General features: G+C 32.6%; 54 protein-coding genes (2 of these 54 cut by a window edge). 23 read left to right on the top strand and 31 right to left on the bottom strand.

The window, feature by feature from the left end; translation table 11 throughout:
* From paaA to OH806_RS11905, 4 genes are all read right to left on the bottom strand, one after another.
* Positions 1-147, bottom strand: the start of a protein-coding gene (gene paaA, locus OH806_RS11890; protein ID WP_264743905.1) for a 1,2-phenylacetyl-CoA epoxidase subunit PaaA. The gene continues 792 nt to the left of window position 1, outside the view; the window shows 147 of its 939 coding nt (coding positions 1-147); its start codon is at positions 145-147; the stop codon falls past the left edge of the window.
* An 85-nt stretch (positions 148-232) separates the two neighbouring features.
* Entirely contained in the window at positions 233-1,318 is a 1,086-nt protein-coding gene (locus OH806_RS11895; RefSeq protein ID WP_264743906.1) for a 2Fe-2S iron-sulfur cluster-binding protein, read from the bottom strand.
* On the bottom strand, positions 1,315-2,634 hold the full coding sequence (locus tag OH806_RS11900) for a phenylacetate--CoA ligase family protein (protein WP_264743907.1): 1,320 nt from the start codon (positions 2,632-2,634) through the stop codon (positions 1,315-1,317). Before OH806_RS11900 ends, OH806_RS11895 begins: the two co-directional genes overlap by 4 nt.
* Before the next feature lie 199 nt (positions 2,635-2,833).
* Positions 2,834-3,409 (bottom strand): TetR/AcrR family transcriptional regulator, encoded by a 576-nt coding sequence (locus OH806_RS11905; RefSeq protein WP_264743908.1) that lies wholly within the window; start codon positions 3,407-3,409, stop codon positions 2,834-2,836.
* Positions 3,410-3,748: 339 nt separating this feature from the next.
* Here OH806_RS11905 and clpB point away from each other — a divergent pair, with 339 nt between their 5' ends.
* The 8 genes from clpB (at position 3,749) to OH806_RS11945 (ending at position 12,246) form a co-directional block, all read left to right on the top strand.
* Positions 3,749-6,340, top strand: a complete 2,592-nt coding sequence (gene clpB / locus OH806_RS11910) for an ATP-dependent chaperone ClpB (RefSeq protein WP_264743909.1) — start codon at positions 3,749-3,751, stop codon at positions 6,338-6,340.
* A gap of 162 nt (positions 6,341-6,502) precedes the next feature.
* Positions 6,503-6,685 carry a hypothetical protein gene (locus tag OH806_RS11915; RefSeq protein WP_264743910.1) on the top strand — a complete coding sequence of 61 codons (183 nt, stop codon included), beginning with the start codon at positions 6,503-6,505 and terminating at the stop codon, positions 6,683-6,685.
* A gap of 367 nt (positions 6,686-7,052) precedes the next feature.
* Positions 7,053-7,610 (top strand): hypothetical protein, encoded by a 558-nt coding sequence (locus OH806_RS11920; protein WP_264743911.1) that lies wholly within the window; start codon positions 7,053-7,055, stop codon positions 7,608-7,610.
* A gap of 40 nt (positions 7,611-7,650) precedes the next feature.
* The gene (locus OH806_RS11925; RefSeq protein ID WP_264743912.1) at positions 7,651-8,298 is read left to right on the top strand and encodes a hypothetical protein; all 648 of its coding nucleotides are present in this window, start codon (positions 7,651-7,653) and stop codon (positions 8,296-8,298) included.
* A gap of 29 nt (positions 8,299-8,327) precedes the next feature.
* Positions 8,328-9,056 (top strand): sensor histidine kinase, encoded by a 729-nt coding sequence (locus OH806_RS11930; RefSeq protein ID WP_264743913.1) that lies wholly within the window; start codon positions 8,328-8,330, stop codon positions 9,054-9,056.
* A 2-nt stretch (positions 9,057-9,058) separates the two neighbouring features.
* Entirely contained in the window at positions 9,059-9,700 is a 642-nt protein-coding gene (locus OH806_RS11935) for a response regulator transcription factor (RefSeq protein ID WP_264743914.1), read from the top strand.
* Between the two features lie 208 nt (positions 9,701-9,908).
* Positions 9,909-10,913, top strand: a complete 1,005-nt coding sequence (locus tag OH806_RS11940; RefSeq protein WP_264743915.1) for a zinc metalloprotease — start codon at positions 9,909-9,911, stop codon at positions 10,911-10,913.
* A gap of 325 nt (positions 10,914-11,238) precedes the next feature.
* A complete protein-coding gene (locus tag OH806_RS11945; RefSeq protein ID WP_264743916.1) occupies positions 11,239-12,246 on the top strand; it encodes a zinc metalloprotease in 1,008 nt (335 codons plus the stop codon).
* A gap of 65 nt (positions 12,247-12,311) precedes the next feature.
* On the opposite strand, the gene OH806_RS11950 is transcribed toward OH806_RS11945, so the two are convergent.
* From OH806_RS11950 to OH806_RS11985, 8 genes are all read right to left on the bottom strand, one after another.
* Entirely contained in the window at positions 12,312-13,139 is an 828-nt protein-coding gene (locus tag OH806_RS11950; protein WP_264743917.1) for an endonuclease/exonuclease/phosphatase family protein, read from the bottom strand.
* A gap of 70 nt (positions 13,140-13,209) precedes the next feature.
* Positions 13,210-13,413 carry a hypothetical protein gene (locus tag OH806_RS11955; RefSeq protein ID WP_264743918.1) on the bottom strand — a complete coding sequence of 68 codons (204 nt, stop codon included), beginning with the start codon at positions 13,411-13,413 and terminating at the stop codon, positions 13,210-13,212.
* Between the two features lie 2 nt (positions 13,414-13,415).
* Positions 13,416-14,672 (bottom strand): S8 family peptidase, encoded by a 1,257-nt coding sequence (locus tag OH806_RS11960; RefSeq protein ID WP_264743919.1) that lies wholly within the window; start codon positions 14,670-14,672, stop codon positions 13,416-13,418.
* A gap of 13 nt (positions 14,673-14,685) precedes the next feature.
* On the bottom strand, positions 14,686-15,264 hold the full coding sequence (locus tag OH806_RS11965) for a hypothetical protein (protein ID WP_264743920.1): 579 nt from the start codon (positions 15,262-15,264) through the stop codon (positions 14,686-14,688).
* Entirely contained in the window at positions 15,264-15,962 is a 699-nt protein-coding gene (locus OH806_RS11970; protein ID WP_264743921.1) for a hypothetical protein, read from the bottom strand. Before OH806_RS11970 ends, OH806_RS11965 begins: the two co-directional genes overlap by 1 nt.
* Before the next feature lie 15 nt (positions 15,963-15,977).
* The gene (locus OH806_RS11975) at positions 15,978-16,853 is read right to left on the bottom strand and encodes a DUF2589 domain-containing protein (RefSeq protein WP_264743922.1); all 876 of its coding nucleotides are present in this window, start codon (positions 16,851-16,853) and stop codon (positions 15,978-15,980) included.
* A 169-nt stretch (positions 16,854-17,022) separates the two neighbouring features.
* Positions 17,023-17,904, bottom strand: coding sequence for an SDR family oxidoreductase (locus OH806_RS11980; RefSeq protein ID WP_264743923.1), 882 nt, complete (start codon positions 17,902-17,904; stop codon positions 17,023-17,025).
* 253 nt (positions 17,905-18,157) lie between these two features.
* Complete coding sequence (locus OH806_RS11985) at positions 18,158-19,489, bottom strand: dihydroorotase (protein WP_264743924.1); 1,332 nt, start codon at positions 19,487-19,489, stop codon at positions 18,158-18,160.
* Positions 19,490-19,686: 197 nt separating this feature from the next.
* On the opposite strand from OH806_RS11985, the gene OH806_RS11990 reads away from it, so the two are divergent.
* From OH806_RS11990 to ribA, 8 genes are all read left to right on the top strand, one after another.
* Positions 19,687-21,114 (top strand): lipopolysaccharide biosynthesis protein, encoded by a 1,428-nt coding sequence (locus OH806_RS11990; RefSeq protein WP_264743925.1) that lies wholly within the window; start codon positions 19,687-19,689, stop codon positions 21,112-21,114.
* A gap of 132 nt (positions 21,115-21,246) precedes the next feature.
* Positions 21,247-22,263, top strand: coding sequence for a sugar phosphate nucleotidyltransferase (locus OH806_RS11995; RefSeq protein WP_264743926.1), 1,017 nt, complete (start codon positions 21,247-21,249; stop codon positions 22,261-22,263).
* Positions 22,264-22,367: 104 nt separating this feature from the next.
* On the top strand, positions 22,368-23,210 hold the full coding sequence (locus tag OH806_RS12000) for a DUF4292 domain-containing protein (RefSeq protein ID WP_264743927.1): 843 nt from the start codon (positions 22,368-22,370) through the stop codon (positions 23,208-23,210).
* Positions 23,207-24,772 carry a peptidoglycan DD-metalloendopeptidase family protein gene (locus tag OH806_RS12005; protein WP_264743928.1) on the top strand — a complete coding sequence of 522 codons (1,566 nt, stop codon included), beginning with the start codon at positions 23,207-23,209 and terminating at the stop codon, positions 24,770-24,772. The genes OH806_RS12000 and OH806_RS12005 overlap by 4 nt, the downstream gene beginning before the upstream one ends.
* Positions 24,773-24,801: 29 nt before the next feature.
* Complete coding sequence (locus OH806_RS12010; protein WP_264743929.1) at positions 24,802-25,014, top strand: twin-arginine translocase TatA/TatE family subunit; 213 nt, start codon at positions 24,802-24,804, stop codon at positions 25,012-25,014.
* A gap of 14 nt (positions 25,015-25,028) precedes the next feature.
* Entirely contained in the window at positions 25,029-25,640 is a 612-nt protein-coding gene (locus OH806_RS12015) for a DUF4254 domain-containing protein (RefSeq protein WP_264743930.1), read from the top strand.
* Positions 25,637-26,089: a hypothetical protein gene (locus OH806_RS12020; protein ID WP_264743931.1), complete on the top strand. Its 453-nt coding sequence runs from the start codon at positions 25,637-25,639 to the stop codon at positions 26,087-26,089. The genes OH806_RS12015 and OH806_RS12020 overlap by 4 nt, the downstream gene beginning before the upstream one ends.
* A gap of 22 nt (positions 26,090-26,111) precedes the next feature.
* Positions 26,112-26,708, top strand: coding sequence for a GTP cyclohydrolase II (gene ribA, locus OH806_RS12025; RefSeq protein WP_264743932.1), 597 nt, complete (start codon positions 26,112-26,114; stop codon positions 26,706-26,708).
* Positions 26,709-26,782: 74 nt separating this feature from the next.
* Here ribA and OH806_RS12030 read toward each other — a convergent pair whose 3' ends face one another.
* Entirely contained in the window at positions 26,783-27,313 is a 531-nt protein-coding gene (locus OH806_RS12030; RefSeq protein WP_264743933.1) for a hypothetical protein, read from the bottom strand.
* A gap of 116 nt (positions 27,314-27,429) precedes the next feature.
* Here OH806_RS12030 and OH806_RS12035 point away from each other — a divergent pair, with 116 nt between their 5' ends.
* The 5 genes from OH806_RS12035 to OH806_RS12055 are packed head-to-tail and all read left to right on the top strand — an operon-like array spanning position 27,430 to position 32,350.
* On the top strand, positions 27,430-29,166 hold the full coding sequence (locus OH806_RS12035; protein WP_264743934.1) for a glycoside hydrolase family 3 protein: 1,737 nt from the start codon (positions 27,430-27,432) through the stop codon (positions 29,164-29,166).
* Positions 29,167-29,170: 4 nt separating this feature from the next.
* Positions 29,171-30,319, top strand: a complete 1,149-nt coding sequence (bshA, locus tag OH806_RS12040; protein WP_264743935.1) for an N-acetyl-alpha-D-glucosaminyl L-malate synthase BshA — start codon at positions 29,171-29,173, stop codon at positions 30,317-30,319.
* Positions 30,320-30,346: 27 nt separating this feature from the next.
* Positions 30,347-31,621 (top strand): DUF2851 family protein, encoded by a 1,275-nt coding sequence (locus tag OH806_RS12045; protein WP_264743936.1) that lies wholly within the window; start codon positions 30,347-30,349, stop codon positions 31,619-31,621.
* Positions 31,614-31,835, top strand: coding sequence for a PspC family transcriptional regulator (locus OH806_RS12050; protein WP_264743937.1), 222 nt, complete (start codon positions 31,614-31,616; stop codon positions 31,833-31,835). Before OH806_RS12045 ends, OH806_RS12050 begins: the two co-directional genes overlap by 8 nt.
* Before the next feature lie 2 nt (positions 31,836-31,837).
* Positions 31,838-32,350 carry a GNAT family N-acetyltransferase gene (locus tag OH806_RS12055; RefSeq protein WP_264743938.1) on the top strand — a complete coding sequence of 171 codons (513 nt, stop codon included), beginning with the start codon at positions 31,838-31,840 and terminating at the stop codon, positions 32,348-32,350.
* An 85-nt stretch (positions 32,351-32,435) separates the two neighbouring features.
* Here OH806_RS12055 and OH806_RS12060 read toward each other — a convergent pair whose 3' ends face one another.
* The 3 genes from OH806_RS12060 to OH806_RS12070 form a co-directional block, all read right to left on the bottom strand.
* On the bottom strand, positions 32,436-33,170 hold the full coding sequence (locus OH806_RS12060) for an SIMPL domain-containing protein (RefSeq protein WP_264743939.1): 735 nt from the start codon (positions 33,168-33,170) through the stop codon (positions 32,436-32,438).
* A 99-nt stretch (positions 33,171-33,269) separates the two neighbouring features.
* Complete coding sequence (locus OH806_RS12065) at positions 33,270-34,046, bottom strand: carboxypeptidase regulatory-like domain-containing protein (RefSeq protein ID WP_264743940.1); 777 nt, start codon at positions 34,044-34,046, stop codon at positions 33,270-33,272.
* Positions 34,047-34,110: 64 nt separating this feature from the next.
* Positions 34,111-34,902, bottom strand: a complete 792-nt coding sequence (locus tag OH806_RS12070; protein ID WP_264743941.1) for a hypothetical protein — start codon at positions 34,900-34,902, stop codon at positions 34,111-34,113.
* Between the two features lie 185 nt (positions 34,903-35,087).
* Between OH806_RS12070 and OH806_RS12075 the strand changes: the two genes are divergently transcribed.
* Positions 35,088-38,228: a UvrD-helicase domain-containing protein gene (locus tag OH806_RS12075; RefSeq protein WP_264743942.1), complete on the top strand. Its 3,141-nt coding sequence runs from the start codon at positions 35,088-35,090 to the stop codon at positions 38,226-38,228.
* Between the two features lie 56 nt (positions 38,229-38,284).
* Here OH806_RS12075 and OH806_RS12080 read toward each other — a convergent pair whose 3' ends face one another.
* The 7 genes from OH806_RS12080 to folE form a co-directional block, all read right to left on the bottom strand.
* Positions 38,285-38,794 (bottom strand): ferritin, encoded by a 510-nt coding sequence (locus OH806_RS12080; protein ID WP_264743943.1) that lies wholly within the window; start codon positions 38,792-38,794, stop codon positions 38,285-38,287.
* A 137-nt stretch (positions 38,795-38,931) separates the two neighbouring features.
* Positions 38,932-39,384, bottom strand: coding sequence for a hypothetical protein (locus tag OH806_RS12085; RefSeq protein WP_264743944.1), 453 nt, complete (start codon positions 39,382-39,384; stop codon positions 38,932-38,934).
* Between the two features lie 171 nt (positions 39,385-39,555).
* The gene (locus OH806_RS12090; RefSeq protein ID WP_264743945.1) at positions 39,556-40,545 is read right to left on the bottom strand and encodes a hypothetical protein; all 990 of its coding nucleotides are present in this window, start codon (positions 40,543-40,545) and stop codon (positions 39,556-39,558) included.
* A gap of 140 nt (positions 40,546-40,685) precedes the next feature.
* Complete coding sequence (locus OH806_RS12095) at positions 40,686-43,337, bottom strand: 4-alpha-glucanotransferase (RefSeq protein WP_264743946.1); 2,652 nt, start codon at positions 43,335-43,337, stop codon at positions 40,686-40,688.
* Positions 43,338-43,460: 123 nt separating this feature from the next.
* A complete protein-coding gene (locus OH806_RS12100) occupies positions 43,461-44,627 on the bottom strand; it encodes a T9SS type A sorting domain-containing protein (RefSeq protein WP_264743947.1) in 1,167 nt (388 codons plus the stop codon).
* Positions 44,628-44,808: 181 nt separating this feature from the next.
* Positions 44,809-46,275 (bottom strand): cysteine--tRNA ligase, encoded by a 1,467-nt coding sequence (gene cysS, locus OH806_RS12105; protein WP_264743948.1) that lies wholly within the window; start codon positions 46,273-46,275, stop codon positions 44,809-44,811.
* A gap of 170 nt (positions 46,276-46,445) precedes the next feature.
* On the bottom strand, positions 46,446-47,114 hold the full coding sequence (gene folE, locus OH806_RS12110; RefSeq protein WP_264743949.1) for a GTP cyclohydrolase I FolE: 669 nt from the start codon (positions 47,112-47,114) through the stop codon (positions 46,446-46,448).
* Between the two features lie 102 nt (positions 47,115-47,216).
* Here folE and OH806_RS12115 point away from each other — a divergent pair, with 102 nt between their 5' ends.
* Complete coding sequence (locus OH806_RS12115; protein ID WP_264743950.1) at positions 47,217-48,374, top strand: hypothetical protein; 1,158 nt, start codon at positions 47,217-47,219, stop codon at positions 48,372-48,374.
* A 99-nt stretch (positions 48,375-48,473) separates the two neighbouring features.
* Here OH806_RS12115 and metF read toward each other — a convergent pair whose 3' ends face one another.
* The 8 genes in view from metF to OH806_RS12155 are tightly spaced (at most 32 nt apart) and all read right to left on the bottom strand, a layout consistent with a single transcriptional unit that may run on beyond the window.
* A complete protein-coding gene (metF, locus tag OH806_RS12120; protein ID WP_264743951.1) occupies positions 48,474-49,433 on the bottom strand; it encodes a methylenetetrahydrofolate reductase [NAD(P)H] in 960 nt (319 codons plus the stop codon).
* Between the two features lie 21 nt (positions 49,434-49,454).
* A complete protein-coding gene (locus OH806_RS12125) occupies positions 49,455-50,522 on the bottom strand; it encodes a hypothetical protein (protein WP_264743952.1) in 1,068 nt (355 codons plus the stop codon).
* A 3-nt stretch (positions 50,523-50,525) separates the two neighbouring features.
* Entirely contained in the window at positions 50,526-53,240 is a 2,715-nt protein-coding gene (gene metH, locus OH806_RS12130) for a methionine synthase (RefSeq protein ID WP_264743953.1), read from the bottom strand.
* Positions 53,230-53,604, bottom strand: a complete 375-nt coding sequence (locus OH806_RS12135; RefSeq protein ID WP_264743954.1) for a four helix bundle protein — start codon at positions 53,602-53,604, stop codon at positions 53,230-53,232. Before OH806_RS12135 ends, metH begins: the two co-directional genes overlap by 11 nt.
* Positions 53,605-53,621: 17 nt before the next feature.
* The gene (locus OH806_RS12140; protein ID WP_264743955.1) at positions 53,622-54,632 is read right to left on the bottom strand and encodes a homocysteine S-methyltransferase family protein; all 1,011 of its coding nucleotides are present in this window, start codon (positions 54,630-54,632) and stop codon (positions 53,622-53,624) included.
* Between the two features lie 25 nt (positions 54,633-54,657).
* On the bottom strand, positions 54,658-55,818 hold the full coding sequence (locus tag OH806_RS12145) for an O-succinylhomoserine sulfhydrylase (RefSeq protein ID WP_264743956.1): 1,161 nt from the start codon (positions 55,816-55,818) through the stop codon (positions 54,658-54,660).
* 32 nt (positions 55,819-55,850) lie between these two features.
* Positions 55,851-57,389: an ACT domain-containing protein gene (locus OH806_RS12150; RefSeq protein WP_264743957.1), complete on the bottom strand. Its 1,539-nt coding sequence runs from the start codon at positions 57,387-57,389 to the stop codon at positions 55,851-55,853.
* Positions 57,386-57,671, bottom strand: partial view of an alpha/beta fold hydrolase gene (locus OH806_RS12155; RefSeq protein ID WP_264743958.1) — the end only. It continues 659 nt past the right edge of the window; 286 of the gene's 945 nt are visible here — the last part of the coding sequence; its start codon lies off the right edge, out of view; it ends in the stop codon at positions 57,386-57,388. The genes OH806_RS12150 and OH806_RS12155 overlap by 4 nt, the downstream gene beginning before the upstream one ends.

The following is a 57,671-nucleotide window of genomic DNA, read 5'->3' on the forward strand; positions in this document are numbered from 1 at the left end:
GGCTTCAGGCAACATCCCTACCACTTCGGAGTGTGCATGCTGCGAAATCTGACGAACCAAAAGTTTTCTGTAATCATCCGGCATTACATCTTTTGGTTCTACTTTGTTTTCTTCGTGAACGTATTGAACAAATTTTTCTAAGTCCATAATTTTTTCAATTTAGCAATGTATCAGTCTAGCAATGTACCAATGATTGTTACACTGGTAAATTGTTATATTGTTACATTAATTTTTAAACATCATAATTAAGCATCACCACATTCGTAGTCGGGTGACATTGGCACGTCAGAACATAGCCTTTGGCTACTTCATCTTCGGTAAGAGCAAAGTTTTTCTCCATAAATACCTCTCCTTCTAAAACCTGTGCTTTACACGTACAACAAACTCCTCCTTTACAAGCGAAAGGGACAGGAAGTTGGTCTTTCAATGCTTTATCAAGAATACTTTCTTTTTTAGAATTAAGATGGAACGAATATTCATCATCATCAATGATTACCGTAACCATACTTTCAATATTCGCAATTGCTTTGAATTCTTCACTCATTTCCTCAGAGTTTTCCTCATCCGGCGCAGTGAAATATTCATATAAAACCTGAATTGCAGGTACTTTTTTGTCTTTCTTTAAATAATCAGAAATACCTTTAATCATTTCTGCTGGTCCGCAGATAAAATAAGTTGAATCCTGAACATTAATATCTGAATATCTTTCAAATAAATGCTCCAGTTTTTCCGGTGAAATTCTACCTTCAAAAACAGGGTCTTCATGTTTTTCACGGCTTACAAGATAAACAACCTTCAACCTCCCGTTGAATTTTTCAACCAACTGATCAATTTCAGCCTTTTTCATTACATGATTCATGCTTCTGTTACTGTAAAACAGATATGCATTAGAATTTGGCTCCTGATAAAGGCTTTCTTTAATATTTGATAGAATCGGGCTAATACCACTTCCTGCTGCCAAACCCACATAAGTTTTCGCATTCGAAGGGTGATAATTTGTATTAAAACTTCCCATCGGAGGCATTACTTCAAGGATTTCATCCATATGAAGATGTTCATTGAAATAACCAGAAACTTTTCCTCCTTCCAACAATTTCACCAATACTTCCAAGGTATTATTTTTTTCACTCGGAGCATTGCAGATAGAATAAGAACGTCTTTCTTCATTTCCGTCAATCATTAATCGGAAATTAAGATATTGACCTTGCTTAAATTTGAATTTATCCTTTAATTCTTCAGGGATTTCCACCGCCACATTTACTGCATCCGGAGTATCTTTCTGAACTTTTACAGTTTTTAGTTTATAAAATGAATTCATTTTTTCTTTAATATTCTATTAATTTTTCCACCTTCGCATTTAGGAAGGGTATCTTGACCATGAATTTTTACTTTAGTTGTAATACCAACTCTTCTTTTAATTTCAGCCTCTACTCCGTGACCAAAATTTTCTATAAAAGTAGTATATTCTGGGCTATTGAGTTCCAAATGTTGTGCTTTTAAAAAACCATCCTCTATTTCTACGTCTACATCCAATGCTACACACATCTGTTCCTTTTCAATAGGAGTTAAATAATAATTAGGAACCACGCCTTTCACATGAGAAAAAGCATCTTCAATCTGACTTGGATATACATTTACCCCTCTTACAATCAGCATATCATCTGCTCTTCCAAGAATAGGTTTCATTTTCACCATTGTTCTTTTGGCATTCTCATCATAATAAAGACTGGTAATATCATTCGTCCAATAACGCAATAAAGGCATTGCTTTTTTAGTTAAAGTTGTAATTACCAAAACGCCTTCTTCTCCAAAAGGAACAGGTTGTTTTGTTTCTGGGTCTAAAATTTCAGGATAAAAATGATCTTCCCAAATATAAGAACCTCCTTTTTCCTCAAAATCCTCCATTGAAACACCAGGTCCGATGATTTCACTCAACCCGTAAATATTAGTTGCATGTACACCTAATCTTTCTTCAATATGCTGTCTGATAATTTCCGTCCAAGGTTCTGAACCTAAAACTGCATATTTTAAACTAATTTCATCTGCTGAAATTCCTCTTTTACCAAATTCGTCAGCAATTGTCAAAGCATATGAAGGCGAACAACATATTACTTCAGGTTTAAAATCTAAAATCAAATCTACCTGTCTTGTTGTCATTCCTCCGGAAATAGGCAACACACTCATTCCTAATTTTTCAGCTCCATAATGAAGACCAAGTCCGCCTGTAAAAATACCATAACCATAAGCATTATGCAACTGCATTCCTGGTTTTGCTCCGGCTGCATTCAAAGATCTTGCTACTACTTCACTGAATAAATCTACATCTTCCTTAGTATATCCTACAACTGTTGGCCTACCTGTTGTTCCGCTTGAGCAGTGAATTCTCTGCAATTCATTTTTAGGGACGGTAAATAATCCGAACGGATAATTATTCCTTAAATCTTGCTTATATGTTATCGGTAATTTTGAAATATCTTCAATTGACCTTATTTCCTGAGTCGATATTCCTAATTCATTAAATTTATTTTTATAAAAATCTGACCTATCCGCAAGATAACCGACCAGATTTACCAATCGCTCAGATTGAAGCTGCCTCAACTGAGTAAGCTCTAAATATTCAACTGAAAAATCCATACCTTAACTAACTAACATTTGTTAGGCGTAAAAATAAAAAGATTTTGCTGGTCTCACAAAATTTTTATGATTTTTGTCATATTTTGAATAATTCTAAATTAGGTAAATATATAGTACGAATATGATATTATTCGAAATAAAAAAGTCTTTAGAGGAGAAAACCCTCGACAGTAAATACAATTTCGTCTGACATTCAAAATCACTTCTGATTTCCAAGTAACCCAAAAAGAACTTTATCTCTAATTTCATTGGTAATTTCAGAAGTAGATTCAGTATTTCTTCTAAACCAAAAATAAGAGTTATTTAAGGTATGAAGGATAAACCTTGTTGTAAATGCTGGAGACTTCAATTCCCAATTTTCTGATTGATAAATCTCAGAAATTAATTTCTCAACTTCTAACTGATAATTCCTTCTTAGTTCCACAAATTCAGAAAGTCTTTCTTCAAGATGCTTCCACTCATTAGAATAGATATGGGTAACATCTCTATTCTTATGAACCACCGACAAATGCTTATCTATGAATAAATTCAGCTTATCTTTTGGAGGAATATCAGTATTCTTAACTTTTTGAAGTTCAGCAAAGAAATCATGAGCAATACCGAAGCAAATCCACTCCAGAATTTCTTCTTTTGAATGTATATGCGCGTACAAAGAAGCCGCCTTAATATTAAGCTTTGTCGCTAAATCCCTTACAGAGCTACCCATATAACCTTTCTCCTTGAAAAGTTCTACAGCAACATCCAATATTTTCTTTTGTTTTTCTTTTAGCTCCATCAGAACGCAAAAGTAATTATTTTGATTTAATCTCTGATTTTTTAACATACAAAAGCAATAATAATTTAATCTTAACAATTAAAACTGACGATTTTTCCATTATTTAAAATAATATTTATAAAAATCGGAAAATTTGTCAACTAAAAACTACCCAAACAATACAATATTCGGAAAATTTGTCTTTTTATTTTAAAAATTTAATAATTGAATAGTTTTTGAGATACAGTAATCGAATTAAATGATAAATAATTGATGGCATTAAGAAACTAAGCCTGAAAATTTGGTTTCTTGATGTTTCAAAAATCTGACCAGACTAATTATTGCAAAAATTCTAAAAATATGAACTTAAATCAATATACCGTAAAATCACAAGAAGCCATCCAAGCAGCACAACAGGTTGCAATGGAATTTGGCAATCAGCAAATTGAACCTCAACATTTACTTGAAGGAATATTTCAGGTAGATGAGAATATATCCCCTTTCTTACTAAAAAAATCAGAAGCAGATGCCGCTTTGATAAGAGAGCGCAATCGTGAAAACCTGGAAAGACTTCCGAAGGTACAGGGAGGAAATATTTACCTTTCACAATCAGCCAACAAAGTTTTGCTTGATGCTCCGAACATTGCTAAGAAAATGGGCGATGAATATGTAACGATTGAACATTTATGGCTTTCTCTTTTAGAAACCAATTCAGAAGTTTCAAAAATGCTGAAAGATATGGGTGTTACAAAAAATCTTTTGGAAGGCGGGATTAAAGAATTAAGAAAAGGAAGTAAAGCCACTTCTGCAAGTTCGGAAGAAACTTATCAATCCCTAAATAAATATGCTAAAAACTTTAACGAATTAGCCGCAGAAGGAAAACTCGACCCTGTTATCGGTCGTGATGAAGAAATCAGAAGAGTTTTACAGATTCTTTCAAGAAGAACTAAAAACAATCCAATTCTGATTGGTGAACCCGGGGTGGGTAAAACAGCAATCGCTGAAGGAATTGCACATAGAATTATCAGTGGAGACGTTCCTGAAAATTTAATGGACAAGACTCTGTATTCCTTGGATATGGGAGCATTGATTGCCGGTGCAAAATATAAAGGTGAGTTTGAAGAACGTTTGAAATCTGTTGTAAATGAAGTCATCAAATCTGACGGACAAATCATCCTTTTCATTGACGAAATTCACACTTTAGTTGGAGCCGGAGGTGGTGAAGGTGCGATGGATGCTGCCAATATTTTAAAACCTGCTTTAGCAAGAGGAGAATTAAGAGCAATCGGAGCTACAACTTTGAACGAATATCAAAAATATTTTGAAAAAGACAAAGCATTAGAAAGACGTTTCCAGAAAGTAATGGTGGAAGAACCTGATACCGAATCTGCAATCTCCATTCTTCGTGGAATTAAAGATAAATACGAAGCGCATCATAAAGTAAGAATTAAAGATGAAGCCATTATTGCAGCCGTGGAAATGTCTCAAAGATATATATCAGACAGATTTTTACCGGACAAAGCGATTGACTTAATTGATGAAGCATCCGCTAAATTGAGAATGGAAATCAATTCAAAGCCCGAAGAGCTGGATGTTTTAGACAGAAAACTGATGCAGTTGGAAATTGAATTGGCAGCGATTTCAAGGGAAGGAAATCAAACAAAAATCGACCATTTAAAAGAAGATATTGCGAAAATTTCTGAACAAAGGAACGAAATCAATGCAAAATGGCTGAAAGAAAAACAAAAATCTGAGGATTTAACACAGATTAAAAAAGATATAGAATCCCTGAAACTAGAGGCAGAAAGAGCTTCAAGAGCAGGAGATTATGCAAAAGTAGCTGAAATACAGTACGGTAAGCTTCGTGAAAAGGAGGAAGAACTTTCCAAATTGGAAATTGAAATGCAAAATCATCAGAATGAACTCATTAAAGAAGAAGTAACTTCGGAAAACATATCTGAAGTCATTGCAAAATGGACAGGAATTCCTGTTACCAAACTTTTACAATCTGAAAGAGAAAAATTATTAAATCTTGAGACTGAACTTCATCACAGAGTTGTCGGACAGGATGAAGCTATTACAGCCGTTGCCGATGCTATCCGAAGAAACAGAGCCGGATTAAGCGATGATAAAAAACCAATCGGTTCATTCTTATTCTTAGGAACAACGGGTGTTGGTAAAACCGAGTTAGCAAAGGCTTTAGCAGAGTTTTTATTTGATGATGAAAACAATATGACAAGAATTGATATGAGTGAATATCAGGAAAGACACAGTGTTTCCAGACTTGTTGGTGCACCTCCTGGATATGTTGGTTACGATGAAGGAGGACAATTAACTGAAGCCGTAAGAAGAAGACCTTATTCTGTGGTGTTATTGGATGAAATTGAAAAAGCGCATCCTGATGTTTTCAATACTTTGCTGCAGGTTTTAGATGATGGTCGTCTGACGGATAATAAAGGTAGAGTTGTGAATTTCAAAAACTCGATTATCATTATGACCTCGAATTTAGGTTCGCATCTGATTCAGGAGAATTTTGAAAATATTACCGATGAAAATCAGGATGAAATTGTCGATAAAACAAAAGATGAAGTTTTCGATTTATTAAAACAAACCTTGCGTCCAGAATTCTTGAACAGAATTGATGAAGTGGTGCTTTTCCAACCTTTGAGAAAAAAAGAAATCGGAAAAATTGTGACTTATCAACTGAGAGGATTCAATGATATGTTAGCAAAACGAAATATCATCATGACAGCCACACAAGATGCCGTAGATTATCTGATGAATAAAGGCTATGACCCTGTTTTCGGTGCAAGACCTTTGAAAAGAGTGATTCAGCAGGAAGTTCTTAATAAATTATCCAGAGAAATTCTTGCAGGAAATGTGAATGATGGTGACAGAATTACTTTAGATTATTTCGAAGAAACAGGTTTAGTTTTCAGACCAACCGAATAACAAATAGTTTTTTTTTCATATATATTATTTTTGTAAGTAAGTGACGTATAAAAACATACGTCACTTACTTTTTTTCACAAAATATAGAATTTATATTATTTATATAGAAGTTATTCTTACATTTACTATTACCAAATATTATTAACTAAAAAAATCATTATTATGAAAAAATTAAAAAGAAATTCGTTAAAAACTATTTTAGGAGGAAAACTTGATTGCAGATGTAACATGATAACTTATTGGGACGGCTCTACAAGTGGAGGTCCTTGTGCAACAGATTATTGTTCGGAAATAAGTATTAGCTGTGGACAACCCGAATGTCGCCCTACCCTTACTGTAGAATAATATAATTATCATGTTATGAAAAAATTAACCCGAAAAAATTTAAAAAAAATTAACGGAGGTGCAGCAATAACGGAATGCCAGATAGACATGACCTGTCCTCCCGGATTATGTTGTAGTACAGGATTTATCTGTAGAGACCCTAAAAAGTATCCTTGTATTTAATTTACTTAACTTAAATAAAACCTGAGCGATGGAAGTTTTTCCATCGCTTTTTCTATTACTAAGCCCTCTAAATCCATTAGTTTTAATTAAAACAAAGCAATCCGTAAAATCACGGATTATAAATAGGAAAAAACCGTATCATTTAACATAAAATTTTTACGAAATTTGTATCATTAACTAACCCCCTACTTTAAAAGCTAACATTATGAAAACAAAACCTATTTTGAATGTTGAAGATATTTCGGAAGTATCTGAACCAAGTGTTTTATCTACCGATTTTGTTCAAAACTTAATTAATAATTATCGTGCAAATCAGTTACAAGCAATTAATAACGAAATGCAAACATCCGATGCACATTCTATTTGGTTTAGCTTAGAAAAATTGAAAAAGCTCATCAATGACATTGAAACTGAAACTCAAAAAGTAGACGAAAATATAAAAACACAGGATTTAGGTATAAGATTTTACTACGGAGCATATCCTAAAATTGAAAATTGGGACACAATGGAGGGATATCCAATACCTGACACTTATGCCGGAAAACACACTCTCGTTATGATTCCTACGATAAGCAGACCAGACGAAGAAGGAAATTATCTGAACTTTGATTTCAATCCTTTAAATCCCAATTCATATAACCAAATAAGCAATGAAGGAGGTTCGGTAATTGCAATGGCTTCAAGAAATGCACAAATAGGAACCCTTGCAGAAAACCATGGAGCTTTAGTACCCCCAGAAAAATCAAATGCTGAAATATTCTAAATTAAAAAACAAATACATAATTTAAAATTAAAAAAACACAATGACTGAGTTCCAAAAATTAACGTTTGATCTCATGTATGGTATGGAAGGAATTTCTGCCATTACAGCATTAATATTCTTTAATCGAATAAAGAATCAATATTGGAAATATTTTGTATTTTATTTAATATTCATTTTTTTATGTGAATCTGTAGGAGCATGGGGAGATAAATTCATGCATTACAACAAAGTAGCCTTTTACAATTACCTCGTAATTCCGGTTCAGTTTATATTTTTTTACTGGTTATATGCAGCTAAATCTTTCGAAAACAAAAAACTATTTTGGGGATTATCACTTGTTTATTTACTCTCATTTATCCCTAGTGAACTTATATTTTCAGGTAAGAAAATTATGTTTTCATTAAACTACACTTTAGGTTGCCTTATGTTGATGATTTTAGTTGTGATGGAATACTATAAACAAATTAACTCCTCAAACATTCTAAATTTTGATAAGAACAGAATGTTTTATATCAATTTAGGAGTAACATTATTCTACATCGGAACTCTGCCGTTTTGGACATTCTTGGATTTCATTAGTGATTACCGCGAAATATTTAATATCTATTTCGCCTATTTTCTGATTTCAGGAATTATTATGTATTTATTATTTTCAATTTCATTCATATGGGGAAAACAGAGCTCTTAATAACACTCATTCTATTCAACATATTTTTTGTGTTGTTTGTAACTGCCGTGATGGTTTACATCCGAAAATACAAACAGCGTAAAAAAGAATACCTTAATGAAATTGAAGTAAAAAACGAAATTCACAAACGAGAACTTTTGGCTACTCAGCTGGAAATCCAACAGGCAACAATGCAGCAAATCGGGAGAGAGCTTCATGATAATATAGGTCAGAAATTAACTCTCGTTAGTCTTTACACTCAGCAACTTTTATATGAAAATAAAGTTCCTGAAGTAAACGAAAGAATAGACCAGGTGTCTCAAATTATAAATCAATCTCTACAAGATTTAAGAAGTCTTTCAAAAACTTTAACAGATGACAACATTAATAAAAAGGAAATCGTAACTTTAATTCAGGAAGAAGTTGACAATACCAATGCTTTTAAAAAGTGTAAAGTAAATTTTGAACACAACTTTAAACAGCTCGACTTGGGATTTGCTCACAAAAATGTACTCCTCAGAATTACTCAGGAGTTTATTCAGAACAGTATAAAACATGCCAACTGCAAGAACATTTTTATCAAACTGAATACATCTGATGAATATCTTTGGGAACTTAATATTAAAGATGATGGTATTGGTTTTGATAAATCTACCATAAAATCAAACGGAATCGGACTTACCAATATGAAAAACAGAGCCGAAATCATCGGGGCAAATTTCAGTCTCGAAAGTCAGGAAAATCTGGGAACTACACTCAATATCATTTTAAAAAGATAACCATGAAAAAAACTATAGTAATTGTTGATGACCACGTACTTATCGCAAAAGCTTTAGAAGGAATTATTGATAATTTTAAAGATTTTGAAGTCATTTATGTTGCCGAAAACGGAAAAGATTTAATTCAGAAATTTGAAAATAATAATAAAATTCCCGACATCATTCTTCTAGATATCAGTATGCCAATTATGGACGGGTTTGAAACTGTTCTTTGGCTAAAGGAAAACCATCCGGACATTAAAGTAATGGCGCTAAGTATGCAAGGAGACGATAAAAGCGTCATCAAAATGATAAAGAACGGAGCGAAAGGCTATATGCTAAAAAATACTCATCCAAAAGAATTAGAAACAGCCCTTATAAAACTAAATACAGAAGGATTTTTCTATCCGGATTGGGCTTCAAAAATTATTTTCTCCAATCTAAACAACGGTGACAATTCGGAAAGCACAGTAAGAATATCTGACCGCGAAAAAGAATTCTTGAAATACACCGTAACAGAACTTAGCTATAAAGAAATTGCAGACAAAATGTGCTGCAGTCCAAGGACTGTTGAAAGTTACAGAGACCAACTTTGTGACAAGTTAGATTTAAAAACACGGGTTGGACTTGCCGTTTTCGCCATCAAAAACGGATTCGCAAACTAAAAGTAAATTCAAAATTTAAAAATTAGCTGAGATGTAATTAAACATCTAAACGATTAGTACAATTCAGTATACATAATCCAAACAAAATACATATAACGTAATTTTTTCAAACTAAAATTCAATATTAAGTGAATAAAATACAAAAAACTATTGCATAGTATTCCGAAATAATATAATTTCACACTACCAAATTATAATATATCATCGTATGAAAAGACTATTGTTCGGAGCACTTGTGCTTAGCGTTATGTCTGCTTGTAACAGCGACAGCATTTCAAATCAGGAAGAATTACAAAATCCAGACATTCCTTCAAATGTCACCACATCAAAAAGAGCTTGCCCTTCGGATCTAATGAGGGAAAAAATCTTAAACAGCGACCCATCCGCTAGAGCTAGGGTGAATGCAATTGAAGAATTCACAGAAAATCACATCAACAACATCAAAATGGGAAAAGTATTGGCAGACGGTACAGTAGAAATCCCTGTAGTATTTAATGTTGTTTATAAAACTACAGCAGACAATGTTTCTGATGCAAGGTTACAATCTCAGATTGATGTCTTAAATAAAGATTATTCAGGAACCAATTCAGATGTAAATAACACTCCATCAGAGTTTGCTGCCGTAAAAGCAGGAGACACAAAAATAAGATTCAGATTAGAAAAAGTAGTAAGAAAACAAAGCAATACTTCTATCTGGAATCCGGATGAAAACCTTATGAAATCAGCAAGTACAGGTATTGCGGCTACCTCTCCAAATAATTACTTAAACATTTGGATTGTAAATAACATGACTGACGGCACATTAGGTTATGCTTATTATCCTGGAACTATTACAGCCGCATTAGACGGAGTTGTTATAGCTGCACCATATATTGGGACTGGTTCCGGAACCTCGGCTCCTTACAATTTAGGAAGAACAGCCACTCACGAAGTAGGCCATTATCTTAATCTTCCACACCTTTGGGGTTCTAGTAATACAGGATGTCAAACAGATTATTCTAATGATACACCTGTCTCCCCTGGTCCAAACTTCGGAACACCATCATACCCTCTTTATCGTACATGTAGCGGAGTTAGTCGCTCACAAATGTTCATGAATTATATGGATTATGTGAATGATGCCGCCATGTTTATGTTTACAACTAATCAAAAACAAAGAATGCAAGCTGTTGTTGCTTCTTCAGGTCCAAGATCAGGATTAAGAGTTTACTAAAAGAAATTTCTTCATATTAAAAAAAAGCCTTCTTCAAAATTCGGAGAAGGCTTTTATTTTTTTTTTAAAAAAACAGAAAAATCAAATAAATCATAAAAATAATACACCACATACCAAAAAATACAACAAGTACAATAATTAGAATATTTTTAATTAAAAACACACAATAAGTCAAAATAATAAATTATAACATAAATACAAACAAGATAAATAAACAATTCAAACAAAAAACCATCAAACAGTGAAATATTATCAAAAATATATTGCGTAATAATTTTTTAAAACATAATTTCACACCCTAAAACTTTATAAAATAATATTAATTATGAAAAAAATCTTATTTGGCGCTCTTATACTGGGCTTAATGTCAGCTTGTAATAGCGATAACATTACTGAGCAACACGAAAACGAAGCAACAGCTGATAACGTTTCTTCAGGTAACATCACAGCAAGAGGTTGTGCATCTGAAGAAGTAAGAAAAGTAGCTTTGCAAAATAACCCGGAATTGAGGCAAAAATTCAACGAACTGGAAGCCAACACAGAAAAATTTATAAACAATAAAGCATTAGGAAAAGTTCTTGCTGATGGTACAATAGAAATCCCGGTTGTGGTAAATGTACTATACAAAACAGCTGCAGAAAACATTTCTGATGCAAGAATAGCGGAACAAATAGCTGTACTTAACGCTGATTACTCAGGAACAAATACGGATGCCACTAAAATCCCAACAGAATTTCAATCGGTAAGTTCTGGAGATACTAAAATAAAATTCAGATTGGTAAACACTGTTAGAAAAGCAACAACTAAAACAGGCTGGTCTACTAATGACGATATGAAAAAATCTGCTAAAGGAGGTATTGACGCTACAAACCCTACCAATTATTTAAACATGTGGGTAGTAAGCAAAATGACAAGTCAGGGAAGAACTATTCTTGGATATGCTACATTCCCTGAATCTGCCGGATTATGGAATGACGGCGTGGTAATTGCTGCTCCATTTTTCGGAAAAACAGGAGCTTCATCTCCTTTCAACTTAGGAAGAACTGCAACACATGAAGTGGGGCACTACCTAAACCTAAGACACATCTGGGGTGATGCTAACTGCGGAAATGACCAAGTAGCAGATACTCCTACACAAACTACAGCAAACTACGGTAAGCCTTCTTACCCATTATATAACACATGTAGTGGCGTACAACGTTCTGTAATGTTCATGAACTATATGGATTATGTAGATGATGCAGCAATGTTTATGTTCTCTGCAGGGCAAAAAACAAGAATGCAGTCTGTCGTTGATGCTTCAGGAGCAAGATCCGGACTACGAGTTTACTAAAACTAATATTCTTCATATTAAAAAAGCCTTCTCTATAGTTAGAGAGGGCTTTTAACTTTTATAATTTAAAACTGTAAATCCACCAAAACAGGAAAATGATCCGAAGGATACAACAAATTCTCCCTTCTATCATTAATATGTCTGTGAGATTTTATTTTAAACCCTTTTACAAAAATATAATCGATTCTATCTTTAGGAATTTCACTCACGTTAAAAGCTGTAAAAGTACCAATCGGCCCGTAATGTTTTGTTTCAGAATGATAGAAGCTATCTTTCAAATTTTTAGAAAGAATTTTAATCGGTTCTGTATCATCAGTTAAATTAAAATCACCACTCAAAATTACCGGTAAATTTTTAGGATTAATTTCTTTAATTTTCTTTAGAATCAATTCTGCAGACTTTACTCTTGCTACATTTCCGACATGATCAAAGTGAAGATTCATCGCTAAAAATTCTTTTTTAGACTTTTTATCTTTAAAAACCGCATAGCTACAAACTCTATTATAAGCCGCATCCCAACCTTTTGAAGGTTTATCGGGAGTCTCTGAAAGCCAAAAAGTCTCCGACTCCAAAACCTGAAGCCTGTTTACATCATAAAAAATTGCAGAAAATTCTCCTTTTTCTTTACCATCATCTCTTCCAACCCCAACATATTCATAGTTTTTCATCCCGTTTTTAATATCTTTCATCTGTTCCGGAAGTGCTTCCTGCACACCAAAATAATCAGGATGGTAATAGTTTAATAAATCCACAACATCCTGTTTTCTCTGCACCCAAGAATTTTCTTTATCAGAATCTATCTGAAGTCTGATATTAAAACTCATTACTTTCAAATTTTGTGAAAACCCCATTGTAAAAAACATTAACAATACTATAAAAAATCTAAAACCCATATTATATCTTTTCAACGATTAAAACACAAAAATAAAACTTCTCTCAAAGAGAGAAGCGTTAAATAAGCAATTATATCGTAAAATTATCTTTTTCTTCTTCCACAGCGATAAAATAATCCTGAAAATCTTTCTGAGAAACCGGCGATTCACTCTCCAGCTTTACCACTCCTATTGTTTTGTAATGAGCCATCGATTTTATCTTCTTTTTTTTAAGCTCTTTTTCCAAAGCCTTAATATCAATTTCTTTCTTTAAAACGGCTAAATAAGTTTTCATAACTACGCTTGTATTAATCCGTTTCCGATATCTCTGTATTTTATACCTTCAATAGGTTTTGCTTTAGTTTCAATCAGTTCCCAAATTTCTTTTGCTGATTTATCAGGAAACTGCTCCATATATAACGCTGCAAGTCCTGAAACATGAGGTGTCGCCATACTTGTTCCGCTCATTGCATAATAATTCCCTTTTTTATTTTTAGAATTTACAGGATAAGAACTTATAATATCAACTCCCGGAGCACAAACATTAATACTTCCGCCAGTTGCAGGATTTAATCCTGCATTTGAAAAACTTGCAATTTTCATTTGTCCATCAATCGCAGCTACCGCCATAATAGATACAGCATTTGCCGGTGATGAAACAGGAAGCGGCAACGAAGGTCTACTGCTATCATTTCCTGCTGCTGCGATGATTAAGCAATTATTTTCTAAAGCCCTTGCTCCTACAGCTTCAAAAAGAGGCGACGGAATCTCATTGAGACCTACAGGTGACGCCAATGACATTGATAAAATCCTAAATTTCTTAGTAATTGCCCAGTCTATTGCATCAATAACGCTACTTGTCGTTCCTCTTCCTTTATTAGAAAGAACTTTTGCAATTTTTAGATTACAATCTTTTGCGATTCCATAACGATTTCCGTTATCAAGTCTAATGTTTCCCGCTGCAATTCCTGCACAATGTGTTCCGTGACCATTAGGATCATAAGACCAATCTTCACCATCAATAAAAGATTTCCCTTCAATTTGCCTTAATGAAAAATCGGGATGTGAAAGCTCAAGACCGGTATCTAAAATACAAATATCTATACCCTTTCCTGTATACATTGTATTACCAAGTCCTAGAGCCTTCAAGCCCCATTCCATCTCTACTAATGGTGTTTGTGGCAAAGGTTTGTTTATAATATATTTTTCCAGTTCGATGATTTTTTCTGCCAATTCATCAGACCTTTTTTTTAGTTCATTGATGATTGTCAATTCATCTGCCGGAAAAAAATCTCTTTCTTTTTCAAAATAAACTATAGGGTTTGAATCATTTTTCACAGAACTTTTCAGTTGTGCTTCATCCATATTTTCAACCACCAAAACGCCCAAGTTTTTATACAAAACACCGTTTTCATCATCAATTACTTCATACGAACGATTTTCTGATGAAAGAAACTCTGAAGAAGTAATGCTTACTTCCAGCTCTTTCTCTACTTTTCTGAGAGAACTCTTAGTCTGATCCTCAAGTAAAACTATGTATCTGTCATTTTCCATGGTAATTGTTTTTTTAAATTAGTTTCAAAAGCACTTTTTCCATAACGAGGAAAATATCTTCTGAAATCATAGTAAGTCTTAATTTTTTATTGATTCCTGAAATGGTTGCATTTTGCGATACAAGCGACATCCAGAAACCTTCAATTTCAGCAACAGATTTTAACTCTTTTACTTTTTCATCATCCAAAATTCCGTTCTGATAAAATGACACCAACAAACCTGAAAGTATTTCTTCAGCCTCATCAAGTTTCTTCTTTTCTTTAGCATACATTTCAGTCAAAAACTGATGAGCACTTTCCATTCCGTTGAATGAAAATCCCCAAACAAGTTCTCTTTTCCCATTAGTAATTCTCTCCATTTGAACAGGATTAAAACCCCTTTTCACAGTTGAAATCATGTTCATAATTTTCAATACTTCAGATTCATAAGTTGTATTGCCTTTTGTTCTGAAATATTCAAGCAATTCCTGAAGAAATTCATCAAAATTTGAATCAAAATCAAAAGATTTACTAAGATAAAGCTCCTGTACTTTATTAAAATGCTCAAGCAACTCCTCTATTTTCTGTATTGTATGATGAACTAGTTCCTGCATTACTCAAAAATTATTTGTTCTACTTCTTTACCATCTTTATCTTTATAAGACACTATCCTTATACCCTCCTCTTCCATTTCTACATGAAGATTAATAAACAATTTGTCTTTATCTTCAGCTGTAGTAGTATTAGGATCTATATATATCGTATTCAATTTGGAGTTAACCAATTTATAATGATTCAATAAAACGGAAGAAAAAATGCTTTTCAATTCTTCTATTTCCTCTTCTGCAGTACCACTCTGTGGACGAAAAATCCCGGAATGAAGAGCTTTTACATTAGATTTAAGATCAACCTTCAATATTTCAGCGGTCGGAAGTTTTCCATACTTCTGATCCATCGACTCCAATCTTTTGAAAAGGGTTTTAAATTCTTCGGTTTGAATATTTCTTTTATTAATTTCCGGAATATTCAATTGTTTCTCTTTATTCGCTATACGTATTTTATTGTTTACCGAATCTACAATTTGATCTTCATTCAGCTTAAAGTCATATTTTGCATCTGAATCAATATCAGTAATTTTGATCGGAATATCCATCTTTACACTAGGCAAAGAGTATCTAGGAACTTTAAAATACTTCAAATACTCGTGTTTAGCATATTCTTTTGCGACAGCCACCGCATTTTCATCTGCTTTTTTACGAGCCTGAATTATCTCATTGTTGAGATAATCCAGGTAATCTGATAACTTTATCATTTCTCGTAAAAGTTTTTATTGAGCAAGTAAACCAAGAACTTTTTCTAAACCTGCCGGCATTTCATCGTTTGTAGCACGAACCTTTACACCCAAAGAATATTCTTTCTCAATTTTGATTCCTGTAGCCGAAGATCTCTTGTAAGAAACATCTACATTGAATTTCACTGGTCCAAAACCTCCTGATGCCCCAGCTTTAATGCCAAATTCGTCACTTACATCTTTAGTATAAGTTGAGTTTAATTTTACATTGAAGTCAACCTCACAAGTTTCAATTCTAAAGCTCGGCACATTTAGTAAAGCGATAAAAGGAACTGTAATTTCAACATCGTTTAGCTTTTGTTTCGGGTTTGTTGAACTCTCAGGTTTATCAGGATCAAAATCTGGGTTTGGCCCCATTTTTTTGTACTTAAATTCAGCCATACGAAGTTTATTAAGTCCATTTGAATCTGTTTCAAAACCAACTTCTTTAATGAAGTTTACAGTACTTACAGAAGCATTAGATTGAGCTTTAACACAAGCATCTAGAGGACCTCCAATGATTTTCGAAAAATCCATACTTCCGATTTCAGCAGCAAATTCTGCACTTTCTGCGCCTGATGTTTTAAACATTTCTTCATCAGCAGCCATTTTACCAGCAATAAGTTTCATAATTTCTGTAGAAGCTGAAGCGAAGGCTTTCTCCCATTTTTCATCATAGTTTTTCTTGAAATCTTCAATGATGCTTAATAAATCTTTGTTGCTAAGATTTGCCAACTCAGAAGTTTCAATTCCTGAAACTTTTTCATACACTGCAGGAGTTAACGATTTTTCTAATCCTGTTAAAAAGTCAATTAATTCATTTTTTGTTTTCTTGGTGTGATTCGATTCTAACACCGACTTTAATGTTTCCATGTTTTGATTTATTTTGGTTATTAAAATTTTGTATTGCAAATTTATACTGCGCTCCAACAAAACTTCTCAGTGAATCGACTAAACCTGTATCGTAAAAACCCCCAAATAAAAAAAGTAGATTTCCCATAAGAAATCTACTTTTCAGTTATTATTAATTGATAACTTGCTTTTAATTAGACTTTTTAGCCTTAATCATTGCTTCCAGCATGTCCCACATTTCCTGAGGAATTTCTTCAAGCATATTAAATTCACCTGCTCCCTGCAACCATTCTCCTCCGTCAATTGTAACAACTTCTCCGTTCATATATGCCGAATAATCTGACACCAAATAAGCAGCAAGATTCGCCAATTCCTGATGTTCTCCTACTCTTCTCAACGGAACCTTTTTTCTCATATCAAACTTTTCCTGCAAATTGCCTGGAAGAAGTCTATCCCAAGCCCCTTTTGTCGGGAAAGGTCCCGGTGCAATAGCATTAAAACGAATTCCATATTTCGCCCACTCAACTGCCAAAGACCTAGTCATTGCTAAAACCCCTGCTTTTGCACAAGCCGAAGGAACCACATAGGCAGAACCCGTCCATGAATATGTTGTTACAATATTTAAAACTGTTCCTGGAGTTTTTGAGTCAATCCAATGTTTTCCAATAGAAAGCGTACAGTTTTTTGTTCCTTTTAAAACAATATCCAAAATAGAATCAAAAGCTGAATGCGTTAATCTTTCAGTTGGAGAAATAAAATTTCCAGCTGCATTATTTAACAAAATATCAATTTTTCCAAACTCTTTTAAGGTAGCTTCTTTCATTGCTTCTACCTCATCCCAATTTCTTACATCACAAGCAACACAAAGAACTTTACCTCCTGTTTCTTCTTCTAATTCTTTTGCTGTATCCTGCAATTTCTCTAAGTTTCTGGAAGTAATTACAACTTTAGCTCCTAATTGAAGAAAATATTTAGTCATTGCTTTTCCGAGACCACTTCCTCCACCTGTAACAATTGCTACTTTATCTTTTAGAGCGTCTTCGCGCAACATGGGTTGTGTATATAAACTCATATGTTCTTTTTTGTAAAAATAAGTAATTCTATTTGGTAGATTTTAATTTCGAAAAAAAATTTAATGCTATAAATACAATAATAAGTCAGCACCTTTGGAAAGATGCTGACTTTTATAATGGTTTAACCTTGATTAATATCCGAATAACTCTTCAAGAGAAATTTTCTTCACCTCATAGTTTTTGCATTTCTTCCATTGGAACTTTCTTTTCTGAAGCGACAATAGCATAATAATCTTTTATTAAAATTTTCTATTATATTTCAAATAACAAACGTTCTCCAAATTTCTCTTCATTAATTTTTCCGTTATCGTAAGCCAGATTACCATTAACAAAAGTATGAGTTACTTTCGAGTGCAAATCAAAGGCTTCCAGAGGGCTCCAGCCACATTTATAAAGAATATTTTCCTTAGCAACCTTCCACTTTTCATCTAAATCTACCAAAACCAAATCTGCTTTATATCCTTCTTTCACAAAACCTCTTTTTTCAATCCTGAATAAAATAGCAGGATTATGAGCCATTTTTTCGACGATTTTTTCAAGAGAAATTTTCCCATTTTTATAATTTTCAAGCATTACAAGCAAAGAATGCTGAACCAATGGCGCTCCGGAAGGACATTTTGTATACACATTATCTTTCTCTTCCAACGTATGAGGAGCGTGATCTGTAGCAATTACATCAATTCTATCATCCAGTAACGCTTCCCAAAGTCCATCTTTGTCTTTTTGAGTCTTTACAGCCGGATTCCATTTAATTAAAGCTCCTTTTGTCTCATAATCTTCATTCGTAAATGTTAAATGATGAACACAAACTTCTGCTGTGATTTTTTTATCTTTTAAGGGAATATCATTTCTGAAAAGTTCTGTTTCTTTCGCTGTTGAAAGATGGAAAACATGAAGCCTCGCTCCTGTTTTTTTTGCTAATTCAATTGCTTTTGAAGAAGATTTATAACAAGCCTCCTCACTTCTAATCAAATGATGAAATTTCACAGGAATATCTTCACCATACTCTTCCATATATTTTTGAGTATTTGCTTTAATTGTAGCTTCATCTTCACAGTGAACCGCAATAAGCATTTTCGTATTGCTAAAAATATTCTCCAGCGTTTCAGGGTTATCAACCAGCATATTTCCTGTTGAAGAACCTAAAAACAACTTGATTCCCGGAACATTTCTAGGGTTTGTTTTTAAAACCTCCTCAAGATTATCATTAGTTCCTCCCATCATAAAACCATAATTTGCATATGCTTTCTGAGAAGCAATTTCATATTTATCCGCCAACAACTCCTGCGTTACAGCATTAGGAACGGTATTCGGTTGGTCAATAAAACTTGTCACTCCTCCTGCAATAGCCGCTTTTGATTCACTTTCAATATCGCCTTTATGCGTTAATCCCGGTTCTCTGAAATGCACCTGATCATCAATTATACCTGGTAAAAGATATTTTCCTGAACCGTCTATAATTTGGTCTGCGTTTTCAGAAATATTGGAATCTATTTTAGAAATCAGGTCATTTTCAATTAAAATATCGCTCTCAAAGATTTGCCCTTCGTTTACGATTTTTACGTTTTTGATTAGCGTCTTCATTTTTTACTAAGAAATTAGATGTTAGAAATTAGAAGTTAGTTTTGATTGGCAAACTCAGAAAAGTGTGAACACTATTTTTTAGCTTCTAATCTCTAACTTCTATCCTAAAAGCAAAAATAAGGTTTAAGAATTAATTTTAATCTCATTAATAAAAAATCAACTCCTAAATATTTACATTTGTAGAAAATTTTCAAATCTTGTATAAGAAATTATTAGGACAAACCCTTATTTACGGAATTGGTGCTATTGCACCAAGAATCATACTTTTCATTCTGAATCCTCTTTTGATTTACAAAATTCCGAATGAAGGTTTTGCAGTTTTCACTCAGCTTTATGCATTGATTTCTTTTGTTAATATTATTTTATCATTTGGTTTTGAAACCGCTTATTTTCGTTTTTCAGCAGAGAAAGGACAGGAGAAAAAAACCTTCAACACGTCTTTTTGGTTTCTTTTTGCAACCTCAAGTTTGTTTTTGATATTATGTTATATTTTCAACCAACCCATTGCAGATTATTGGGGATATCATAATAACCCTGAGTATATTCGTTGGTTTGCACTGATTGCCTTCTTTGACAATCTTTTAGTAATTCCTTTTGCATGGCTGAGGTTCAATAACATGCCCATAAAATATTCGGCTGTTCGAGTAACACAATCAGTGTTTCAGGCATTATTTACAGCTGCATTATTCTTTTGGATTCCTGAAAGTTTTTCAAAAAGCATAGGCTTAGACGAAAATGTTGACTATCCATTTTTCAGCAATCTGGCAGGAAGTGGTTTAGGAGTATTACTCTTATTTCCTATTATACTAAAAGTAAGGTTTCAGTTTGTATTTTCTCTATTCTCAAAAATGATTAAATATTCTTTCCCATTAATGTTGGCTGGACTGGCATTCATGGTGAACGAAAATTTTGATAAATCGATTCAACTAAAACATATTTCCCCGGAAGAAGCAGGAGCTTATGGAGGTTGTTACAAATTAGCGGTATTGATGACACTTTTTGTGACGGCTTACAGAATGGGAATTGAGCCATTTTTCTTCAAACAAATGGATAAAGGTGATGCTAAAAAAACATACGCAAAAGTCGCTGAATATTTTGCATTTTTCGCTTGTGTTGTTGCCCTAGGAATTATCGCAAATTTATCTTGGTTGAAAACCCTTTTCATTCCCAACAAATCTTATTGGATTGCTCTGGATATTATCCCGATTATTGTTATTGCCAACTTATGTTTTGGTATCTATTACAACTTTTCAACCTGGTATAAAGTTACGGACAGAACAGGTGTAGGAACCATTATTTCATGGATGGGAGCAGGAATAAATATTGGTTTAAATTGTCTTGCCTTAATGTATTATCATAGTATGATAGGTTCTGCATGGGCTACATTTGGAGCTTATTTCGTCATGATGACCACTTCCTATTTATTAGGTCAAAAATATTATCCAATTCCGTACAGAATCAAAAAAATGACATTCTTCATCGGATTATTGATGATTTTCAGTTTTATTACGGTGTATTTCTTTAAATATAACTTTTGGTTAGGAAATCTGTTATTTTTAATCTACGCCGGAATCCTTATCTACACTGAAAAAGACATGATTTTATCAAGAATAAAGAAGAGATAATATTTTGGTCTCCATTTTGCTGATAACAAAATCAATTTTAAATTAATCAAAAATTTAAAGATATAAATCATACTTCATTCAATAGTTTTAATTATTATCTTTAACAAAACAAAAAACATTCTTATATAATTTATGAAAATTATTGTTCCTATGGCAGGACGTGGTTCAAGATTACGTCCTCATACATTAACAGTTCCCAAACCTCTCATCCCTATTGCAGGAAAACCAATCGTACAAAGATTAGTTGAAGATATTGCCAAAGTTGCAGGAGAAAAAATTGAAGAAGTAGCCTTTATCATTGGAGATTTCGGCCCTGAAATTGAAAAATCTCTTATACAAATCGCTGAAAAACTAGGTGCAAAAGGAAGTATATATTATCAAAACGACCCTCTTGGTACAGCTCACGCCATCAAATGTGCAGAACAATCTATGACTGGAGATGTGGTGATTGCTTTTGCAGACACTCTTTTCCGTGCAGATTTTCAACTAGATAAAAATTCAGATGGTGTAATTTGGGTAAAAAGCGTTGAGGATCCTTCTGCTTTTGGAGTAGTAAAATTAGACAACTATGGCTTCATTACAGATTTCGTAGAAAAACCAAAAACTTTTGTTTCAGATTTAGCCATTATAGGTATTTATTATTTCAACAATGCTGAAAAACTGATGACAGAAATCAACTATATCATGGATAATGACATCAAAAATGGTGGAGAATATCAGTTGACAACTGCATTAGAAAACTTAAGAGCAAAAGGTTCAAAATTCACTTTAGGAAAAGTAAATGACTGGATGGATTGCGGAAACAAAAACGCAACGGTAGAAACAAACAGCAAAATTTTAGAATACGAAAAAGAGGAAATGTCTCACTATCCATCTTCTTCTGTAATTGAAAATTCATTGATTATTCAACCATGTTTTATTGGTGAAAATGTGAAAATTTCAAATTCTAAAATTGGACCCGGAGTTTCTTTAGGTAATAACACTATAGTTGTAAACTCAAACATTGAAAACTCTCTAATTCAGGAAAATACATTAATCAATCATGGAAACCTTTCCAATTCAATGATTGGTAATTCGGCTCAATATTTTGGAGTTGCAAGAGAAATTTCTTTAGGAGATTATTCTGTTTTAGACTTTTTATCAAAATAATAGGTTATCTTTAATAAAATATTATAAATTCAAACCACACAAAAATGTTTTGTGTGGTTTGGCGTTAATATTGCAAAGTATTTTTTAATCGAAAAGATAAATACATGAAAAATTGGATACCATTATTATTGTTACTTTTAATCTTATTGTCTTGTAAAACAAGAAATGCAGCAAACAAATCGAATAGCATTGTGCAAGACAGTACAGTTGTCGAAAACAATAATAATCCAAAAGACACGAGTGAACCTGTAAGGGATAAACTTACGTTTTATGAGCATGTTCTTATTCCTCCAACCTTTGAGCAGATAAAAATCAACAGCAAAGTAAATGTTGAAAACGGAGGTTTTATACCTACTTTAGATGCTACCATTTATATTGAAAACAATAAGAAAGTATGGATGAATCTTCAGGCACTTGTATTCAATGTAGCTCGAGGAATTGCTACTCCGGAAGGAATCAAAGGGCAGGATAAAACAAGTAAAACATATATTGATTCTGATTTTGATTATCTTAATAATTTACTGAACGTAAATTTCATTGATTACAAAGCTTTGGAGAAAATTCTAATGGGCAGAACTTTTGTAAAAATCAGCGACTCTCAATTTACACTTACAAAAAATGCCCAGGGATATAAAATGGTATCAAATGGTACACAAAAAATTGAAACTGACGAAAAGAAAAGAGAATATAAAATTTCTCTGCAATATGATGAAAATTACGACTTATTATATGTTAATTTAAAAGACGTTTTATCTCCCGATGAATTAGAAATTTCTTATACCAATTGGGATGAATATAGTGGAATTCGCCTCCCAAAAAATGTTAAAATAATTATAAAAGGCTCAAAAAGCAGTCAAATCTTACTGGAAAATACGAAATTTGATTTTTCTAGGATGGAAACACCTTATTCTGTACCATCTAGTTACAAGAAAATTGAGATTAAATGATTAAAAAATTTAGCTTTTTAATAGGCATTTTATTGTTCGGATTTTCAAACGGGCAAACCGGTAAAAAAGAACAGTTACAAAAACAAAATGCCGAACTTAAAAAACAAATTGCACAAATAAATACAGATTTAGCTAAAACAAGAAGCGAATCTAAACTTTCTATCGCCTATCTGGATAATGTTAATAAAAAATTAGCATTAAGAGAGAAAGTGTATAACAACACTCAAAAAGAAAAAAGATTTATTGAAGATGAGATTTATCTTCGTCAATTAGAAATCAACAAGCAAAATAGAGAGTTAGCCGTTCTAAGAAAAAATTACGCGGAAGTTTTAGTAAATGCTTACAAAAATAAAGGGGTACAAAATAAAGTAACCTTCATCCTTTCTTCTAAAAATTTAGGAGAAGCTATCAGAAGGGTTCAATATTTAAAACAATATTCTGATTATCAAGATAAAAAAGCAGCAGAAATATCAGATGCTGCTGCTAAAATCAAAAAATCTATCGAGCAAAAACAAAACTCTGTAAAAGAAAAAGCCAATCTTTTGGCAAACCAACAGAAAGATTTAGCAACAATCAATGTTGAAAGAGCCCAGAAAGAACAGCTTGTAACAGAATTTAAAAAGAATGAATCTAAGTTAACAGCAGAACTTAAACAAAAACAAACTCAGTCTAAAGCTCTTGAAGGTCAAATCAGAGCAATTATTGCTGAAGAAATCAGAATTGCCAAAGCAGAAGAAGAGGCCAGAAAAAAAGCCGAGGCTGAAAAAATTCGTTTAGCTAAAATAGCTGCAGAAAGAGAAAAAGCAAGAATCGAAGCTGAAGCAAAAGCAAGAGCTGAAGCATTAGAAAAAGAAAGATTATTAGCCGAAGCTGAAGCTAAAAAAGCGGCAGAATTAGCTGCAAAAAGAGCTGAAGAAGAAAGAAAACGAAGTGAAGAAGCAGCCAGAGCTGAGGCAACAGCCAGAGATGAAGCTAGAAAATTAGCCGCAAAAAAGGCATCTGATGAAGCCAATGCTAAAGCAAAAGAAGCATCTGATAAGTTAATAGCTGCAAGAGCTGCCGAAGCCGCCCTGAATAAGAAAAAAGAAGACGAGAAAAAGGCTGCGGAAACTAAGGCTATGACGAACTATGGAGTCACAACAGTAGCTGGAAGTAACTTTGCAGACAATAGAGGACGACTAGGATATCCTGCAGATAAAATAGGTCAAATTACACACCGATTCGGAAGACAACCGCATCCTGTTTTCAAAAATATTTATGAAGAAAACAATGGTATAAAAATATCAGTTCCTTCAGGTACACGTGCAAAGTCTGTATTCCCAGGAACAGTATCTTCGGTATTGGCCAACAATGACGGTACAAAAACAGTTATGCTAAAACATGGTAATTATTTCACTATATATTCTAATTTGGGCAGCGTAAGTGTTTCTAAAGGTCAACAAGTTTCAGCAGGAACACCTGTAGGAGTTATAGGTCAGGATTTTGATGGTTCTTACACTCTTGATTTTCAGGTATGGAACGGAACCACACCAGTTGATCCTTTAGGTTGGGTTTCTTATTAAAAAAGATTAACTTTGCAAAAAATTGAGCAATGAATACACTAACAATACTTGCCTTATCATGGCAACACATCTTAATCGTAGCAATACTTCTTGTGTTACTTTTCGGAGGTAAAAAAATCCCGGAATTAATGAGAGGTGTTGGTTCTGGCATTAAAGAATTTAAAGATGCTGTAAAAGAAGAAGACAAACCTGGTTCTGAAAACAAATCTTCTTCAAATAACACTAATACACCCAGCAACTAAAATTCTATAAGCTGATGAACTTTACAGAAACCGCATGGGAAATTTTCAATCAATCTATTGAAGATTATCATGTATCTGATGATATCAACACTCTAATTAATAACCCGTTCGAGAAAGATAGTTTGGAACGAATTTTGTATGCAAAGAACTGGATTGATACCGTTCAATGGCATTTGGAAGATATTATTAGAGATGAAAATATAGATCCTACTGAAGCTCTTGCATTGAAAAGAACAATAGATGCTTCTAATCAAAAAAGAACTGATCTAGTAGAATTTATTGATAGTTGGTTTCTTGAAAAATATAAAAATATCATTCCTAAACCTGATGCAAAAATAAATACTGAAACTCCTGCTTGGGCTGTAGACAGATTATCAATACTTGCGTTAAAGGTTTATCATATGTCATTAGAAGCAAATAGAGAATCTGCTTCGGAAGAACATCGTTTAAACTGCCAAGCTAAACTAGATGTTCTTTTAATGCAAAAAGATGATCTATCAACTTCTATTAATCAGTTGCTTACTGATATTGAGAACGGTAACGTTAAGATGAAAGTATACAAACAAATGAAAATGTATAACGATGAAAGTCTTAACCCAATCCTTTATCAAAAGGAGCAAAAATGAAACAACTATTTTTTTTCGGAATATTAATAATTGCGTCTTCTTGTGCTACGGAAAAAATAAATTTTTCTCCGTTGTCTAATAATTTTTATAGTGAATCAAAAGGAGATACAGATAAGAAATCAAGCAAAAGTATTGACATTAATATTAAAGAAAATGTAAATGCTTCGGAAATATCCAATCTAATTTCTTCTTTTCCTAAATTTAAGAATACAGATATAAACGAAGAAATTACTGAATTAAAATACAGTCTTCAAAATTATCTTTATGCAATTGACGCTGGTAATAATTCAGGAAAAAATAGAGCTATTAAAAGCTTTGAAAATGCTTATAAAAAGATTCAGAAAAAAAGAGAGAATCTGAGCAAAGATGACGACGAAGTTCTTAATAGATATTTAGTAAGATTGAAAACCAACATCAATGTTATTGAAGACTCTTTAAAAGGAAATTAAAATAAACCCCAGGAATAAATCAATGATTAAAATTCAGGCGGAAGCTAATGTTCCTACAGAACATGGCACCTTCCGAATGATAGCTTTCTCTGAAAACGAAAACGACTGGATGCCTCATATGGCTATTATAGCCGAAAATACAGATTTTACCAAACCTGTAAATGTACGTTTCCATTCCGAATGTATCACTGGAGAAGTTTTCCATTCAAAAAAATGTGAATGCGGTCAGCAATTAGATGCTGCAATGAAATACATCCATGAAAATGGAGGAATTATTATTTATCTTCGCCAAGAAGGAAGAAATATTGGAATAATCAATAAATTAAAGGCTTATTCACTACAAGAAAAAGGACTTGATACAGTAGAAGCTAATTTACAGCTTGGACTTCCGGCTGATGACAGAAACTTTGGAGTAGCCATCGAGATTTTAAATTTATTGGATGTAAAAAATATCAATCTTCTTACAAACAATCCTGAAAAGGTAAAATATGTAAAAGATAGCAATATTCATTTAAATTCAAGAGTTCCTCTACAAATTCCGGCAAATGAAATAAGTAAAGGATATCTAAAAACAAAGAAAGATTATTTTGGTCATTTATTAGATGACAATGATAAGTAAAAAAATAAACAAAACCCTTTGAAATTAATTTCAAAGGGTTTTTTAATTATAAAAAACTGAAAAGATATACTAATTTAGTTTGCTTTAGTAACTGGTACTTTAGAATCATCCAAACCATAGTACTTAATTACTGCATTATAGTCACTTGTGTCTACTCCATTTGCATTTTTACTTGCACTAGCTGGAACAAGCACAATTCTGAACTTTTGATTGTTTAAATATTGATTTTTTTCTGAAGAAGTAAGCTCTGTTGATAAATCAAAACTAGGATCGTCTATTCTGATTTGCACCTCCTGAGAATCAAAAACATAATTATAATTAAACACTCTACCTGTAGGCATACCTGTTACATTTGGTATATATTGATCTTTAGGAATCAATTGCCATGCATCTCCTAGGCTTCTATATACCAAAACTACATCTGTACTTTGAATATTGATACCTTGGGAAAACGCATAACTGTTAGCATTTGTAAAAGAGCCTGTTACATCCCTCATTTTAGAATAAGTATCACTATCAACAAAATTATCATTATCATTATTATCGCAGCTAAATAAAAATAGCCCTACGAATGCTAATAGAAAAATTGGAAGAATTTTTTTCATTTTTATAAAAGTTTAGTTATTATTTACAAAACGTATTCAAATCATATACCAAAAAATTCAAAAACCTTGTTTTCCTCATTTTTTTAATTGTATTTTTGTTCATATTTCAAAAAGTCATGAAGAAAATAGTTTACACTTCACTCTTTATATTATTATTTTTAAGTTCAAACATTACAGCGCAATATCAACCTAAAAATATCTCCAAGGAAGATTTAAAAAAAGCTAACCATTGGGTTAACAAAACATACAAATCTCTTTCGCAGGACGAAAAACTGGGACAATTATTCATCGTTGCTCTTTACACAAACAAAGGTGAAAGCGAAATTAATAACGTAAGAAATATTGTTATTAAAGATAAAATTGGCGGATTAATTCTAATGCAGGATGATGCAGCCAGAGAAATTAACTTAGTTAATGAGTTTCAGCAGAAATCGAAAGTTCCTTTAATGATTGGGATGGATGCCGAATGGGGACTTTTCCAAAGAATTGCAACGGCTCACAAATTCCCTTGGGCAATGACATTAGGAGCCATTCAGGATAAAAATTTAATTTATCAAATGTCTGCCAAAATTGCAGAAGACTGTCATAGAATGGGTATCAATTGGGATTTTGCACCTGTTGTTGACGTGAATACTAATCCCAACAATCCTATCATCGGAAACAGAAGCTTCGGTTCTGAAGTCGAAAATGTGATTACTTCTGCATTACATTATTCAAACGGACTTCAAGACAATAATATTTTAGCTGCGATTAAACACTTTCCGGGACATGGAGATACAAACACAGATTCTCATTTAGATCTACCTGTTGTTTCCCACAATTTGGAAAGATTAAACAATGTTGAATTAGCTCCTTTCAAAGCCTTGATGGACAAGGGAATCGGAGGTGTGATGGTAGCACATTTATATGTTCCAAGTTTAGAATCAAAAAAGGGAATTCCTGCATCTGTTTCTAAAAGTATTATCACAGGTTTATTGAAAGAGAAATTGGGATATAAAGGCTTAATCATTACCGACGCCCTAAACATGGGAGCTGTAGCCAATAAGTATAAACCCGGAGAATTGGATGCATTAGCATTCAAAGCAGGAAATGATATTATGCTTTTCTCACAAGGTGTTGCCGAAGGAAAAAAATTAATCCAAAAAGCAATTGAAAAAGGGGAAATTTCACAAGCTAGAGTTGAAGAAAGTGTCAAGAAAATTCTTTTAACCAAATACTTTTTAGGTTTGGATAAATACACTCCAAAAAATCCTGAAAATATTAATTCAGACCTGAATAATGATTCTCACAAAGTTTTGGTTCAAAACTTATATTCAAACGCTTTGACTTTATTAAAGGACGAAAAAAAATTACTTCCATTAGACGGAAAACAAATCTATTATATTCCATTGGAAGAAGCTCCTTATCAAACATTTGCTCAACAAATTGGTTCTAATGTTATTATCAAAAAAGCTAATGAAATCAATTCTATCCCTTCAAATTCAACAGTGATTGTTGGACTTCACAAAGACAATTCTACAGCTTATAAACCTTACAAAATTTCAGAGGCATCAAAGAAAACTTTATCTGATTTAGCGAAAAATCAAAATGTTATTCTGAACGTTTTCGGAAGTGCTTATGCATTGAAAGACATTGATATTTCAAAAGTTTCCACTGTTTTGGTTTCTTATGAAAACAACGACGACTCAATGACAGCAACAGCTAATGCATTAAATGGAAAAACAAAAATTTGGGGCAGACTTCCTGTTTTGGTAAACGAAAACTTAAAGGCAGGAATGGGAATAGATTTAGAACCTAAAATTGTTTCTACAAATACATATTCAGCAGTATTTACAACATCAAAACAACAATAAACCAATGAAAATAGGCATACTTTGCTATCCAACATACGGTGGAAGCGGAATTGTAGCAACAGAACTCGGAATGTCTCTAGCCAATAAAGGTTACGAAGTTCACTTTATAAGTTCTGCCCTTCCTGCAAGGCTGGACATCACCAACCCGAATATTTTCTTTCATAGAGTAAATGTTCAAACCTATCCTCTTTTCCAGTATCAGCCTTATGATATTGCGTTAAGCTCAATGATTTATCGTGTAGTAAATCTCTATAAATTAGATTTACTTCATGCTCATTATGCAATTCCTTATGCATATGCTGCTTTTACTGCAAAACAAATGTTGAAGGAAGATAATAATGATATTCCGTTGGTAACAACACTTCACGGAACCGATATTACTTTGGTTGGTCAACATCCAAGCTACAAACACGCCGTAGAATTTTCCATTAATCAATCAGATGCTATAACTTCTGTATCGGAAAGTTTAAAAAAAGATACTTTACAGTTTTTTAATATAAAAAAAGAAATTCAGGTTATAACGAATTTTATTGATAATTCCGAATTTGATGACTGTACAGAATGCCAGAGGACACAGTTTGCCAATCCTGATGAGAAAATTTTGATTCATGTTTCAAATTTACGCCCAGTAAAACGTGTCGGAGAAGTTTTGCAAATATTCAAAAACGTTGAGAAAAAAGTAAAATCAAAATTAATCATCATCGGCGAAGGACCGGATATGGAGAAAGTCAATGAATTTTTAGAAGAAAACCCTGAATTGATTTCGAAAATCCGATTATTGGGTAAAGTCAACGATTTATATAGAATTCTTCAGCTTTCAGACGTATTTTTATTACCTTCCGAACAAGAAAGTTTTGGTCTTGCCGCATTGGAAGCAATGGCTGCAAACACTCCGGTTATCAGTTCAAATGCAGGTGGAATTCCAGAAGTGAACATACAAGGCGAAACAGGATATTTGGCAGAAATCGGAAATGTAGAAGCGATGAGTAATTACACAATAAAATTATTGAGTAATGATGAGCTTTTAACCAAAATGAAGAAAAATGCGAAAGAACAAGCCATAAAATTCGATTTGAAAAACATTCTTCCTATATATGAAGAAATGTATAGAACAACCATAGAAAATTTTAAAAATGAGTTGACCAAAGCATAGCTTTTCTGCTATATTTGTGTTACACTCATGACGGAAAAACTACTTCAATATCTTTGGAAACATAAGATTTTCAACACCTTTAACTTCAAGGATATTGAAGAAAGACCCGTTGAAATATTAGACTTCGGAAAATGGAATACTAATTCGGGACCGGATTTCTTAAATGCAAAAATTAAGATTAACAATATTATTTTTGCAGGGAATATTGAACTTCACGTAAAATCTTCCGATTGGATTTTACATAATCACTCTCAAAATCCCAGTTATCAAAATATTATTCTTCATGTTGTTTTTCAAAGTGACATAGAAATTGAAGAACTTAAAAGTAGAAACATTCCAACATTGGAACTGAAAAGCTATATTGATGAAAATTTTCTGTGGAAATACGAAAAATTAATCATCGGAAATCAATTTATTCCTTGTGAGAATATTTTTTATCCCAGTGCAATTCCTGTCAACTTTCATGAAGAAAATGTTCTGAAAAAACTTGAAGAAAAATCTTTGGAACTTGAGAAAAATTTAGAGCAATTTAAAAACAATTTCGAAGCCATATTATTTCACAGTTTAGCTTACTCTTTTGGTTTAAAAGTCAATGCTTTTATATTTAAGCAAATCGCTGAAAGTATAGATTTTAGCATCATTAATAAAATCCGACAAAACGAAACTCAGCTCGAAGCCTTGTTATTCGGAATTTCCGGTTGGCTAGACAATCCTGAAGACGAGCAAATGAAAATATGGAAACGTGAATTTGATTTCATAAAAAGCAAGTTCCAAATCTCAGATTTAAGAATACATCCAAAATTTTTAAGATTGCGACCTCCGAATTTCCCTACCATTCGGTTATCTCAATTGGCTAATCTTTATCAACAACATCAAGGCTTATTTTCAAAAATTATTCAGGCTAAAAGCTTTGAAGAGTTATTTGAAATTTTCAGCAATGTAAAAGCATCTGATTATTGGAATAATCGTTTCAACTTCGGAAAAATTTCAACAGTTGAGCAACCCAAATATTTAAGCAAAGATTTTATAGAATTAATTATTTTAAACACAATTCTTCCTTTAAAATATACTTATCACAAATACCACAACGAAGAAATTGCAGATGAAATACTGAATTTCTATAAAAATATTCCTGCCGAAAAAAATTCGGTAACCAAGAACTGGAAAAATTTAGGCTTAAAACTAAACACAGCTTTAGAAAGTCAAAGCCTTATTTATCATTTTAAAAATTCGTGTGAAGAAAAAAATTGCTTAAATTGCAGTATCGGATTTAAAATTTTAAAAGAATCTTCAGATGTTTGATAATATTCGCCATAAAATGGAAAGAGAATGGTTTGGTGTTTTAACGAGAATGGGAGCCAAACTGGGAATTCCTGTATCTAAACTTAGAATTTTCTTTATTTATTCAACGTTTGCAACCGCAGGATTTTTCTTTCTTATTTATTTAGGATTGGCTTTTACCCTTTGGATAAAAGATATGTTTATCACACGACGTCCCAACGTATTTGACCTTTAATCATGGAATTTTTACAAATTACCTCTCCTGAAGATTATAGAGTTCAGGAAATTTTCAATTCATATTGCAGCACCTTTCCAGAAGATGAGAGAAGAGATTGGAATAAATTTATTCCGCTTTTTTCAAACCCAAAAGTGAAACTAATTTCTGTTTTACATGAAAATAAAAACATTGGTTACCTCATCATTTGGGAACTGAGCAATTATACTTTTGTAGAGCATTTTGAAGTCTTTGAGCAATTCAGAAGTCAAAAGTTAGGTTCACATATTACAGGGTATTTATTTAAAAATCATCCAAGAATAGTATTGGAAATTGAGCCTGAAAATTTAGGAGATGATGCCAAAAGACGTTATGCATTCTATCAAAAAAACGGGTTCAAATTAATTGATGAAAATTACATACAACCAAGTTATGGAGAAGGAAAAAATCCTTTAGACTTGTGGTTATTGGCAAATTATTCCCCTGAAAATTTAAAACAAATAAAAGAAGAAATTTACGATATTGTTTATCATTAAACTAAAAATCCGAAGGAATAATCTTCGGATTTTTTTATTATTATTTTTTGCAAATTAGATAGACTGAGCAGAAATTAATTAAAATTTAATCTACTTCATATTCCAATTTAATTGTAATACTCGCTTCTTTTTCTTTTGAAGAGGTATTAAAAGTACCTCCATAAGAATAATCTTCATTAGAATTGGGTGCTGTAATCTGAATAACACCCATTGTTGCTTTTTTTAGATTTCCTAAACTACTTCCAGAATTTTGCGCAATTTTTTCAGCTCGTTCTTTGGCATCTTTTGTTGCGGAAGCAATCATCTCCTGCTTTACTGTTGCCAATTTTGTATAGAAATAATTTGGAGACGAAGAGGTAAACTCAATTCCACGATTGATGATTTCTGTAATATTTCTTGAAAGATTTTCAATTTTAGCTACTTCTTTGCTTTCGATAGAGACTTTCTGAGAAAGATTATATCCCGAAAACTCTCCCTGAACATAATTTCCGTTTGAATCATTATAACTTCTAAATTGTTTCTGAATATCAACAGAAGAAAAAACGATTTCGCTTTGCTTGATTCCTTTTGATAATAAATAATCGTTGATGACTTTTCGGTCTAAAGCTAATTCATCATAAGCCGATTTCAAATCATAATTATTTTTAGAAAAACTTCCGGACCAGGTAATCAAATCAGAAGTAAACTGTTTCGTTCCTAAGCCTGTTACAGAAATCGTATTTTCAGATTTATTTCTGTTTTTAATGGCATTCCCGAAAAGCCCAAGACCAATGACAAATCCTAGAGCTCCGACTGCAACAGCAATAATATTCTTGTTCATAAAATATTGTGAATTTGTTTGATATAACTTTAAAACTGTTTTTAAATATATTCATTACATCAATTCTTATTCCAAATTTTAAGATTTTATTAACATTTATTATTGTTTGCTACTTTTTAATCTTTCGAGATAAATAGGTATAGCTTCTTCCATTCTCAATAAAACACCAGATAAGTTTTTGGCTTTTACGTACGTTCTCACATAAGGTTTCTCATAAAAAGAAAATTCTATAAATTCCGATATTTTATTTTCAGGAATTCCTGCTTTTGTAAAATATTCATCATCTACCCTATCTCGAACCCATTTAATATGTTCCTGCAAATCATCATATTTGTACTGGCGTTTTTGCCTTCTCGCTTTCCCACTGATTAAATCATAAACACCCTGAACATTCAACTGACCTAAAAGTATTGGAATCAAAACCTGCTTAACTTCAGCTGGTTTTTCTCTCATTTTTCCTACAGGCTGTGGCAGACCTACAGCATCTCGTACTTGTTCGCCTTTATCAACTTTTGCCACAGCTCGAGAATCCGTTTCTAAATCTCCAGTTGGTTTTTTGGAGACTTTGACCTCCTCAATAACCTCAGGAATCTTTATCATTGTAATCAATAAAAAAGGATTGGAATCATTAGTAAGAACTCTTCCTGAAATTCTTTCATAACCAACGCGGATAAACCTTAGTTCATCATTTTTTGAGGCATCGATAGAAAATTCTCCTGAAGTATCACTATAAGTTTTAGTGTCTGTATTGATGTTGATAATTGTAGTTCCGGAAAGAGCGATTCCGTTTTCATCTTTGATTCTTCCTGTAATTTTCTGTTGAGAAAATACACTCCCAAACATAAAAATCATCATTAAAATCAAAAAATGCTTCATGAAATCAAACTTATTGTTTTATACATAAGTCATACTAAAAATGAGAATGTTACATGTAAAATTCTCAATTTCCAACTTTATTAGTCTGAATATATTTTGAAAAAGCGATGCTCAATTCGGCTTTTATTTCAGCAACGTTAAAAGTTTTTCTGTATTTCTTGGATAATTCACGGGTTTCTTCCGCATATAGCAGAAAACTATCTATCTGCTCTTCTGTCATTCCATATTTTTTAGCAAAACTAAGGTCTAAAGATTTTACCCTATTGATAAAATCTTGAGTTTCTTTGTAAGTAGGCTTTGTAATTTTAGGTTCAGTTGCTTTTTTCACCAAACCTTTAGCAAGATTAAAAACACCAATCAAATCTGCCTGACCAACCTTGAAGTCATGCCCTGTAAATGCTTTTGAAACCTCATTCTTCGGCAGTGGTTCTTTTAAAGGACTTCTCATATAATCATTTAACCCGGATTTCAATGAAGCCAGCTTCTTAGAATCTCCGTAATGCTTACTGTCTCTTTCTAAATTTCCGGTCGGTTTATATGCTATCTTAACCTCCGGAATCAAAGTTTCAGCACGTAAAAGAAGAACATTCATCAAGCTCGTTATATTTTCCCCTGAAACTTTTCTGTCAGTTCTATAAAAACCCTCCTTTACGAAACGAATTTCATCATTTTCATTAGCTTCGACCGAAAAATTTCCAAAAGAATCAGAAAAAACAGTTTTATTATTCGTAATATTTTTCACTACTACTGTACTTAACGCCAAACCGTTATCATCAATAATCTTTCCGCTAATTTTTTGCGCGTTAATATTGATAAAAGCCAGAGTAAATAAGATAAAAAGAAGTTTAATTTTCACGGAAAGTTTTTTTTACAAGGCAAATCTAAAATTATTTTTACATTAAACTACAAGTTTAACCTCAGTTAACGTGTTTTAGCAAATCTTTTAGACTTTTGTATCTAAAACTGTTAAAATACTCAATCAAAATTGTTAAAATTTTCATCAAATTTTAGCTAAATTGCACCTTCAATTCTTCTCAAAAAATGCAAAATTCTTATACAGTCATCAACGCTTCTGCAGGTTCGGGGAAAACGTACGCGCTTGTTCAGAGACTTTTGATGATTTGTCTTCGATATCCTAATCAGCAACAATCTATTAGGAATATTTTGGCATTGACTTTCACCAATAAGGCAGCCAATGAAATGAAGGAAAGAATTTTGTCTTGGCTGGGTAATTTTGCTGCTGATAACTTTGCTGAAAATAATGACTTAAAAAATATTCAAAAAGCATTTGAAGAAGAAGGATTAAAAATCACGATTGATGAGCTACATCATCGTGCAAAAAAATTACTCGATTACATACTTCACAACTACTCTACGCTTAACATCGGAACAATCGATCGCTTCAACTCAAGGTTAGTGAGAAGTTTCTCGTATGAATTAGGATTGGCAAAAAATTTCAACCTAGAAATTGAAGCAGAACCCTTTTTGATTGAAGCCGTTGATAAAATGCTCGACCAAATCGGGGAAAATGAAATTATCTCAAATTCATTTATGGATTATGTAGATTACAGCCTTGAAAATAACGAAAGAATTAATTTAAATAAAAACCTTTACGATTCGGCAAAGGAGTTTGTAAAAGACATTCATTATGAACACCTTAAGGACAATAAAGACTTTGATAATACCAACTACGAAAATATCAAAAATGCACTCCGAAAAGAGATTGTTTCCAATAAAAAGCAGGCTGTTGATTTAGCCACAAAATCCATCGAGCTATTCAAATCCAGAAATATTGAAATTGAGGATTTTTCCGGTGGAAAAAAGAATGGACTAGGTTTATTCTTTCATGAAGTTTTAAGATTTAATAATAAAGAAAGAGATAAATTTCCTTTTCCAACAAATGAAGAAACAGCAATCAATAATTATCAAAAAATTGTTGCAACTAAATCAAAAAGTAAAGAATCTTTGGTTGGTGAAATTCTGGAACAGTTGCTGGAGAACAGAATGCAACTGATTCTTTTATATATAGAAACACAGAAAAAAGAGAAAATTTTATCTGCTCTTCTTCCTTTAAAAGTAAACAAGGACATCCAAGATGAACTGAAAAAAATTGAAGAAGAAAATGATTTGGTTTTGCTTTCAAAATTCAACATTCTCATCAACGAAAATCTTAAAAATGAACCTTCTGCCTTTATTTACGAAAAGGTTGGTTCTCAGTTTCAACATTATTTTTTCGATGAATTTCAGGATACTTCCGAGCTTCAGTGGCAAAATTTTGTCCCGCTAAGAGATCATTCTGTTTCTACTGAAAATACTTCTTTTACATTAGTTGGAGACCCTAAACAAAGTATCTATCGTTTTCGAGGTGGAGAAAGTAAATTGATGTTGGATATTATCAATAAAAAGGAAGTTTCGCCTAAAGAAGCAGAACTTTTAGTATTAAAAGATAATTGGCGAAGCGCGAAAAATATTGTTCATTTTAATAACGAACTTTACCAATTCCACTCCAGAGATTTAGTAGAAGAGCATAAAAATATTTTCGGAATTGATGCAGAGCAAAATCCGAAATCATCTATAGAGGGTCGTGTAAAAGTAAATCTCATTGAAAATTTAACCAACGAAGACTTCTACAATGATACAGCCGAAAGAATGAGAAAAAATATTCAGGAAAGTTTAGATAATGGTTTTAAGTTTTCCGATATTACCATTCTTTGTAGAGGAAACTTCGATATTTTCAGTTATTCCCAAAAATTGGGTAGTCTAAAAGTGAATTATCAAGGTGAAGAAACCAATATCAAAACAATTTCTGAAAAAGGTCTTACCTTAGAGTTATCCAATACTTTAAAGGCAGTTATTGAATTCCTAAAATGGGAAACAAATCCTAAAAACAAACCCAATTTAATCATGATGATGTATCATCTGAATTCTTTGGGAAGAGTTTCTATGAAAGATTTCACACTGGAAATGAAAGCAATTCTGGATTTAGATACACATGAAGAAATCCTTCAATTTATTCAGGAAAAATATTCCATCTGGTTAAAACTAGACAACTTTCCGAAGTTCAATCTATATAATTTTGTTGAATATTATATCAACGAATTTTCTGTAGAAAATAAAGAGACTGATTTTTTATTGAATTTCTTAGAAATGCTGTTTAATTTCACACAAAATGCCGGGGCAAGTACAAAGGAGTTTTTAAAATATTGGGACGAAGAGGCTTCAAAACATACCATTCAGGCGTCGGATAATATTGATGCCATTCAGATTATGACAATTCATAAAGCGAAAGGTTTGGAATTCCCAATTGTTTTTATTCCGATGATGAATAAAAACCGTGATACCGAATTCACCAACTGGTTTGAAACAAGTAGTAATACGGCATTGAAATCCGTTAATATTAACCAGTTCAACAAAAACCTGGAAGTGTATGATGAAGAAATTGAAATTTTCAACAAACAAAATTCTTATAAAAACTTTGTTGACCGATTGTGTTTACAATATGTTGCCACAACCAGACCTGTTGAACAACTGTTCTTTTATATTCAAAAAGCTAATAAAACGTCTAATAATCTAGAAATTCTAGAGTATCTTCAATCTAAAAACACTGAAAACCTTGACGAATTTGATTTGTATGATATTCATCCTGAAATGCTGAAAAAGCAATCAAAGGATAAGACATCTCATTTTGAAACAAAAGACATCCGAAATCTTAAAAATATCAACGAAAAAAGTACTTCAATAAAAATTGCCACTCCGTCTAAAAACTATCAGGTTCGTAACGAAAAGGTAAGAGTTGGGCTTTTCGTACATGAATTATTATCAAAAATCAATACTCAAAAGGATATTACAAAAGTTTTGGAAAGCTATGTTTTGGATGGACAAATTACTCTTGAAGAAAAAAATGAAATTCAGGAAACTTTAGAACAAATCGTAAAACAATACTCAGAATTTTTCGATGATAAATGGAAGGTCATCAACGAAAAAGATATTATGATTTCCGAAAACGGAGAAAGTAAAATCTATCGTCCTGACCGAATTTTACAAAGCAATGAAGGATACATCATTGTAGATTTCAAAACTGGTGAAAAAACAGAGAAAAACGAAAAACAGATTGAAAATTACAAATACATTTTAGAAAGTCTTGGCAGAAATGTTATTAAGACTCAGTTGATTTATTTATAATAATACGGCGGCACCTTTGGTGCCGCCGTATTATTATAATCTTATAAAAAATCTTCTTATGCCGTTGTATCAGGAGTGAAAACTCTTTGAGCCAATTCTTGGTCAAAAAGATATAAAGCCGATGGGTTATCACAAACCATTTTAATTTTAGTAACATATTGTGATGCACTTGCCTCTTCTTCTACCTGTTCGTTGATGAACCATTGTAAAAAAGAAGTTGTAGCGAAGTCCCCCTCCTCATTAGCATTCTTTACAATATTGAAGATACTTTTTGTAACTTTTTTCTCATGCTCCAATGCTTTCTCAAAAATATCTACAGCATTTTCAAACTCATGCGGAGGTTTTGCAATTTCTCCAATAATGATTTCTCCTCCAACATCATTTAAGTAATCAAACATTTTATCTGCATGCATTAGCTCTTCCTTGCTCTGAACTCTGAAATAATTTGCAATCCCGTCTAAATCTTTTCCTGAAAACCAAGCAGACATAGAAAGATAATATTGAGCAGCATATTGTTCGTGAGCTATTTGTTCGTTAATTAATTTTGCAATTTTCTCGCTAACCATAAGTAATAAATTTATACCCAAAATTAGTGAATAAAAGCCCGAAAACAAAAGTTTTTAATGAAAATTAATATAAAAAGGACGGAAATTCATCCGCCCTCTTAACATTAAAAAATCAAAATTATAAACTATTAATTTGTTTATTGAACTGGTGCATTCATTGGTTTCTTCATCATTTTTCCTCCTCTCATCCCTTTCTCTTTCATTGCTACTTTTCTTTGCTCCATTTTAGCTTTTCTATCAGTCTGCCATTTATCATATTGCTCTGGAGTTAAGATTTTTTTCATATCAGCATCCATCTGAGCTCTTTTAGCCTTTCTTTCTTCCATTTTAGCTTGTCTTTGTTCTTTGTTTTTCTCAAATTCAGCTTTCATTTCAGATTTTCTTTTTTCATGAAGTTCTTTGATTTGAGATACCTGAGATTGATTTAAGTTCAAATCTTTCTGCATCTGTGCTAAATGTTCCTGCTCTTTTTGTTGCATTTTTTGCTGGAATTCAGCTCTTTTTGCCTGTTTATCCTGTGGAGTTGTCTGTTGAGCCATTACAAAACTTCCCATTCCCATAAATGCTATTGCTAATACTAACTTTTTCATTTTAAAAATATTTAATTAATTGTTATACATCTTTTTGATTATTAGTTAAAACTAAAGTTAAACGGAATTTTTCATAAAAAATGTTAAATTTACTTATCGATATATAAAAAAATAAAAAGGACAAACCTCAAAGATTTGTCCTTCACACCACTTAAATATAATATATGAAAATTAATTATTCGCTAACCTACTTCTAAACCCTGAATTTCCTCTATTTTCATTTCCGTGTCCGCGATTTTCCTGTCTTGGAGCAGAATTCTCATTTCTTTGTCTGAACCCACCTTCATTATTTCCTCTGAAACCCTTATTTTCGTTTCTTGTAGGCGTTTCTCTTCTCATTTCACTGTTTCCTCCTCGAAATCCCCCATTATTCCCCCTATTACCATTATTATCAGCTCTTTCATTTCGGAAACCTCCATTATTTCTTATTCCGTTGTTATCTTTTCTGAATCCTCCTGAATTATTGTTTCTGTTGTTATCGGCTTGTCCACGAAAGCCTGAATTTCCATTATTTACAGAGCCTCTAAATCCATTATTAGGTCTATCACTTGTTCTTCTTACAATATTAAAAGTAGGATTATCCATTCTACGGAATTTTGCTCTATCAACTCTGTAAATATTAATATTTACGTTTCTATAACGAGGTATTGGTCTACAAATAGATGCATAATGAGTTCTTCTGTAGTTTTGGAAATACACTACAGGATGATATCCTCTATAATAATTGTTTTGGAAAACAACAAAAACTCTTGGTCCTAAAATCCTTTGCAATGCATAGAATCTGTCATAATACCATCTGTCTGGATTATATCTATAGAAATTATTCCATGAAGAGAAGCTTATGTACAGATTATTTAGTCTTAAAATTTGATTAATCTGCCAAGGAGCTAATCTGTTTTGTGTAAAAAATACATTCCAGTTTATATTTACAATACTATTTCTGTAATCATTATAATTACTTTGATAATAATCCTGAGGATAGTAATCTTGAGGATAATTGTAGTAATAATCATCAGGGAAATAATTCTGGTCATCCTGATCAGTATAATATCCATTATCATTCTGATAATACCCGTCATCATCCCATCCATTATTCGGATATTGCTGAGCAAACGACAAAGTCGTTAAACTCATTACAAAACCTATCAATATTTTTTTCATTTTCTTAGTCGTTAATTGGTTAATATATTAGTAGAATATCTCTATCCTGTCTTTTTGATATAAATAAAAAAAAGAAGTTAAATCTTTCGATAAAACTTCTCTTAATTTATATTTAAACAACTGATAATCAAATGTTAAATTTACGCCCTACCGCTATCTTTAACCCAATTTGCTATTTTTTGATTAAAGCTATTTTTATTAACTAAATCTTCAATATTCAGATGCATTCTGTATCGCCAATAATGTGGGAAAACAGCCGGATTATTAATTCTTTCGTTATCTATTTTCGGATTTGTAAGCTCTTTATCAGTCGCTAAAAACTCCTGAAGAGGGAAAATTGCCAACATTGCATCATTGTAAAGGTGTTGTTTCATAATGATTTCAGCTAAATGAGAATCAAGTTCTTCAGGAGCTTTTCCGTATTGAATGAGTTGCTGATTAAAATATTTTTGAGTGAGAGCAGGATCTTCTTTCCACCATTGTCTCAAAGTTGAACTATCGTGAGAAGAGGCTGTTACTACATTCAGATAACCTGCGTTTCTAGGGTTGTAAAAAGGAATGTTTTCTGAAGGCATACGCTGAACTTTCAAAGCAATAATTGCCAATTCATCCATTACAACAGGTACACAGTCTGGAACTAAGCCCAAATCTTCACCACAAATAAGCATTTTGGTAGCATTAAGAATCATAGGAAGCTTTTCCATTGCCTTTTCGTACCAAAGTTCGTCTTGCCTTTTGAAGAAATAATCATGATACTGCTCATAAATAGCTTTTCTCTCCCAATCCGAGAGATATTTATAAGAATCTGTATTATAAACATTAAATCTCGGATGATAAACAACTTGTCCGTTTCTTTCTTCTACCAAAAATAAAACATTAGCACAAAGAGAAATCAATTGTTCCTCAATCTGACCTCTAGGATTTTCTTTGAAAAAATCAGACAATTTTCTCTGCGTATCAAATTCTGGCTTGAAAGAATAGGTTCCATCATGATTATTACTGATAAACTCAAGTGCTTTTCCGCTATTTTCTCCAAAATAATTCCAAATAATTTGGTCATTAATAAAAGGTTTGCAATATCTGTCAAAATTAAACGGGATATGTCTTGCATTAAATTCTTCAAGAGTAATTGGAACGGCAGGATAAAAATATCCCAAAATTCCCTGAGTGGCAGAAATAGGCATTCTCCAGATTCTGAAAAATCCCAAAATATGGTCAATTCTCATCGCATCAAAATATTGCTCCAATGCTTTGAATCTGTTTTTCCACCATTTATAATTATCCGCTTTCATAGCTTCCCAATTATAGGTAGGAAACTCCCAATTTTGCCCTAGTTCTGTAAACTGATCAGGTGGTGCTCCTGCTTGAAAATCCATACCGAAAAGCTCCGGTTCTGCCCATGCTTCCACAGAATATCTATAAATACCAATCGGTAAATCGCCTTTCACAGAAACACCTAAACTATGAGTATAATCAATGGCATCTTTTAATTGCTTATGAAGTTGATACTGAACCCAGGCATGAAGCATTGAAGCATCATAATCTTTACTTTTTGCACTGAAAAAGGGTGCAATTTTTCCTGCGATATATTTTTTATGAGTTTTCCAATCGTTAAAATTAGGAGTTTTGTATTTATCTCTCAAAACACAAAAAGCAGAATAAGGGAGTAGCCAACTTTCATTGTCTTTAATGAATTTTTTAAAGTTTCTATCCTTATAAATCGTTTCCTTTTTATCATTAAAAACAGCTTTCAGATATTTCCATTTTCCGGAAATCATCTTTTCGTAATCAATAAGCTCCAAAGAATTTAATTCATCTTTTTCTTTCTTATAATCATCAACTAAATCTTTAGGTATATTAAAATCAAGATTTTCTAAAGAAATATATTGTGGATGCAAAGCATAGACAGAAACAGCTGCATAAGGATAAGAATCTGTCCAGGAATAATTTGCGGTAGTATCATTAATCGGTAAAATCTGAATAATCCCAAGCCCTGTTTCTTTATTCCAGTCTGCTAATTTTTTTAAATCTGAAAATTCTCCGACACCAAATCCGTTTTCGCTTCTTAAAGAGAAAACCGGTACAGCAACACCTGCTGCATGATACATTTGATATAGTTTGAATTTGAAATAATGATTAGATACAATCTGCAAAACATCTTTAGCGTGATTCGGTATCGTAAATCTGTTTTCACCTGTTTCTACATCAATCACCTTTCCTGCTGCTGTATCATAAATACAATATTTATATTGGATAAATTCGTTTTCAGGAATTTCTACAGAAGTTTCCCAAACGCCAAAATCGGTTTGAGACAAATGAATCACCTTCTCATAATCCCAGTTTCCTAAAGAAGTTGTACTCCCAAACAATACAATTTTCCAATTTGGATTATAAATTGGAGCTTCAATTCTGAATAAATGAGTATGTTTTTTTAAAACGGTAACCTTTTCAGGCTTAAATTGATTTAGTTTATTATAGAGAATTTTATTATTCAAATAATTCTCCGGGAAATTTTTATTATTCCATTCGTCAAAAATGACAAACTCTTTATAATTGTGGGGGAAATTAAGGTGATGCTGAACAAATTCTTCTCTCAAAATATTCCCCTTTTCATCAACCAACTGATAATTGTATGAAATGGATTTTGAAAAAAAATCAACTTCACATTTCCATAAACCATTTTCAGCATAAAGCATCACATGAGTTTGCGGAACAGCTCCTTCTTCATTGATTACCAACAGCAAAGTCTCTCCAACTTTTACGTTGTATCCTACATTAAAGTATAGCTTCATTTATATTTTTTTATAAAAGTACATTATAATCTCGAAAAACAAAACTTATTGAATATCAAATATTCATTAAAAAAACCTTTTCAAAAAGCATGAAAAGGTTTTAAGTTTAAGCAAAGTTAAAGATTATTCTACAACTAAAATTTTCTTATTTAATAATATTTTCCCAGATTCATCAGTAATATTAACCAGATATGCTCCATTAACTAGATTTTTCAAATAAACCTGCTGATGCAAAGAACCGTCTTTTACAGAAAAATCCTGATTCATTACATTTTTGCCTGATAAATCAAAAACATTCATTTTAATTTTACCTTTTATCGACTTATCATTCAGATTGATATTGATAAATTTTTCATCTACTCTTGTAGGGTAAATATCCAGATTCGCAAAAACAGAACCTGAAGTAGCTCTATTATTTACAAAATATTTACTCGCCAAATCATAAATATGTAAATTCTGCTCACCTTCAATTTGTTTTGCCTGTAATGTATTCAAATCTACCTCATATAAAGAAGCTCCTTTTGCACTTGCAATCACAACTTTTCCATTTGCATTTACCGCAGAACCATTTACAGAGTAATTTTCAGGAATTCCCGAAATTTTTCCGACAAATTTTGCTTTTAATTCTTTAGTTGATATTTTAAAAACATTTCCAGATGTTGCAAAAACATAAAAGTTATTTTCTGCATCAGCAATCATATCTCCACCAAAACCTGTTTCAATGGCAGTAAATGAATTCTTCCCGTTGGAAGCATCATCTTTAATTATTCCTAAATCATTAACAACATATTGACTTCCTTTTTTACTAATCTGTAAAAACTGCGTTCCTGCGTTATTGATCGCATAAATATTACCGTCATATCCTGTTGTCATTCTTGTCATGTGAGAATTAATATCACACGATGTTACTCTGGCAACATTATTTTCCACCAAAGTAATTTCTTTTGTTTTTTGATTTAAAACATAAATATTGGAAGAAAACATCGGCATATACACCAAATTGTTATTAGAAGAATCATACGCTAAAGTAGCCATTGTGATTGCCTGAGAATTGTTATAATTATTCTTATCCTCAGTTACAGATGCGTTTCTTGCTTGTGAGAAAATTTTTACAGGAGAATCTGCCGTGAAAATTTTTTCTCCGGAAGTTCCGTTTGTTGCATCAATGGCACGGAAATCACTAAAGACAATACTAGAGGTGTCTTTTCCTACCAAAGCAAAAAAATCTTGCTGTGCATGAGCATTTGCACCTAGCAACAGCAAGAATAGAGGGAATAAATGTTTTTTCATACATGTAGAATTTAGATTCGTAATCATTTTATTATTACTAATTTACATAATTTTTAAATTGAATTATAATTTTTTTTGATTAAGATTAAAACAAAGATTTCTACTTTATCAAAATGATAAAATATGGACATAAAAAAACTCCCACAAAATGTGAGAGTTTATCATAATTATTTCTAAAATTCTAATTCAAAACATAGGTTGTGCCATCCCTTCCGTCTTTCAGCTCAATGCCTTCAGCAAGAAGTTTGTCCCGAATCTGGTCTGAAAGCTCAAAGTTTTTAGATTTTCTTGCCTGATTTCTTAGTTCAATTAAAACCTGCAATGTTTGATCTAGCTTCTCATTATTATTTTCCTCAATAGTCTGCAAACCTAAAACCTCAAAAACGAATGCATTCAAAGTAGATTTTAAATCCTCTAAATCTTTAGTTGAAATAGTTTCCTTATTATCATTTAAGGCAAAAATAAATTTAACAACCTCAAATAAATGTGCAATTAAAATAGGTGAATTAAAATCATCCGTTAAAGCATCATAGCATTTATTTTTCCATTCTTCCAGGTTGAAGCCAGATTGTTTTTCATCGTTTGGAGTGATTGAATTTAATACTTTTACAGCTTCCATTAATCTAATGAATCCTTTTTCACTCGCTAACATCGCATCATTAGAAATATCTAAAACGCTTCTGTAATGAGCCTGTAAAAAGCAAAAACGTACAATTGACGGATGGAAAGGCTTTTCAAAGAAATCATTTTCACCAGTTACCAATTGCATTGGCAAAATATAATTTCCGGTTGACTTACTCATACGTTGAGAATTCATTGTCAACATATTAGCATGCATCCAATAATTTACAGGAGCAGCATCATTACAAGCCTTACCTTGTGCTATTTCACATTCGTGGTGAGGAAATTTCAAGTCCATTCCGCCTCCGTGAATGTCGAAAGTTTCACCCAAATATTTTGTACTCATTGCTGTACATTCAAGATGCCATCCCGGAAAACCTTCTCCCCAAGGCGAATTCCACCTCATAATATGTGCTGGAGATGCTTTTTTCCACAATGCAAAATCTTGTGGGTTTTTCTTTTCTCCCTGCCCGTCCAAATCACGTGTATTAGCAAAAAGTTCTTCTATATTTCTTTTTGACAGTTCACCATAATTCAAGCCTCTTTTGTTGTATTCTAGTACATCAAAATACACAGAACCATTGCTTTCATAAGCAAAACCTCTTTCAATCAATTTTTGGGTAAGTTCAATCTGCTCAACAATGTGACCTGTGGCTGTAGGTTCGATATTCGGAGGTAATAAATTGAACATATCCAGAACTTTATGAAAATCTACTGTATATTTTTGCACGATTTCCATTGGTTCTAATTTTTCAAGACGGGTTTGTTTTACGAATCTATCATTATTTACATCTCCGTCATCGGTAAGGTGACCTGCATCGGTGATATTTCTTACATACCTTACTTTATATCCCAAATGCATCAAACTCCTGTAGATAAAATCGAAAGAAAGGAAAGTTCTCACATTTCCTAAATGTACATTACTGTAAACTGTAGGTCCACAAACGTACATCCCAACATTCCCTTCTAAAATTGGCTTAAATATTTCTTTTTCTCCCGCAAGCGAGTTGTATATCTTTAATTGCATTTTTTATTCTTGATTTAATGATTTTTTTAAGTTTAATTTCAAAATTTTATAGTTAAAAATTCGAGGTCTTTTAACAACATCCTTTGCAACAACAAATAATCGTTGTCACAAAAATTTTATCTGAAACTTTTTTAAATTTAATCATTATTTATATTTCATTAAGCATTGACTTAATAATCTAATTTCGCATGGCTTCCTACATAATGCAGGAACTCTTGTCTTGTAATAGGGTTGGTTCTGAAAATACCACTTAATTCTGCTGTGATGGTAGAACTTGCCGTGTCTTTTATTCCTCTACAATTTACACAAAGATGTTTTGCATCAATGATACAAGCCACATCTTTTGTTCCTAATGCTTCCTTTAAAGCATCTACAATCTGCATGGTCAATCTTTCCTGAACCTGAGGTCTTTTCGCATAATAATCAACAATTCTGTTAATTTTTGAAAGACCAATCACTTCGCCATTTGAAATGTAAGCAACATGCGCTCTTCCTATAATCGGTAAAAAATGATGTTCGCAGAACGAATATACAGTAATATCTTTTTCCACCAACATTTGGCGGTATTTATATTTATTCGAAAAAGTAGAAATTCCCGGTTTGTTCTCAGGAAGAAGGCCTCCGAAAATTTCATTTACGTACATTTTAGCAACACGTTTCGGAGAATCTTTCAAGGAGTCATCAGTCATATCCAAACCTAACGTTTCCATGATTTCTCCAAAAAGCTCAGTGATTTTTTCTATTTTTTCCTGTGGCGATTTATCAAAAGCATCTTTCCTTATAGGCGTGTGTTCTTTTCCCGTGAAAACATCATCGTCGTTATCAGTAAAATCAACCATTTTTTTTATTTAATTTGCAACAAAAATACGGATAATATCCGTTTCATTTATTTGAATTTAATCGAAAAATATTATCTTTCACCTCTATTCTCATTTTACACTATGATTATTGCTGAAGAAGTACAGAACGAAAACCAGAAGAAGGAATTTTTAGAATTTCCAGCAAAACTTTATCAACACGACAAAAATTATATAAGACCTTTAAATAATGATATTGAAGAGGTTTTTAGCCCTAAAAAAAATAAATTCTTTAAAAACGGAGAATGCAAAAGGTTTTTATTTAAAAATAAGCAAAACCAAACCGTAGGAAAAGTAGCTGTTTTTATCAATAAGCTTTATAAACAAAAGCAACCTACAGGTGGAATTGGTTTTTTTGATTGTATCAACGACCAGGAAACTGCCAATTTTATTTTTGATTATTGTAAAAACTGGCTTCAGCAAAGAGGGATGGAAGCTATGGACGGACCAATAAACTTCGGAGAGAGGGATAAATTTTGGGGACTTTTAACAGACGGATTTATTGAGCCTTTATACGGAATGAACTACAATTTTCCTTATTACAAAGAACTTTTTGAAAACTATGGTTTTAAAGTTTATTTTGAACAACTCTGCTTTTCAAGACCTGTATTTGCAGAAGTTTCAAGGGTTTTCACTGTAATGCATAATAAGTACAAAAACAATCCTGCCATTTCTGCAAAACCAATGAAAAAAAATAATCTGGAAAAATTTGCTAAAGATTTCACAGAAATTTACAATAAAGCATGGGCTTCACATGGAGAAGGAAAGCAGATGGAAGAAGCTAAAGCATTAAAGATGTTCAAAATAATGAAGCCTGTTATTAATGAGCATATTTCTTGGTTTGTGTACGAAAACGATAAGCCGATTGCAATGTGGATTAATATTCCCGATTTGAACCAATGGTTTAAATATCTGAAAGGAAAATTCGGATTAATAGAAAAGCTCAAATTTTTATGGATTAAAAAATTCAAAAAAAATGAAAAAATGGTAGGTCTGGTTTTCGGAGTTGTTCCCGAATGGCAAAAAAAAGGAATTGATGGCTACATGATTTGGGAAGGAACTCAACATTTAAGAAAGCATACCGATTTCAAGGTCACCGAACTTCAATGGATTGGCGATTTCAACCCTAAAATGATAAAAATTGCCGAAAACCTTGATACCACGGTAACCAGAAAACTAGCAACTTACCGATATCTTTTTGACAGAACAAAAGAATTTGAGAGACATCCTATGCTGGGATAAGAATTCGGAGGCACCAAAGGTGCCTCCGAATTCTTTCTAACATTCCTAAAAAAAGTCTTGCTTTTGGCAAGACTTAAAATCAAAAATCATTTTACTTTATTAGAATAGCTCTCTAGCTACTTTTTTAATATTATCACTTTTTCCCATAGAATAAAAATGCAAAACAGGAACTCCAAAATCAAGTAATTCTCTGCATTGGTTAATCGCCCACTCTATTCCTATTTGTTTTACCGCATCATTATTTTTAGCATTTTCAACTTCATTAATAAGCTCTTCTGGTAAATCAATTTTAAAAACTTGTGGTAGAATTTTCAAATGTTTCTTTGTAGCAATAGGCTTAATCCCCGGAATGATAGGAACGGTGATCCCCATTTCTCTTGCACTTTTAACAAATTCTATAAATTTCTTGTTATCAAAAAACATTTGGGACACAATATAATCTGCACCTGCATCAACTTTTTGCTTCAGCCATTTCAAATCATAATTCATTGAAGGAGCTTCCATATGTTTTTCAGGATAACCGGCAACTCCGATGCAGAATTTATTAAGTCCATCATCACATTCTTTGTCGTCATGAAGATATTTACCTCTCCCTAAATCATTGATTTGATGAACTAAATCCATTGCACTGGCATGTCCACCTTTTGTTGGTTCAAAATACTGATGTCCTTTCATCGCATCACCTCTTAAAGCCATTACATTATCAATTCCAAGGTACATACAGTCAACCAAGAGATATTCGGTTTCTTCTTTCGTAAAACCTCCACAAAGCAAATGCGGAACAGTGTCTACATTATATTTATGCTGAATTGCCGCACAAATCCCCAAAGTTCCAGGACGCATTCTTGTGATTCTGCGCTCCATTAAACCATTTCCTTTATCTATATAAATATATTCTTCTCTCGAAGTCGTGACATCTATAAACGGAGGTTTGAACTCCATTAAAGGGTCGATATTTTTATATAAATCTTCTATCCCAATTCCCTTTTGTGGTGGAACAACTTCTAAAGAAAACAAAGTTTTTCCGTTTGCGTTTTTTATGTGTTCTGTTATCTTCATTTTATATTTTAGTTCTAATTTTTAATAGTATTCTATAATATATTCCGACTTGTTTTTCAACTGACCATTTAAAGTATTGTTTATCTCTATCATATTGTTTTTATCGTCATATTTTATATCATAAACACATGTAATTTTACCTGGATAGAAATTAATAGGAAAATATGTTGAATAACATCCGTTATCACAATTAATAATAATCGATTTCACTTTATTGTTATCTCCATAGATAATTTGGGTAACACTTGCTTTAGACTTATTTGATTCCGATATTTTACTTAATCTGTCTTTTTCGGCATAAGCATATTCTATACTTCCTTCATTTATTTCAGAGCCTTTGCCTTCATTCAGAATATAATCTTCTCTTAATAACTTGTTTTTACTGCTATATTTATAAAAATGTCTGTCTTTTAAAACACCAAAATAACGAACGCCTTCAATAGAGATACAATTATTTTGGCTGTCATATTTGTAGATGATATTATCCGATTCCCGTGTCTGATTTGGCTGCACCTGTATGGCATAATCCATATTAATCATGTTTACAAGTAAATTTTTATCGTATTTAAATTCGCTTTTTCTTTGAATCTTATTATTGAAATACTGTTCTTTCTTCACAATTCTATTATTTTCATAATAGAATTTATTTATGGTAGAATCATTTTTAGTTGTAGCATATTGACTTTTAATTCTTAACAATTTTCCGTCAGGTGTCATTTTTTTGGAAACAATGGTATTCTCTTTATCATTATTATATCCAATTGTAATTATTTCATCCTTATTTTTTGATGTAAGATATTTTGAGCCTTTCTCATAGTTACTTTCCACAACGTTTCCATCTCGTGAATATTGAAAAGACTGATAGAATTGCCCATCCATCAAATAAGTAATCTTTTTTATCTTATTTTTTGAATACCATTCCGGTTCTCTGTCTAAAACATGATCAAACAACAGTGGATTGAATCTTACATTCACCAAAGGAATATTCGTGTAATTTACATATCCAATAAAATCTTTATCGCTGTATTTTTGAGCATAACTTTGAACAAAAAAGACAATACAAAACCATATAAGAATATTTTTACCCATACGTCAATCTGCTAAATTAGGTGATAACCATTTTTTTGCTTCCTGAATACTACAAGCCCTTCTTTCAGAATAATCTTTAAGCTGATCTTCTGTAATTTTTCCTAAACCAAAATATTTCGCGTGAGGACTTCCAAAATAATACCCGGAAACCGAAGCTGTCGGGAACATTGCCAAACTTTCAGTTAAATAAACTCCAATATTTTCTTTTACTTTCAGTAAATCCCAAATGGTTTTCTTTTCTAAATGATCTGGGCAAGCCGGATAACCTGGAGCAGGACGAATTCCTTTATATTTCTCGGCAATTAATTCTTCATTGCTTAAATTTTCCTGATTTGCATATCCCCAATATTCTGTCCTGATTTTTTTATGTAAAAACTCGGCATAAGCCTCTGCAAAACGATCCGCCAAAGCTTTTACCATAATTGCATTATAGTCATCATTAGCTTTCTCATATTCTTCAGCCAATTCATCAGTTCCGAAACCTGTAGTTACACAAAATGCTCCCACATAGTCAGCTTTTCCTGAGCTTTGAGGCGCAATAAAATCACTTAAAGCCAGATATTCTTTTCCTTTAGAACGTTGTGCTTGTTGTCTTAATGTTAAGAATTTAGCCTGTTCTTTATTACTTTCATTAAAGATTAGAATGTCATCCGTCTCATTAGAATTAGCTTTAAAAATTCCAAAAACTGCTTTTGCTGTTAAAAGCTTTTCATCTAAAATTTTCTTTAAAATAACTTGAGCATCATTAAACAACTCTTTCGCCTGAACACCCACAACCTCATCTTCTAAAATATTAGGATATTTACCATGCAAATCCCAACTTCTGAAGAACGGAGACCAATCAATATATGGCAACAGCTCGTTTAAATCCTGATTTTCAATAACGGTTACTCCTAACTGATTTGGTGTAAAAATCTCTTCATTTTCCCAATCAATTTTAAACTTATTATCTCTCGCCTCTTCAATCGAAACATAATCTTTATCAACCTGTCTGTTCAGAAATTTCTCTCTGAAATCGGAATAATCGCTTTTTAAATCCTCAACATATTCTTTATTTCTGTCCCCCAGCAATGAACTTACTACATTTACCGCTCGGGAAGCGTCATTCACATGAACAACAGCGTTTTTATATTTCAAATCGATTTTTACCGCTGTGTGTGCTTTTGAAGTTGTTGCACCACCAATCATCAATGGAAAATCAAGGTTTTGTCTTTCTAATTCAGAAGCGATGTAAACCATCTCATCTAAACTTGGTGTAATCAACCCGCTCAACCCAATAACATCTACTTTTTCTTCAATTGCAGTTTGGATAATTTTTTCAGCAGGAACCATCACTCCGAGGTCAACAATTTCATAATTATTACAACCTAAAACCACACTCACAATATTTTTACCAATATCGTGAACATCACCTTTTACGGTTGCCATCAAAACCTTTCCGTTGGCTGGTTTGGTTCCGTCTTTCTCCGCTTCAATGAACGGTTGTAAATAAGCTACCGCTTTTTTCATCACCCTCGCAGATTTTACAACCTGTGGCAAAAACATTTTTCCGCTTCCGAATAAGTCTCCGACAACCCCCATTCCGGTCATTAGATTAATTTCAATCACATGGAGCGGTTTTTCTACTTGCAATCTTGCTTCTTCTACATCCTCTTCAATAAAACGGTCTATTCCTTTTACCAAAGCATGAGTAATTCTTTCTTGTAAAGGATGATTTCTCCATTCTAAGTCCTCAACTTTTTCTTTTTTAACAGATTTATGTTTCTCAGAATAATCCAATAATCTTTCTGTTGCATCCTCCCTTCTATCAAGAATTACATCTTCTACTAATTCAAGAAGTTCTTTATTAATCTCATCATAAACCTCCAACATCGCCGGATTTACAATTCCCATATTCATTCCCGCCTGAATGGCATGATACAAGAAAACAGAGTGCATTGCTTCTCTCACTGTATCATTTCCTCGAAATGAAAACGAAACATTACTTACTCCCCCACTTACAGACACATACGGAAGATTTTGACGAACCCATCTCGTAGCTTCAATAAAATCAACAGCATTTTTTCTATGCTCTTCCATTCCTGTTGCAACAGGGAAAATATTTAAATCGAAAATAATATCCTCTGGTGGAAAGTTTAATTGATTGACTAAAATATCATAAGACCGTTTTGAAATTTCAATTCTACGATCATAAGTATCGGCTTGTCCAACCTCATCAAAAGCCATTACAATTACTGCTGCACCATATCTTTTAATCGCTTTTGCCTGTTTTATAAACTCTTCTTCTCCGCCTTTCAAACTGATAGAGTTTACAACACATTTTCCTTGTGCAACCTGCAATCCCGCTTCCAAAATTTCCCATTTTGAGGAATCAATCATTATCGGGATTCTGGCAATATCCGGTTCAGAAGCTATTAAATTTAAAAATTTAATCATTGAAGCTTTTCCATCAATCAATCCGTCATCAAAATTAACATCAAGAATCTGCGCACCACCTTCAACCTGATGACGTGCAATATCTAAAGCTTCAGCAAATTTTTCTTCTTTTATTAATCTTAAAAATTTCTTTGAACCTGCCACATTGGTTCTTTCTCCGACGTTGATAAAATTACTTTCAGGAGTAATAATCAATGGTTCAAGACCTGATAATCGAAGGTATTTGGTGTTTGGTGTTTGGTGTTTGGTGTTTAATATTTCGTTATTGATTTTATTTTCCATTTTCTACTTTTTTAAAATAATTAATAAAACCATTTAACAGTTTTTTTGAAGTTTGAATTTCATCTGAAATTCTATTAAAAATATCTTTATTAATAAATTGTTGGTCTAATGCGAGATAAAATTGAGTTTCTAACTCGAATAATGAACCTCTTGAAATGTAAAGAAAAACCAGAGTTCCCTTGGCTGTATTTCGTCCAACCCCTTCTGCAATATTTGATGGAATAGAAACTACACAACGTCCCATTTGACTAGTTAATCCAAATTGTTCCGAGCTTGGAAATTCTCTAGTAATTATATAAACTGAATTGGCTAACTGTCTTGCAGATAACCAAACATCTAGTGTTGTAAAGTCTTGAAAACCCATAATCTATAAACTTTATACTAAATACTAAACACTAACTTTCTGGGTTCGTAATTTTTAACCAAATCTGCAATTGCCTTGATATGGTCCGGAGTTGTTCCACAACAACCTCCGATAATATTGATTAATCCTTTTTCCGCATATTCTTTAATCTGACTCGCCATATATTCAGGCGTCTCATCGTATTTTCCGAAAGCATTGGGCAATCCTGCATTTGGATATGCTGAAATATAAAATTCAGAATTATGGGCTACTGTTTCCAAATATGGCGTTAATTGACTCGCTCCCAAAGCACAATTGAAACCAACACTCAATAAATTCAAATGAGAAACTGAAATTAAAAAGGCTTCAGCTGTTTGTCCGCTCAATGTTCTTCCTGAAGCATCGGTAATTGTTCCGGAAACCATAATTGGGATTTTAATTCCTCTTTCTTCCTGAATTTCATCAATTGCAAATAATGCAGCTTTTGCATTCAGTGTATCAAAAATTGTTTCAACCAATAAAATATCAGAACCTCCGTCTAACAAAGCCTCACTCTGCTGCTTATAAGCTACGCGAAGCTCTTCAAAAGTAATGGCTCTATAACCTGGGTCATTCACATCCGGGCTTAAGCTTGCCGTTCTGTTTGTAGGACCAATAGAACCTGCTACAAATCTTGGCTTGTCAGGGTTTTTGGCGGTAAATTCATCACAAACTTTTCTTGCAATTTTTGCAGATTCATAGTTTAGTTCATAGACCAAATCTTCCATGTGATAATCTGCCATTGCAATCGTAGTTCCTGAAAAGGTATTGGTTTCAATAATATCAGCTCCCGCTTCTAAATATTTTCTATGAACCTCTTCTATTGCATGAGGCTGAGTTAAAGAAAGTAAATCATTGTTCCCTTTTACAGGAGATTTCCAATCCTTAAAACGCTCACCACGATAATCTTCTTCCTCGAATTTATACCGCTGAAGCATTGTTCCCATCGCTCCGTCGAGAACCAAAATTCTTTCGGATAATACTTTATATAGTTTTTCAGTATTTTTCATTGTATATTATTTTTTCATCATGGAATTAATCCAATGCTTGTTTTAAATCTTCGATGATATCATCCACATTTTCCAACCCTACGGAACAACGAACCAAACCTGCTGTAATTCCGACCTCATTTCTTTCTTCATCAGACAATTTTGAATGCGTTGTAGATGCAGGATGCGTCACAATCGTTCTGGTATCACCTAAATTGGCAGAAAGAGAACACATTTTAATCTTATTTAAAAAATTTCGACCTCCTTCTATTCCTCCTTTTACTTCAAAAGCAACGATATTTCCACCCAATTTCATTTGTTTTTTTGCAACTTCATAACTTGGATGAGATTTTAGGAAAGGATATTTCACCAATTCTACATTAGGGTGATTTTCTAAAAACTTAGCCACTTTTAAAGCATTTTCACAATGTTTTTCAACACGAATTGCTAAAGTTTCCAAACTTTTTGACAACACCCATGCGTTGAAAGGCGACATTGCAGGTCCTGTATTTCTTGCGAAAAGATAAATTTCACGAATTAAATCTTCCCTACCAACTGCCACACCTCCTAAAACACGACCTTGACCATCAATCAGTTTCGTTGCCGAATGAACAACAATATCCGCACCGTATTTTATAGGCTGCTGAAGGTAAGGTGTTGCAAAGCAGTTATCTACTATAAAAATAAGATTATGTTTTTTTGCAATCTGCCCGAAAAACTCCAAATCAAGTACTTCAATAGCCGGGTTTGTCGGAGTTTCCAAATATAAAATTTTTGTATTCGGCTGAATATATTTTTCTACATTCTCAGCATCTTCAGCTTTGAAATAAGTTGTTTCGATATTCCATTTTGGGAAATATTTTGTAAACAGAGTATGTGTAGAACCAAAAACTGATTGACAGCTCACAATATGGTCTCCAGCATTTAATAAAGTTGCAAAAGTTGAATAGATTGCGGCCATTCCTGTTGCAAACGCATAACCTGCTTCAGCACCTTCCATTTTTGCGATTTTATCTGTAAATTCCGTTACATTTGGGTTTGAAAATCGGCTGTATAAATTTTTAGATTTTTCTTCTGCAAAACTTGCTCTCATATCTTCTGCATCCTGAAAAATAAAGCTGGATGTAAGATATAGCGGAGTTGAATGCTCGTCAAACTGAGTTCTTTCTGTTTGAGTTCTTATTGCGAATGTTTCAAAATTTTCCATATAGTTTTAATTTGTCAATCTTACGATTGTATTTATTTGGTTTCACTTACTCTTAAAATATCTCCGAAAACACCTCTCGCCGTAACTTTTGCTCCCGCTCCCGCTCCCATGATTACAATTGGATTTTCGCCATAACTTTCCGTATAAATTTCAAAGATAGAATCTGAACCTTTCAGTTGTCCTAAAGCGGAATTGGCAGGAACAGAAATCAATTTCACATCAAGTTCTCCTTTATCCTTTTGTAAATCTCCGTGCAAATCTCCAACATATCTTAAAACATGTTCTGGTTCTTGATTTTCTTTTATTTTTTGATATTCTTCATCCAGTTCTGTAAGTCTTGAAATGAATTCGGTTTTATCAATTGAAAGAAGATGTTCCGGGATTAAATTTTGGATATTAATATCACTAAATTCATTAATCAAATCTAATTCTCTTGCCAAAATCAACAGTTTTCTAGCAACGTCATTTCCTGAAAGGTCTTCACGCGGATCTGGCTCTGTAAAGCCTTTTTCCATTGCTTCACCTATAATGGTTGAAAAGTTCTCATTTCTTACTGAAAAATTATTGAAAATATAACTTAAAGAACCTGAAAAAACCCCTTTGATTCTCGTAATATTTTCTCCTGAAAGGTGCAACAATTTAATAGTATCAATCAACGGTAAACCTGCCCCCACATTGGTTTCGTAAAGATATTTTTTCTTATTTTTTTCTAATGATTTTCTTAAACTTCTATAGCTTGAAATAGGGAGTGTATTGTAAATTTTATTTGATGAAACAATATCAAAACCGTTGTCAACAAAAGAATCATAATGTTTCACAAAATCTTTACTTGCTGTATTATCTACCATCACAAGATTTTCCAAATGATGCTCTTTTGCATACTGAATAAGATTTTCAACGCTTGAATCTGTTTGAGAATAATTGATTTTTTGTCTCCAATCGCTTCCGAAACCAGCTTTATTAAGAGCCATTTTTCTGGAGTTGGCAATTGCAACAATTTTCAATTGTAATCTTTTACGCTTTAAAATATCATGCTCTGAATCCAGAATCTGCTCTACTAAAGTTCCTCCCACATTTCCGTGTCCGATTAAAGCTAAATGAACAACTTTTGGCTTTCCGTAAATTTCTGTTTCGATGATATTTTTGGCAATTTCTGTCTGATTATCAGTTACTACAATATTTACTCTTCCTGCAGATGCAATTTGATTTAATAATAATGGGAAGATTTTATTTCGCTGAAGCTCAGAAAGAATTTTATTATAATTCTCTGATACAAAACCGATTACCGCAACATTATTAATATTATAAATATTACTTACAGCTCCTTTTGCTTTTTCATTTTTAAATTCTTCTGCAAGAACTCTCACTGCATCTTCTGCATCTTTTTCATCCACCAAAACCGAAACTCCGTTTTCAATTGCCTGTTGTGAAATTACTCCGACACTGATTCCTTCATCATTTAAAGTTTTAAAAATTCTGGAATCTACTCCGATTTGCCCAAGAAAGTCTTTTCCTTCAAAGTTTACCAGTGCCTTGTTTCGATAGATGTTTATCGTATCTGCTGTTGTCATATTTTAAGAATTGGTTTTATGATATTATTTAATTGTTCGTATTCCATTAAAAAGGCATCATGCCCATGAATTGATTTTATTTCGTGATAGAAAACATTTTCTTTTTTCTTTTTTAGATTTTCAAAGCACATTCGAATTTCTGAAGCTGGGAAAAACAAATCTGTATCTACAGAAACCAGATGTATTTGCGCCTGAATTTTCTCCAACAAATTTTCTTCAGCGTTAATGTTCATCAACAAATGATTCATCAGTTTGTACGCTTTTAAACTAAATCTATCGTTT

It is taken from the genome of Chryseobacterium oryctis (genome assembly GCF_025971925.1).
Lineage (GTDB): Bacteria > Bacteroidota > Bacteroidia > Flavobacteriales > Weeksellaceae > Chryseobacterium > Chryseobacterium oryctis.

Excerpts from the sequence above, each read along its gene's own strand:
- OH806_RS12065 (WP_264743940.1), bottom strand. The coding sequence starts at position 34,046 with ATGAAGCATTTTTTGATTTTAATGATGATTTTTATGTTTGGGAGTGTA.
- OH806_RS12020 (WP_264743931.1), top strand. The coding sequence starts at position 25,637 with ATGAAACAACTATTTTTTTTCGGAATATTAATAATTGCGTCTTCTTGT.
- cysS (WP_264743948.1), bottom strand. The coding sequence starts at position 46,275 with ATGCAATTAAAGATATACAACTCGCTTGCGGGAGAAAAAGAAATATTT.
- OH806_RS11915 (WP_264743910.1), top strand. The coding sequence starts at position 6,503 with ATGAAAAAATTAAAAAGAAATTCGTTAAAAACTATTTTAGGAGGAAAA.
- OH806_RS12140 (WP_264743955.1), bottom strand. The coding sequence starts at position 54,632 with ATGAAAAATACTGAAAAACTATATAAAGTATTATCCGAAAGAATTTTG.
- OH806_RS12030 (WP_264743933.1), bottom strand. The coding sequence starts at position 27,313 with ATGAAAAAAATTCTTCCAATTTTTCTATTAGCATTCGTAGGGCTATTT.
- OH806_RS11945 (WP_264743916.1), top strand. The coding sequence starts at position 11,239 with ATGAAAAAAATCTTATTTGGCGCTCTTATACTGGGCTTAATGTCAGCT.
- OH806_RS12015 (WP_264743930.1), top strand. The coding sequence starts at position 25,029 with ATGAACTTTACAGAAACCGCATGGGAAATTTTCAATCAATCTATTGAA.
- OH806_RS11955 (WP_264743918.1), bottom strand. The coding sequence starts at position 13,413 with ATGAAAACTTATTTAGCCGTTTTAAAGAAAGAAATTGATATTAAGGCT.
- OH806_RS11940 (WP_264743915.1), top strand. The coding sequence starts at position 9,909 with ATGAAAAGACTATTGTTCGGAGCACTTGTGCTTAGCGTTATGTCTGCT.
- OH806_RS11970 (WP_264743921.1), bottom strand. The coding sequence starts at position 15,962 with ATGATAAAGTTATCAGATTACCTGGATTATCTCAACAATGAGATAATT.
- metF (WP_264743951.1), bottom strand. The coding sequence starts at position 49,433 with ATGAAGATAACAGAACACATAAAAAACGCAAACGGAAAAACTTTGTTT.
- OH806_RS11975 (WP_264743922.1), bottom strand. The coding sequence starts at position 16,853 with ATGGAAACATTAAAGTCGGTGTTAGAATCGAATCACACCAAGAAAACA.
- OH806_RS11895 (WP_264743906.1), bottom strand. The coding sequence starts at position 1,318 with ATGAATTCATTTTATAAACTAAAAACTGTAAAAGTTCAGAAAGATACT.
- OH806_RS11905 (WP_264743908.1), bottom strand. The coding sequence starts at position 3,409 with ATGGAGCTAAAAGAAAAACAAAAGAAAATATTGGATGTTGCTGTAGAA.
- OH806_RS11995 (WP_264743926.1), top strand. The coding sequence starts at position 21,247 with ATGAAAATTATTGTTCCTATGGCAGGACGTGGTTCAAGATTACGTCCT.
- OH806_RS12090 (WP_264743945.1), bottom strand. The coding sequence starts at position 40,545 with ATGAAAAAAATATTGATAGGTTTTGTAATGAGTTTAACGACTTTGTCG.
- folE (WP_264743949.1), bottom strand. The coding sequence starts at position 47,114 with ATGGTTGATTTTACTGATAACGACGATGATGTTTTCACGGGAAAAGAA.
- OH806_RS11900 (WP_264743907.1), bottom strand. The coding sequence starts at position 2,634 with ATGGATTTTTCAGTTGAATATTTAGAGCTTACTCAGTTGAGGCAGCTT.
- OH806_RS12115 (WP_264743950.1), top strand. The coding sequence starts at position 47,217 with ATGATTATTGCTGAAGAAGTACAGAACGAAAACCAGAAGAAGGAATTT.
- ribA (WP_264743932.1), top strand. The coding sequence starts at position 26,112 with ATGATTAAAATTCAGGCGGAAGCTAATGTTCCTACAGAACATGGCACC.
- OH806_RS11980 (WP_264743923.1), bottom strand. The coding sequence starts at position 17,904 with ATGAGTTTATATACACAACCCATGTTGCGCGAAGACGCTCTAAAAGAT.
- bshA (WP_264743935.1), top strand. The coding sequence starts at position 29,171 with ATGAAAATAGGCATACTTTGCTATCCAACATACGGTGGAAGCGGAATT.
- OH806_RS11965 (WP_264743920.1), bottom strand. The coding sequence starts at position 15,264 with ATGCAGGAACTAGTTCATCATACAATACAGAAAATAGAGGAGTTGCTT.
- OH806_RS11985 (WP_264743924.1), bottom strand. The coding sequence starts at position 19,489 with ATGAAGACGCTAATCAAAAACGTAAAAATCGTAAACGAAGGGCAAATC.
- OH806_RS11920 (WP_264743911.1), top strand. The coding sequence starts at position 7,053 with ATGAAAACAAAACCTATTTTGAATGTTGAAGATATTTCGGAAGTATCT.
- OH806_RS12045 (WP_264743936.1), top strand. The coding sequence starts at position 30,347 with ATGACGGAAAAACTACTTCAATATCTTTGGAAACATAAGATTTTCAAC.
- OH806_RS12005 (WP_264743928.1), top strand. The coding sequence starts at position 23,207 with ATGATTAAAAAATTTAGCTTTTTAATAGGCATTTTATTGTTCGGATTT.
- OH806_RS12135 (WP_264743954.1), bottom strand. The coding sequence starts at position 53,604 with ATGGGTTTTCAAGACTTTACAACACTAGATGTTTGGTTATCTGCAAGA.
- metH (WP_264743953.1), bottom strand. The coding sequence starts at position 53,240 with ATGGAAAATAAAATCAATAACGAAATATTAAACACCAAACACCAAACA.
- OH806_RS12150 (WP_264743957.1), bottom strand. The coding sequence starts at position 57,389 with ATGACAACAGCAGATACGATAAACATCTATCGAAACAAGGCACTGGTA.
- OH806_RS12145 (WP_264743956.1), bottom strand. The coding sequence starts at position 55,818 with ATGGAAAATTTTGAAACATTCGCAATAAGAACTCAAACAGAAAGAACT.
- OH806_RS12080 (WP_264743943.1), bottom strand. The coding sequence starts at position 38,794 with ATGGTTAGCGAGAAAATTGCAAAATTAATTAACGAACAAATAGCTCAC.
- OH806_RS11935 (WP_264743914.1), top strand. The coding sequence starts at position 9,059 with ATGAAAAAAACTATAGTAATTGTTGATGACCACGTACTTATCGCAAAA.
- OH806_RS12100 (WP_264743947.1), bottom strand. The coding sequence starts at position 44,627 with ATGAAAAAACATTTATTCCCTCTATTCTTGCTGTTGCTAGGTGCAAAT.
- OH806_RS11960 (WP_264743919.1), bottom strand. The coding sequence starts at position 14,672 with ATGGAAAATGACAGATACATAGTTTTACTTGAGGATCAGACTAAGAGT.
- OH806_RS11950 (WP_264743917.1), bottom strand. The coding sequence starts at position 13,139 with ATGGGTTTTAGATTTTTTATAGTATTGTTAATGTTTTTTACAATGGGG.
- OH806_RS12010 (WP_264743929.1), top strand. The coding sequence starts at position 24,802 with ATGAATACACTAACAATACTTGCCTTATCATGGCAACACATCTTAATC.
- OH806_RS12050 (WP_264743937.1), top strand. The coding sequence starts at position 31,614 with ATGTTTGATAATATTCGCCATAAAATGGAAAGAGAATGGTTTGGTGTT.
- clpB (WP_264743909.1), top strand. The coding sequence starts at position 3,749 with ATGAACTTAAATCAATATACCGTAAAATCACAAGAAGCCATCCAAGCA.
- OH806_RS11925 (WP_264743912.1), top strand. The coding sequence starts at position 7,651 with ATGACTGAGTTCCAAAAATTAACGTTTGATCTCATGTATGGTATGGAA.
- OH806_RS12055 (WP_264743938.1), top strand. The coding sequence starts at position 31,838 with ATGGAATTTTTACAAATTACCTCTCCTGAAGATTATAGAGTTCAGGAA.
- OH806_RS12035 (WP_264743934.1), top strand. The coding sequence starts at position 27,430 with ATGAAGAAAATAGTTTACACTTCACTCTTTATATTATTATTTTTAAGT.
- OH806_RS12075 (WP_264743942.1), top strand. The coding sequence starts at position 35,088 with ATGCAAAATTCTTATACAGTCATCAACGCTTCTGCAGGTTCGGGGAAA.
- OH806_RS12125 (WP_264743952.1), bottom strand. The coding sequence starts at position 50,522 with ATGGGTAAAAATATTCTTATATGGTTTTGTATTGTCTTTTTTGTTCAA.
- OH806_RS12085 (WP_264743944.1), bottom strand. The coding sequence starts at position 39,384 with ATGAAAAAGTTAGTATTAGCAATAGCATTTATGGGAATGGGAAGTTTT.
- OH806_RS12095 (WP_264743946.1), bottom strand. The coding sequence starts at position 43,337 with ATGAAGCTATACTTTAATGTAGGATACAACGTAAAAGTTGGAGAGACT.
- OH806_RS12060 (WP_264743939.1), bottom strand. The coding sequence starts at position 33,170 with ATGAACAAGAATATTATTGCTGTTGCAGTCGGAGCTCTAGGATTTGTC.
- OH806_RS12000 (WP_264743927.1), top strand. The coding sequence starts at position 22,368 with ATGAAAAATTGGATACCATTATTATTGTTACTTTTAATCTTATTGTCT.